Annotated in this window: 50 protein-coding genes and 2 pseudogenes (1 of these 52 running past the window's edge); 21 read left to right on the forward strand and 31 right to left on the reverse strand. The window is 60.6% G+C overall.

The window, feature by feature from the left end; all coding sequences use genetic code 11:
• The first annotated feature begins 104 nt into the window (after positions 1-104).
• The gene (locus I2H36_RS17730; protein ID WP_343234472.1) at positions 105-410 is read left to right on the forward strand and encodes a GlsB/YeaQ/YmgE family stress response membrane protein; all 306 of its coding nucleotides are present in this window, start codon (positions 105-107) and stop codon (positions 408-410) included.
• A gap of 134 nt (positions 411-544) precedes the next feature.
• On the opposite strand, the gene I2H36_RS17735 is transcribed toward I2H36_RS17730, so the two are convergent.
• From I2H36_RS17735 to phaP, 6 genes are all read right to left on the reverse strand, one after another.
• The gene (locus I2H36_RS17735) at positions 545-1,063 is read right to left on the reverse strand and encodes a GNAT family N-acetyltransferase (protein WP_196265236.1); all 519 of its coding nucleotides are present in this window, start codon (positions 1,061-1,063) and stop codon (positions 545-547) included.
• A 117-nt stretch (positions 1,064-1,180) separates the two neighbouring features.
• Positions 1,181-1,654 carry a hypothetical protein gene (locus I2H36_RS17740; RefSeq protein ID WP_196265237.1) on the reverse strand — a complete coding sequence of 158 codons (474 nt, stop codon included), beginning with the start codon at positions 1,652-1,654 and terminating at the stop codon, positions 1,181-1,183.
• Positions 1,655-1,671: 17 nt separating this feature from the next.
• The gene (locus I2H36_RS17745; RefSeq protein ID WP_343234473.1) at positions 1,672-1,968 is read right to left on the reverse strand and encodes a MaoC/PaaZ C-terminal domain-containing protein; all 297 of its coding nucleotides are present in this window, start codon (positions 1,966-1,968) and stop codon (positions 1,672-1,674) included.
• Between the two features lie 78 nt (positions 1,969-2,046).
• Positions 2,047-2,481 carry a hypothetical protein gene (locus I2H36_RS17750; RefSeq protein ID WP_196265238.1) on the reverse strand — a complete coding sequence of 145 codons (435 nt, stop codon included), beginning with the start codon at positions 2,479-2,481 and terminating at the stop codon, positions 2,047-2,049.
• A gap of 267 nt (positions 2,482-2,748) precedes the next feature.
• Entirely contained in the window at positions 2,749-3,099 is a 351-nt protein-coding gene (locus I2H36_RS17755; protein ID WP_246718890.1) for a hypothetical protein, read from the reverse strand.
• 205 nt (positions 3,100-3,304) lie between these two features.
• A complete protein-coding gene (gene phaP, locus I2H36_RS17760; RefSeq protein WP_196265240.1) occupies positions 3,305-4,321 on the reverse strand; it encodes a TIGR01841 family phasin in 1,017 nt (338 codons plus the stop codon).
• 691 nt (positions 4,322-5,012) lie between these two features.
• On the opposite strand from phaP, the gene I2H36_RS17765 reads away from it, so the two are divergent.
• Together I2H36_RS17765 and I2H36_RS17770 are read left to right on the forward strand one after the other, a co-directional pair.
• The gene (locus I2H36_RS17765; RefSeq protein WP_196265241.1) at positions 5,013-5,693 is read left to right on the forward strand and encodes a hypothetical protein; all 681 of its coding nucleotides are present in this window, start codon (positions 5,013-5,015) and stop codon (positions 5,691-5,693) included.
• Between the two features lie 130 nt (positions 5,694-5,823).
• Positions 5,824-8,661: an SH3 domain-containing protein gene (locus I2H36_RS17770; protein ID WP_196265242.1), complete on the forward strand. Its 2,838-nt coding sequence runs from the start codon at positions 5,824-5,826 to the stop codon at positions 8,659-8,661.
• Between the two features lie 102 nt (positions 8,662-8,763).
• Here the strand turns inward: I2H36_RS17770 and I2H36_RS17775 are convergent, their stop codons facing one another.
• From I2H36_RS17775 to I2H36_RS17815, 9 genes and pseudogenes are all read right to left on the reverse strand, one after another.
• On the reverse strand, positions 8,764-9,216 hold the full coding sequence (locus I2H36_RS17775) for a DDE-type integrase/transposase/recombinase (protein ID WP_196265243.1): 453 nt from the start codon (positions 9,214-9,216) through the stop codon (positions 8,764-8,766).
• A gap of 318 nt (positions 9,217-9,534) precedes the next feature.
• A complete protein-coding gene (locus tag I2H36_RS17780; RefSeq protein WP_196265244.1) occupies positions 9,535-10,332 on the reverse strand; it encodes a lytic murein transglycosylase in 798 nt (265 codons plus the stop codon).
• Positions 10,333-10,495: 163 nt separating this feature from the next.
• Entirely contained in the window at positions 10,496-11,365 is an 870-nt protein-coding gene (locus I2H36_RS17785) for a hypothetical protein (RefSeq protein WP_196265245.1), read from the reverse strand.
• A gap of 1,108 nt (positions 11,366-12,473) precedes the next feature.
• On the reverse strand, positions 12,474-13,868 hold the full coding sequence (locus I2H36_RS17790; RefSeq protein WP_196265246.1) for a porin: 1,395 nt from the start codon (positions 13,866-13,868) through the stop codon (positions 12,474-12,476).
• A 195-nt stretch (positions 13,869-14,063) separates the two neighbouring features.
• The gene (locus I2H36_RS17795; RefSeq protein WP_196265247.1) at positions 14,064-15,632 is read right to left on the reverse strand and encodes an aspartate:alanine exchanger family transporter; all 1,569 of its coding nucleotides are present in this window, start codon (positions 15,630-15,632) and stop codon (positions 14,064-14,066) included.
• A gap of 9 nt (positions 15,633-15,641) precedes the next feature.
• A complete protein-coding gene (gene pflA, locus I2H36_RS17800) occupies positions 15,642-16,463 on the reverse strand; it encodes a pyruvate formate-lyase-activating protein (protein WP_196265248.1) in 822 nt (273 codons plus the stop codon).
• A 12-nt stretch (positions 16,464-16,475) separates the two neighbouring features.
• Positions 16,476-18,785 (reverse strand): formate C-acetyltransferase, encoded by a 2,310-nt coding sequence (gene pflB, locus I2H36_RS17805; protein WP_196265249.1) that lies wholly within the window; start codon positions 18,783-18,785, stop codon positions 16,476-16,478.
• A 133-nt stretch (positions 18,786-18,918) separates the two neighbouring features.
• The gene (locus tag I2H36_RS17810; RefSeq protein ID WP_196265250.1) at positions 18,919-20,565 is read right to left on the reverse strand and encodes an L-serine ammonia-lyase; all 1,647 of its coding nucleotides are present in this window, start codon (positions 20,563-20,565) and stop codon (positions 18,919-18,921) included.
• A gap of 1,409 nt (positions 20,566-21,974) precedes the next feature.
• A pseudogene (locus I2H36_RS17815) lies at positions 21,975-22,550 on the reverse strand (L,D-transpeptidase).
• A gap of 139 nt (positions 22,551-22,689) precedes the next feature.
• On the opposite strand from I2H36_RS17815, the gene I2H36_RS19845 reads away from it, so the two are divergent.
• Both I2H36_RS19845 and I2H36_RS17825 read left to right on the forward strand, forming a co-directional pair.
• Positions 22,690-22,872 carry a helix-turn-helix domain-containing protein gene (locus I2H36_RS19845; RefSeq protein WP_343234476.1) on the forward strand — a complete coding sequence of 61 codons (183 nt, stop codon included), beginning with the start codon at positions 22,690-22,692 and terminating at the stop codon, positions 22,870-22,872.
• Positions 22,873-23,154: 282 nt separating this feature from the next.
• Positions 23,155-23,640, forward strand: a complete 486-nt coding sequence (locus tag I2H36_RS17825) for an AI-2E family transporter (protein ID WP_343234474.1) — start codon at positions 23,155-23,157, stop codon at positions 23,638-23,640.
• A gap of 114 nt (positions 23,641-23,754) precedes the next feature.
• Here the strand turns inward: I2H36_RS17825 and I2H36_RS17830 are convergent, their stop codons facing one another.
• Complete coding sequence (locus tag I2H36_RS17830) at positions 23,755-24,045, reverse strand: hypothetical protein (protein WP_210331129.1); 291 nt, start codon at positions 24,043-24,045, stop codon at positions 23,755-23,757.
• Between the two features lie 895 nt (positions 24,046-24,940).
• On the opposite strand from I2H36_RS17830, the gene I2H36_RS17835 reads away from it, so the two are divergent.
• The 3 genes from I2H36_RS17835 to I2H36_RS17845 all read left to right on the forward strand — a co-directional run bounded on the left by I2H36_RS17835 (position 24,941) and on the right by I2H36_RS17845 (position 26,852).
• Positions 24,941-25,183, forward strand: a complete 243-nt coding sequence (locus tag I2H36_RS17835) for a hypothetical protein (RefSeq protein ID WP_196265252.1) — start codon at positions 24,941-24,943, stop codon at positions 25,181-25,183.
• Between the two features lie 90 nt (positions 25,184-25,273).
• Positions 25,274-26,407 carry a calcium/proton exchanger gene (gene cax / locus I2H36_RS17840; protein WP_196265253.1) on the forward strand — a complete coding sequence of 378 codons (1,134 nt, stop codon included), beginning with the start codon at positions 25,274-25,276 and terminating at the stop codon, positions 26,405-26,407.
• Between the two features lie 10 nt (positions 26,408-26,417).
• A complete protein-coding gene (locus I2H36_RS17845; protein WP_196265254.1) occupies positions 26,418-26,852 on the forward strand; it encodes a potassium channel family protein in 435 nt (144 codons plus the stop codon).
• A gap of 638 nt (positions 26,853-27,490) precedes the next feature.
• Here the strand turns inward: I2H36_RS17845 and I2H36_RS17850 are convergent.
• From I2H36_RS17850 to I2H36_RS17870, 5 genes are all read right to left on the reverse strand, one after another.
• The gene (locus I2H36_RS17850; RefSeq protein WP_196265255.1) at positions 27,491-28,060 is read right to left on the reverse strand and encodes a CYTH domain-containing protein; all 570 of its coding nucleotides are present in this window, start codon (positions 28,058-28,060) and stop codon (positions 27,491-27,493) included.
• Positions 28,061-28,072: 12 nt separating this feature from the next.
• Positions 28,073-29,734 (reverse strand): SulP family inorganic anion transporter, encoded by a 1,662-nt coding sequence (locus tag I2H36_RS17855; protein ID WP_210331130.1) that lies wholly within the window; start codon positions 29,732-29,734, stop codon positions 28,073-28,075.
• Between the two features lie 204 nt (positions 29,735-29,938).
• Positions 29,939-30,784: a polyphosphate kinase 2 gene (gene ppk2 / locus I2H36_RS17860; protein WP_196265256.1), complete on the reverse strand. Its 846-nt coding sequence runs from the start codon at positions 30,782-30,784 to the stop codon at positions 29,939-29,941.
• A 242-nt stretch (positions 30,785-31,026) separates the two neighbouring features.
• On the reverse strand, positions 31,027-31,329 hold the full coding sequence (locus tag I2H36_RS17865) for a protealysin inhibitor emfourin (protein ID WP_196265257.1): 303 nt from the start codon (positions 31,327-31,329) through the stop codon (positions 31,027-31,029).
• 38 nt (positions 31,330-31,367) lie between these two features.
• On the reverse strand, positions 31,368-32,522 hold the full coding sequence (locus I2H36_RS17870; protein ID WP_246718891.1) for a M4 family metallopeptidase: 1,155 nt from the start codon (positions 32,520-32,522) through the stop codon (positions 31,368-31,370).
• Between the two features lie 583 nt (positions 32,523-33,105).
• On the opposite strand from I2H36_RS17870, the gene I2H36_RS17875 reads away from it, so the two are divergent.
• Positions 33,106-33,738, forward strand: a complete 633-nt coding sequence (locus tag I2H36_RS17875; protein ID WP_196265259.1) for a M15 family metallopeptidase — start codon at positions 33,106-33,108, stop codon at positions 33,736-33,738.
• Between the two features lie 407 nt (positions 33,739-34,145).
• Here the strand turns inward: I2H36_RS17875 and I2H36_RS17880 are convergent, their stop codons facing one another.
• Positions 34,146-35,240 carry an AraC family transcriptional regulator gene (locus I2H36_RS17880; RefSeq protein ID WP_196265260.1) on the reverse strand — a complete coding sequence of 365 codons (1,095 nt, stop codon included), beginning with the start codon at positions 35,238-35,240 and terminating at the stop codon, positions 34,146-34,148.
• A gap of 374 nt (positions 35,241-35,614) precedes the next feature.
• Between I2H36_RS17880 and I2H36_RS17885 the strand changes: the two genes are divergently transcribed.
• From I2H36_RS17885 to I2H36_RS17900, 4 genes and pseudogenes are all read left to right on the forward strand, one after another.
• A complete protein-coding gene (locus tag I2H36_RS17885; protein ID WP_343234475.1) occupies positions 35,615-35,848 on the forward strand; it encodes a hypothetical protein in 234 nt (77 codons plus the stop codon).
• Between the two features lie 240 nt (positions 35,849-36,088).
• Positions 36,089-36,532, forward strand: a complete 444-nt coding sequence (locus tag I2H36_RS17890; protein WP_196265261.1) for a lipid-binding SYLF domain-containing protein — start codon at positions 36,089-36,091, stop codon at positions 36,530-36,532.
• A gap of 636 nt (positions 36,533-37,168) precedes the next feature.
• Complete coding sequence (locus tag I2H36_RS17895) at positions 37,169-37,825, forward strand: hypothetical protein (protein WP_196265262.1); 657 nt, start codon at positions 37,169-37,171, stop codon at positions 37,823-37,825.
• 198 nt (positions 37,826-38,023) lie between these two features.
• Positions 38,024-38,950 (forward strand): annotated as a pseudogene (locus I2H36_RS17900) (IS5 family transposase); the annotation flags it as partial.
• Positions 38,951-39,417: 467 nt separating this feature from the next.
• Here the strand turns inward: I2H36_RS17900 and I2H36_RS17905 are convergent.
• Positions 39,418-39,828: a hypothetical protein gene (locus I2H36_RS17905; RefSeq protein WP_196265263.1), complete on the reverse strand. Its 411-nt coding sequence runs from the start codon at positions 39,826-39,828 to the stop codon at positions 39,418-39,420.
• A gap of 426 nt (positions 39,829-40,254) precedes the next feature.
• On the opposite strand from I2H36_RS17905, the gene I2H36_RS20380 reads away from it, so the two are divergent.
• Positions 40,255-43,704 (forward strand): cadherin domain-containing protein, encoded by a 3,450-nt coding sequence (locus I2H36_RS20380; protein WP_196265264.1) that lies wholly within the window; start codon positions 40,255-40,257, stop codon positions 43,702-43,704.
• 320 nt (positions 43,705-44,024) lie between these two features.
• On the opposite strand, the gene I2H36_RS17915 is transcribed toward I2H36_RS20380, so the two are convergent.
• Both I2H36_RS17915 and I2H36_RS17920 read right to left on the reverse strand, forming a co-directional pair.
• Complete coding sequence (locus I2H36_RS17915) at positions 44,025-44,225, reverse strand: hypothetical protein (protein ID WP_196265265.1); 201 nt, start codon at positions 44,223-44,225, stop codon at positions 44,025-44,027.
• 4 nt (positions 44,226-44,229) lie between these two features.
• Positions 44,230-44,394, reverse strand: a complete 165-nt coding sequence (locus I2H36_RS17920) for a hypothetical protein (RefSeq protein ID WP_196265266.1) — start codon at positions 44,392-44,394, stop codon at positions 44,230-44,232.
• Here I2H36_RS17920 and I2H36_RS17925 point away from each other — a divergent pair.
• The 4 genes from I2H36_RS17925 (at position 44,393) to I2H36_RS17940 (ending at position 48,451) form a co-directional block, all read left to right on the forward strand.
• Positions 44,393-44,587 carry a hypothetical protein gene (locus I2H36_RS17925; RefSeq protein ID WP_196265267.1) on the forward strand — a complete coding sequence of 65 codons (195 nt, stop codon included), beginning with the start codon at positions 44,393-44,395 and terminating at the stop codon, positions 44,585-44,587. The genes I2H36_RS17920 and I2H36_RS17925 overlap by 2 nt on opposite strands.
• Before the next feature lie 197 nt (positions 44,588-44,784).
• Positions 44,785-45,945, forward strand: a complete 1,161-nt coding sequence (locus tag I2H36_RS17930) for a TRAP transporter substrate-binding protein (protein WP_196265268.1) — start codon at positions 44,785-44,787, stop codon at positions 45,943-45,945.
• A gap of 92 nt (positions 45,946-46,037) precedes the next feature.
• Positions 46,038-46,706: a TRAP transporter small permease subunit gene (locus I2H36_RS17935; RefSeq protein ID WP_196265269.1), complete on the forward strand. Its 669-nt coding sequence runs from the start codon at positions 46,038-46,040 to the stop codon at positions 46,704-46,706.
• Positions 46,703-48,451, forward strand: coding sequence for a TRAP transporter large permease (locus I2H36_RS17940; RefSeq protein WP_196265270.1), 1,749 nt, complete (start codon positions 46,703-46,705; stop codon positions 48,449-48,451). Before I2H36_RS17935 ends, I2H36_RS17940 begins: the two co-directional genes overlap by 4 nt.
• An 84-nt stretch (positions 48,452-48,535) precedes the next feature.
• Here the strand turns inward: I2H36_RS17940 and I2H36_RS17945 are convergent, their stop codons facing one another.
• From I2H36_RS17945 to ggt, 3 genes are all read right to left on the reverse strand, one after another.
• Positions 48,536-49,726: an O-succinylhomoserine sulfhydrylase gene (locus I2H36_RS17945; protein WP_196265271.1), complete on the reverse strand. Its 1,191-nt coding sequence runs from the start codon at positions 49,724-49,726 to the stop codon at positions 48,536-48,538.
• A gap of 73 nt (positions 49,727-49,799) precedes the next feature.
• Positions 49,800-50,717 (reverse strand): dTDP-4-dehydrorhamnose reductase, encoded by a 918-nt coding sequence (rfbD, locus tag I2H36_RS17950; protein WP_196265272.1) that lies wholly within the window; start codon positions 50,715-50,717, stop codon positions 49,800-49,802.
• 59 nt (positions 50,718-50,776) lie between these two features.
• Complete coding sequence (gene ggt / locus I2H36_RS17955) at positions 50,777-52,531, reverse strand: gamma-glutamyltransferase (protein WP_196265273.1); 1,755 nt, start codon at positions 52,529-52,531, stop codon at positions 50,777-50,779.
• 192 nt (positions 52,532-52,723) lie between these two features.
• Between ggt and I2H36_RS17960 the strand changes: the two genes are divergently transcribed.
• Together I2H36_RS17960 and I2H36_RS17965 are read left to right on the forward strand one after the other, a co-directional pair.
• Positions 52,724-52,954 carry a hypothetical protein gene (locus I2H36_RS17960; protein WP_196265274.1) on the forward strand — a complete coding sequence of 77 codons (231 nt, stop codon included), beginning with the start codon at positions 52,724-52,726 and terminating at the stop codon, positions 52,952-52,954.
• Between the two features lie 158 nt (positions 52,955-53,112).
• Complete coding sequence (locus I2H36_RS17965) at positions 53,113-54,438, forward strand: MFS transporter (RefSeq protein ID WP_196265275.1); 1,326 nt, start codon at positions 53,113-53,115, stop codon at positions 54,436-54,438.
• Here the strand turns inward: I2H36_RS17965 and I2H36_RS17970 are convergent.
• A complete protein-coding gene (locus I2H36_RS17970; RefSeq protein ID WP_196265276.1) occupies positions 54,393-55,550 on the reverse strand; it encodes a transglycosylase SLT domain-containing protein in 1,158 nt (385 codons plus the stop codon). The two genes, I2H36_RS17965 and I2H36_RS17970, sit on opposite strands and share 46 nt — an antisense overlap.
• Before the next feature lie 364 nt (positions 55,551-55,914).
• On the opposite strand from I2H36_RS17970, the gene I2H36_RS17975 reads away from it, so the two are divergent.
• Positions 55,915-56,769 carry an ABC transporter substrate-binding protein gene (locus I2H36_RS17975; protein WP_196265277.1) on the forward strand — a complete coding sequence of 285 codons (855 nt, stop codon included), beginning with the start codon at positions 55,915-55,917 and terminating at the stop codon, positions 56,767-56,769.
• 12 nt (positions 56,770-56,781) lie between these two features.
• Here the strand turns inward: I2H36_RS17975 and cobU are convergent, their stop codons facing one another.
• Together cobU and I2H36_RS17985 are read right to left on the reverse strand one after the other, a co-directional pair.
• The gene (cobU, locus tag I2H36_RS17980) at positions 56,782-57,327 is read right to left on the reverse strand and encodes a bifunctional adenosylcobinamide kinase/adenosylcobinamide-phosphate guanylyltransferase (RefSeq protein ID WP_196265278.1); all 546 of its coding nucleotides are present in this window, start codon (positions 57,325-57,327) and stop codon (positions 56,782-56,784) included.
• A gap of 6 nt (positions 57,328-57,333) precedes the next feature.
• A protein-coding gene (locus I2H36_RS17985) for a PAS domain-containing protein (protein ID WP_196265279.1) crosses the window boundary here: on the reverse strand, positions 57,334-57,671 show its end. Its footprint extends 1,054 nt past the window's final position; 338 of the gene's 1,392 nt are visible here — the last part of the coding sequence; the start codon falls outside the window, past its right edge; its stop codon occupies positions 57,334-57,336.

Here is a 57,671-nt window from a genome sequence, read left to right on the forward strand (position 1 = left end):
CTTGGCGGCATCCTCTACCGCTGGCTCAGCGAGGAGCCCTCGGCCCAGGTCACCGGCGTCACACCAGCCCCGGCCGAGTGAGAGGACATTCCGAGGAGAGATCCATGATGCCGTCCCTTGCGCAGGTCATTGTCTGGATCATCGTGGGCCTGATCGGCGGAAGCCTTGCCGGGCTCATCGTCACGTGGAAGCGCCGGGGCTTCGGCCTCTTGCAGAACCTGGGCATGGGGCTGGTTGGGGCCTTCGTCGGCGGTCTCCTGTTCCGCCTCCTAGGGCTATTGCCTGGGCTCGATGCGGTCACGATCTCGCTGCGGGACATCGTGGCCGCCTGTACCGGAACTTTGCTGGTTCTCGCAGTGCTCTGGATCGGGCATTGGTACCGGGCTGGCGCCGCTGCCCCAGGCGAGTAAAACAGAAGACAGCCATGGCTGCAAACGGACCCGGCATGAGCTTGGCAGGTTCCGGCGCCCTCATGTTGCCGGCGGCCGCGCCCGTGGCACGGACTCCCTAAATAGTCGATATCTCATGACTGAGCTGGCTCAGGTCACGACAGTAGAAGCACGACATGGGCGGCGTCCGGCTGCCGCCCGGTCCTGCTCCCGAGCCCGCTTGCCTTGAAGATCTTCAGCATGGCCGTGTTCTCCGGCAGAACGTCGGCGACCAGCTCCTTGAGCCCGGCATTGTGGGCGATGGTTCCGAGGTGGCGCATCATGGCTGTGCCGATGCCCTGTCCTTGGTGGGCATCGTCCACGGCGAAGGCGACCTCGGCTTGGCCTGATTGGACCACGATGTAGCGGCTTCCGCCGACGATCACCGGCAGGCCGTCCTCCTGCAGCACCGCGACCAGGGCGACGTGGCCTACGAAATCGATATTGACGTAGAAGTCGACCTCCTGGTCCGTGAAGCCGCGTTTGAAGCCGAAGAAGCGGCGGTAAAGGGACTGGTCACTGGTGCGACCGACGGCGGCCAGCAGGCCAGCCCGGTCCTCCGGCCTGAGGGCGCGGATTTCGACGGGGCGTCCATTACGCAGGGTCTCAGTCGCTGAGTAATCTCTCGCCTGCAACGCCGCCTCCACATCTTTTCGCACGAGCCCACGATGCCGCTGTCCGCCACCGCCCAGAATTCGAGGCGGGAGCGACGCTGTGCGGCTTAGCCTCCGACGTCCAAAAGGCCCTCAATACTACCGGCGGTAGCCCGCCCGGGATCCGAAGTATCGTGGACCGTAGTTGCCCCGATAGGCACCGCGATATCCGCCATAATAGCGGGGCGCATAGTAGGCTCGCCGCGCATAGACACGCGGGCCATAATAGGCCCTGCGTGGGTAGTAATAGCGCGGGGCGTAATAGACCCGCCGTGGGTAGTAGCCGTAGCCGTACGCCGGATAGCCGTATCCATAACCATAGGCCGGATATCCGTACCCATAGGCTGGATAGCCGTATCCATAACCATAGGCAGGAGTCGCGGCTGCGGTGATCAGGCCTCCGAGGATGGCCCCGCCAATCAGCCCGGCGGCGACAGCACCGCCGCCGCCCCAGCCGCCGTGGTGATAATACCCGCCGTGGTAGCCGCGGCCACGCCAGTACTGTGCGTCTGCGGTTTCAACACTGCCCATCATGATCAAGGCGGCAGTGGCGACAGTTACGAGTTTCTTCATGACAGCCTCCTTAGCACTCACCCCCGTTTGTCCGTTTGAAGCTCCTCATGGTCGTGCAGCCGCGAGCCTGCCGGCACCAGGAAGCGGATGCGGTTTGCTCCATAGTTGAGGGTGTTCGTCACCCCTTCCAGACCCATGACGGAACGGACGAAGATCGGCGCAAATCCGAGCGTGAGCAGGCTGTGGGAGATTGTGGTGCCCCCAGGCAACTCGCGCTCGGCCCGCGCGACATTGATATGGATCCAGGGATCGTCGCCGGTGGCCCGGGAGAACTGGTCGATCCGCTCCTGGGTGACCTCGATCCAGTCGCTCACCCCGACCTACGTTCCGACCGCCACCTTGATTTCTTAAAAGTCCCTGAAGATCCGCATCATGCACCATGGTCATCGTGACTACCGTCTCACACGTGACTTCTGCACCGTGCCCTTCTCGCCTTCGCCTTCTCCGGGAGTGGTGTTGAGGCACAGCCTGACCGTGTTGTCCTCGGTATCCCGCATGGTCAGGCAGACCTCGGCCTCCTCCAGGCAATCGGCTGGATTGCCGTAGAGGGCGCACAGCTCCTTGCTCTGGACCTGGATCTGGCTGATGAGTTCGTAAATGAAATTGCCGGCCCGGTTGGGCTTCCGCTGTGGCTTCCGCACTGGCGACTTGGTAGGTCCGGACCGGTCGGTCGCTGGGCCGGCAGACGCGGTTGCGATCTCCTGCTCAGGCTCGCGAACCGAGCTTTCCGCCAGCGCTGAATGGGCCGAAAGGAGAATCCCGAGCAGGTTTGCTGCAAGCATGGAGACGAACAGCCCTGGCCACAGCAGCCTTGAGTCAGTTACCATCGCTCACCTCAGTCGTTGCGCGAATGGCGGCATAAGTGGTCAGCGCCCTGAAATTCCTAGACCTGACTGAACCTGGAAGCTCTACATCCTGGACACTGAAGATGTTTGGTTGCCGCACTGGCCTCGCCTGTCCACATCAGGATAAACTACATCTGCCGATCGATAGTGCTTGATCGCTTGGGACATGGCCTTGACAGTTTAGGACGGGCTTTCGGCACCCCGCTGCGGAGGGAGCGAAGGGCTTAAAAAGTGCCATTCCCGTTGTCCTCACGATGAGCATCGCTGGTAGGAACTCCCGGCTGTGTCCTGCTCATTGAAGTAGCGCTTGAGCGAGCCATCCGGCTGCGAGGAAATGAAGACCCTGACCTCGTTGCCCGCTACAGCATTGGCGCAGTCGAGGACGAGACGCTGCCGGTCGCCGCTCGGTCGGACTGATCGGATGCGGCACGATGCTTGGGGCGTCCTCAGGCGATTGCCGGAGATGATGAAGGCGGGCGCGAAGATGTCGATTGGCTTCTTGAACGACGTTCCCTTGCCACTGGATGCATAGACCTCCGCACAACCCGTGCCTCCCGCCAGCCAGGCTCCCTGGTAGGCCGCAAGCCCTTCCTGTGCCATAGCACCTTGCGCTCCTGCTAACGCTGCAAAGCTCACACCAATCCTAGCGGCCCTCATCCATCCCGCATCGCTCATCGTGACCTCCTATAAAGGCAAGATATCGGTTCGTTCTATCTCAAGCAGATCTCAGCGAGGAGCCTTCGGCTTTAGGCCGAAGGCTCCTCGCTGAGAGAAATGCTAGGCCACAATCCAGCACTTGGACCCGTCACGCCGCGCGGCTGCTCCGCTTGGCCATCCTCTCCATCCGAACGGTGGTTTCCTCCGCCTGAACGGTGATGGTCCTGGTGGCCTCATCGGCCATTTGGATGGTGAGTTCCGCGAGGTGCCGACTGTTGCGGACCGTCTGTTCCAAGTTGTCGCGGATCAGACTGCTTTGGACCGCAACCAGATCTTGCAGCGACCGGCAGCGGGCGAGGTCATTCAGGCCCTCGAGGTTCCGCTGCCACCGTCTTTGGCTCATCTCGAACGCCTCGCGGGAGATATCCTGGAAACCGCGGGCCAGAGCAGCGCCGGATTGCGCCGCAACCCGAAGTTTCTGCGAAGCCTGTTCGGTCAGACCCTGCGCATCTTCCCCTGTAGCACTGAACCCGTGCGTCACCTCTCTGGTCGAGCGGCGGGTCATTTCGGCAGCGGCACCGAAGCTGCTCTCCAGCGCCTCTTGCATGGTGCGGGCCATGGTTTGAAAACCTTCCACGCCGGCGCGCAGGGTGCCAGCCGTGCCTTCCGTCACCCGCTGAACGGCCTCAGCCTGCTCGCGGGTGTGCTGGGCCTCGGCCCGCTTGGTCTGTTCTATTGCTGCCATCTCGTCCTCCACTTTCCCGACCACCGCTTCGGCCTCCTCGTTGCTCAACACCTTGAGCACGGCCGGGAGCAGCTCCTTCCGGTCAACACGAATGTGCTGCTGGAATATGCGCCTCAACTCACTCACCTGATCGAGGAACGCGCTGGTGTCCTTCGGCATGCGCTCAAGCTCCGCCATGAGCGCACCGGTGGCCTCGTTGTCGTTGGTGGCCTCCCGGACCAGGTCCTGCATTCCATGCTGGCGGAGCACCGGAAAGAGATGCTCCTCCTGCAAGGAGGCCAGAAGCGTGAGCTCGTCCTTTAGGTCGGCAAGGAGGCGCTCACGGGTTTTAACGGCATTGTCGGATGTGGCGAGCAGCTTGTCGAAGAGCTCGTTCGCCTTGTCCGGGAGCGCTTGGCTGAATCGTTTGGTGGCTGACATCGTCCCTCCCAAGTCGTGAAAGCAGTGGTTGAGGTGTTCGGAGCGCAATCATGCGCAGCATCAACGTTGACTCGACACGGCGGATCGCTGCCCGAGCTGAGCAACTAGCTCTTCGGCGGCATAACCAGAATTGCCCGATCCTTCCGCCTTCTGGGGCGCTATCCTGCCAACACTTCGTGACGTCCGAAAACGACGAACATCGATAAGAGCCGGGGCCGCTTCTCTGCTGAGGATCGTAATCTAAGTTAATTCTTAATTTGTGTTCATTGTTGGTCAGACAGCAGAGCGATCGGGATCATGGGGCGAACCTACCAGCCGGAGGTTCGCCACTTGGGCAAGGCCCGCGGAAGAACCGCTTTCGCTATCGGCTACTGCAGGCCGAAGACATCGACGGGTATTCCGCCAGCCGGTGCGAACATTCCGACGACTCCGTTGAAAACATTACTGTAGCGCCCGATTAGGCCAGCATTCACACCGTCATAAAAGCCCTTCCATGTGAGGACTGAGGTGCCGTGACAATCGAAGACAGTGGGGCTGAAAAGGAAGTTCCGAATTGGTCGTGGTCTTCGTCACAAAGTGCCAAGCACTTGTCTCAAAGGATCAAGCCAGTTCTTCCGAAAGGTTCACGATGACTTAGCCCATGATGCTCTGCCTTGTGCCGTGCACCTGGCGGTGGCTGAGGAGGATAGCGATGAACAAGCTTCTGGTGGCTTTCGGCGCACTTATGGCAGGCGCTCTTCTGATCCCGGATGTGGCCGAGGCCCAGCGCGGCGGTCGCGGTGGAGGCGGCGGTGCCCGCATGGGTGGGTTTGGCGGCGGAGATGGCTTCCGGGGTGGGGGCGGCAGCTTCGGTGGCGGCTCCAGGATGTATATGCCTCGGAGCGGGGTCGGTGCAGGCGGCTACCGCGGCAGAGCGATTGCGGCACGACCTGGCGTGCCAGGCCGCGTAGCCGGCATTGGCCCAGGGACCGGGGGCATCCGGCAGGCTGCGATCAACAACCCTGGCCGTTACGGCAATCGCTATTATGGCAATCGTGGTGATTGGCGATACGGCTATGGCGCGACTGGCGGACGCTATCCCTACTACGGTGGACGCTATCCTTATTATGGTGGGCGTTATCCATACTACGGTGGTGTGGGCTGGGGAGCGGCCGGGCTGGCCACCGGAGCAATCGTCGGGGCGGCTGCCACATATCCTTATTACAACTATCCCTACTCCACGTACCAGACACCGGTCGCGACAGCGGATGGCGGTTATTGTGCGACCTCGGTCCGCATCTGTGCGCTGACCAACGCGGCTCCGGTCGGGACCGGATGCTCCTGCCGCACCTCGGGTGGGCGGGCCCGCGGCTCGGTCGTGGCGGGCTACTGATCTCGATGCGTCTATGGGTGTTTGCCGGACTCGGGCCGATTGATCTGTCCGAGGCAGCGGACACTTTGGGTCGGGGTGATTTCCGGTGTTGGGAACTCCTCAATGCCGGGCATTGTAGGAGGGAAGTCTAATGCGCCAGGTCATTGTGCTCGCGATCATTCCAATGCTCGCCACAACACCGACGCTCGCTGCTCCCGGAGTAACCACCGCGAGCGTCAACTTCCGCTCGGGGCCTGGAGCAAACTTCTCCTCCATCCGGACCCTGCCGGCCCGCACCGCCGTCGACATTGGAGATTGTGAAGAATCCGGCAACTGGTGCGCCGTCAAGGTCGGGAGCCAGAGTGGATTCATCAGTGGCCGCTATCTGCAGGAGAGCAAGGACTCCGATGGGTGGCCTCGTGCCTATGAGACCGGCAAAGGGCGCATGATTCTCTATCAGCCTCAATTCACTGAGTGGGCCGATTTCAAGATGATCGGAGCCTTGGTGGCGGCTCAATATCTGAAGGCCCCCGATGCCAATCCGGTCTTTGGCGTCATCGGACTCAAGGGTGCAACCTCCTACGATGAAGATGCCGGCGAAATCGTCATCAGGGACATTTCGGTCACTCAGATCAACTTCTCAGGGCTGGACCGCGACGACCTGAAGGCGCTTGCGGTGGAGACTGGCAAGCTCCTGCCTGTCGGCCCGATCACCGTGGCCGAAGAGCGTGTGGCGGCGAGCCTTGCCGAGCAGAAGCGCATGGCAGACGTGGCTGGGCTCAAGGCGGATCCGCCGCGGATCTTCGTCTCGACCACGCCGGCGATCCTGCTCCAGAGCGACGGGGAGGCTGCCTATGCGCCCGTCAAGGGCAAGACCGGTCTTTCATTCGTCGTTAACACCAATTGGGATCTATTCCGGATCGAGGAGGGCGGCGCGCTCTACCTGCGTGACGATACCCACTGGTTGACCGCCGGTGCGATCAACGGACCTTGGACGGCGGTGACCGAGCTTCCCCCAATGCTGGCGAACCTGCCTGACGATGGCAACTGGGCTGATGCCCGTGGAGCCGTTCCGCCGGAGCCGTATCAAGGCGGTAGGGTTCCAAAAATCATCGTCACGGATACACCCGCAGAGTTGATCCTTTTCGAAGGTGAACCGGCATTACAAGATGTTCCCAGGACATCGCTGCAATGGGCTTCGAACACCGAGGCAGATGTCTTTTTCGACAAGGCTGGAAAGCAATGGTACGTGCTCCTGTCTGGCCGCTGGTTCCGCACAGCCTCACTGGACGGAGCTTGGACGTTCGCCACGCCCGATCTGCCGGCCGACTTCCAGAATATTTCCGAGGACGCGCCGTATTTTGCCGTGCGCGTAGCCGTGCCCGGGACGTCGGAAGCTGCCGAGGCGCGGCTCAAGGCCAGCATTCCCACCACGGCCCGAGTCGAGATGGGCTCGATCATGCCGAAGGTTGCCTATGCGGGCGATGCCCAGTTCGCGCCCATCGAGGCGACTGATCTCTCTTTCGCGACCAACACGACCGACACGGTGATCAAGGTTGGCGAGCGGTATTTCCTGCTCCAAGATGGCGTCTGGTTCGTGTCCGACAGCCCGGGCGGCCCATGGCAACTCGCCCGTGAGGTGCCGGATGCCATCTACACAATTCCACCCTCGTCGCCGGTCTACAATGTCACCTACGTTCGCGTATACGAAACCGAGCCGGACGCGGTCTGGTACGGCTACACCATGGGTTACCTGTCCGGCTACTTGGCCTGGGGCACCTATGTGTACGGCACCGGCTGGGCTTATTCACCCTATTGGTACAAATGGCCGGGAAACTCATATCCTATCTACTATCCACGGCCCGTCACCTGGGGGATTGGAGCCTATTACAACCCGATCCGGGGCATGTACGGCCGCTATGGCTACACGTACGGGCCGTATCGGGGAATTGCGGGAACACGGTCCTGGAATCCGGCAACTGGCACCTACGGCCGGGCTGCCGCCGCCTGGGGCCCGCGCGGATCGGCCAGTTTTGTCGGAGCTTACAACCCGCGCACGGACGGCGCTGGGTATGTCGCCGGCGGCCGCAATGTGTATGGCGCCTGGAAGTCGGCTGGGGTCAGGCGCGGCTCCGAGTGGGCGCGGGTGACAGCGCGGGACAGCGCTGCCGGTGGCTCAGCACTGCGCTGGAACACGTCGAATGGGCAAGGCTTCATTCGCGAGGGCCGTCGCGGCGACATCTACGCAGGCCGGGATGGCAACGTCTATCGCAACACCGGCGACGGATGGCAGCGCTTCGACGGAGGTTGGCAGGACGTCGCCCAGCCGAAGGGAGCGGAGCTTCTCGGGCGCGGCGAAGGCCGCGAGGGCCTCTCGCCGGAAGGACGTGAGCGACTGCAGGAAGGACGGGGAGGCGAGGCGCTTAGAGGTCTCGCAGGCGCTGGCGCCGCGGGAGCCGCAGGCACTGCCCTTGGCCAGCGGTTGACCACCGGTGGCGAACAGGCCCGCCGAGATCGCACCGAAGGTGGTAGCCGAGAGCGGGCGCAGGAGCGGGCGGCGCAACGGCCGTCGGGAGAGCGCCAGGTGCAGCAGCGCTCACCTGCTCAACAGCGCCCCACGACGGGATCCCGCTCGCCACGGCAGGAGCATGCGGAGCCGCCACAGCGCTCGACAGCGCAGCAACGACCGGCGGCACAGGACCGCCAGGTGGCGCAGCAGCGCCCCGCGACAAAGCCTCGTCCCACACCGCAGAGAACCGCGCAGCGTCCGGCAGTCAGCCAACAGCTGCCCTCGAATCTGACGCGGGATGTCGAGGCGCGGAACCTTGGAAACCAGCGCCAGATTGCCAACCGGCAGGCCTATCGGCCGCCATCGACTCAGTTCTCCCGTTCATCGGCGTCCTTCGCCCCTCAACGCAGCTTCGCGCCACGGAGTGGGTTCGGCGGCGGCGGCTTCCGCGGCGGGGGCCGTGGCGGTGGTCGTCGTTGAGAGCAATAGTCCTTGTCCGTTCACACTTGGAAGACGCCGGTACGGTGGCCCAATCCACCATCCTGTCGACATCATTCGAGCAATACGACCGAAGCGGGTCCATCAGGCCGGAAAATCCTGGTTGGAGGGCGTAAGGATCACCACCTCGCCTGCTCTGGTGAGAGCGCGGGCAGAGCGGCGGGAGCGGGGTGGAACGAGAAGGTTGCATACGGCAGAGAACACGTTGATGAACCTCTGCAGCCCTCCGGCAGATCGAAAGCCTTGCCTCCCTGTTGTCGTCGGCGAGACGGCAGATGCGAATTCTCCGCCCGAGTTGAACCCGTTTTGCGAGCGGTGTTCGACATCCGGCATGACCTGACGTCGGGCGGCTGCATAGGAGCCGAGCTTGTCCGTGATCATTCGCCGGGGTGCGCAGCCTTGCTTCCGCAAGAGCCGTTTCAGCACGCATTTGGCGGCTTTGGTGTCGCGTCGGCTCTGGACGATCCCATTGAGAGCATAGCCGTCGTGGTCAACCGCCCGCCACAACCAGTGTTTCTGGCCCGAGATTGTGACCATGACTTCGTCGAGATACCAGATGTCACGACGGTTCGGTCTTTTTCGCCTGAGGCGGCGAGCGTACCCCGGCCCGAACTTCAGCGCTCAGCGGCGGACAGTTTCTTAGGACACGAGAATGCCCCGCTCGAGCAACGTCTCCTCGACCAGCCGCAGGCTCAACGGGACCCTGAAGTAGAGCCAGACCGCGTGGGCGACACTCTTGGGGGAAAGCGGTGGCGTTTGTAGCTGACGGACTTGAGCATGCCAGCCCCACTACACACGTCATTCTGATATCCTAGTTAACGTGACAACACAATCATTAGCGCCTCGCTGATGTGCCTAACTCCCCCCATCGATTTGTTGGCCAATCAATGCGATGGCGCGCTGGTAGACCGAAGCGGCATTCCACGCTTGGATCACGCTGAAGTTGGCTTCGCCGGGCTGGTAGCCTGCGCCCGCGCGCCAGCCATGGGCCTTCAGGAAATTGGCCGTCGCGGCAAGTGCATCGGGTGCATTGTTGAGATCTCCGCCGGTGCCGTAGTTCAGGATGCTTTTGGGCAAGAACTGGGTCTGGCCGATCTCCCCGTGCATGGATCCGCGCGTGCCCGCCGAGAGAATGCCACGGTCGATCAGGGTCAAAGTGGCGTAGAGCTGATCGGTAAAGAAAGCCGAACGGCGGCAGTCATAGGCGAGTGTTGTTACAGCCGACAGAGTGTTCTGGTTCCCGCGCTGCCGCCCGAAGGCTGTCTCCATGCCCCAGATAGCAATGAGCGGTCCCGGCGGGACGCCGAAGCGTTGCTCGAGAGATGCGAAGAGCGCCGCCTCGGACTGCTTGAGAGCATGCCCGCGCGCTACAATGGTGGAAGCCCCCCTTTTGGCGAGGAACTGATCCAACGACAAACGGAAGCTGCGCTGGCCGCGATCGGCCGCAATCGTTGCTGACGCATAGGTCGTATCCAGGAGAGCTGCAACCGCCTTTGCGCTTACGCCCTTTGCTCTAGCTTCATCGGCGAATTGCTGCTTCCAGACGTCGAAGCCAGCTGCCGTGCTGCCGCATTTTGCTGCGCGTGCTGTGTCGATTACTCCCGCGACCAACAAGCCAACGATGGAGATGGTCCCGAATCTTCTCGTAAGCATTGGTGAGCCCTTTCAGATCCATTGCGCAAAGCGATAGGCTAAGACGCCATCTCGACCATGATGAGGCAAGTCCCTGACCCAGTGCTTGCTGCATCAGCCGAGACTCTCGCTGCAGGGAATGGTGAGGATATCTCATCAAGCCGATGTGAAGGTACATTGGGCTTCAATCGGTGCTGATGGCGCCCAAGCCGAAGCCAGTCTTGCTCTTAGTGATCCATATCTCTCCTTCACCCAGCATCATCCCTTTGTCTCGGACGAAAACGGTCTCAAAGGTGGATCTTGCAGCCACCTCGCGAAGGCGCTGGCTCAGCATCGCATCCTTGGCCGCAATAAGCTGCTCGCGGTTGCGGATCATCCGCTTGGCCTTGCGTGTGATCGATATGGGATAATGAGTAACCCGGGCGAGAAGTTGGATGTCGCCGGATCGGAAGGCAGCCTTGACGCGCCTGAAGCTGTAATAGGCAGCAAGAGGATCAAAGTTCAGATTCCTGTAGCTCGCCTCGACCTCGAATGACAGCTTCGGCCTGGAAAACTCTGCATCCGGAGCTTTTTCGGGCAAGTCCATCGAGCGACGCAGCTCCCGCCCAAGGAGGCTCAAGGCTCTGTGTCGATCATAGAGCGTCTGTAGCTTAGGCTCACGGGCCTGTGCTGTTCCGTTTGCGAGGGACCCCGTGATCTCCGGATCTACTGCGGTCTTGTCGGCTCCGGCATACTGCCCCTTGCTCGAGAACGAGCTCGCTGCCAGCTCACCAGAAAGCTCGTTGCTGACAATCCAAGTCCGCTCCTCCACTTCGGCCAGAACCTGCTCGTGCGAGGGCCGAAAGCCAGGACCTCTAGCGATGTCATCGGGCAGGGCCTGTAAGACCTCCTGCGGTTTGATGCCCTTAGGCTCGTTGGCCGGAACTCGCGGATCGACCTTGTAGGTCCTGCCATAGATCGTGACGAAGAAAGGGGAAGCCTGGGCGGGGACTATGCAAAGAAGAGCCAGTAGATATCCGGAAAATCCGATAACCTTCACTTTGAAGCGAGCCATGGTCGCCTCCATTCCCAAGTTCTAACAATGTGCCGACGCCGCTGGCGTAACTCGAAGCTGTACATTCGTCCGGCCCACATCGATAAGCACCAGAACGGCCGAGAAAAGTGCTGGGACGACGCGAGGCACTGCCAATATTATAGATAGAACTCGCATCGTGCGCGCTCATCTGCTAGGGTTGATTGACTGGCGCGACATCTCATCGTAGGCCCCCTGATCAGAATTTCTTGACAGGTTAGGACAATCCCTTGTCCTTTCGAGACCGACGCTTGCAAATCTCTTCAATCCTGAAGGAGAGCCTCGTATTGATCGTCTCGCTTGCCAGCCTCGTGCCAAGCACGCACGTTGCACTGAGAAAGAATGGGACCAATCAAGTGTCGTAGAACCATAATGTTCGCGAGGTCTCACCGGAGCGCCCTTTTGGTCCTGTAAAGAGTCCTCATGAATACATATGCGCGGCCCGTGTGGCTGGCAAACGATTCAAGCAGAGCTAGATTTATAGAGGCGGGTCTCCAGAGGGTTCAGGCTATGGCAACAACAGTATTGTTGATGACACTGCTGACAGGACAAAATTATACCGTCGTTGCTGAGTATGACATAGCGCAAGCTCGCGAAGCCGCGGCGCAAGTACACCAGAAGGTCCTTCTGGCAAACTCAATCACCGTTGCTTACAGCTGCTCTCCTAAAGCGGGTTCCCGTTAAGGGACAGCTTGAAGGTGTCCGCGACACACGGTCGTGGAAAGAGGAACTTACAGGTTTTCAGGTACAAAGTGGCTTGCGATAAGACGGCTTCAGCATGAATTGGGTGTCAAAGGAATATGGGAGTCGCAGAAGGCACGTCCAAGACCCTGCTGTCAGCGCTTCAACAGGAGAGGTCGAGCAGTCGGATGTTTGAGGAGCAATACTCGGCACCACCAGATGAGCGCAAGAGCGGCCAGACAAAGGCTGAAGTGACGGGGAGTATGTTAGGGCATAAGGGCTTCGGTCATTAGGTTATTGCCGGGTGGTTGAACTGCTCAGACAATGGGAGGCCAAGAAATGCTGAGCAAACGCCTCGCCGCGTTGAACATCACAATGTATGATGCGTTGGAGGCAAATAAGTTAAGCCTCAGAAGTCGCGCTGGATGCGCAGACGGCCTTCCCACGTATCTTCCGATCCGGTTGCGCTGAAAGTGCCAGTCGGCGCGCCAGTGGCATCCGCCACAGGGATGGCAACGCGTCCCTGTGGATCGACCCTGATGTAGAGCGCCTCAACGCCGATGAGGAAGCCTTCTACCGGTGTCCATATCACGTTGGCGCCGACACGGTACTCATTGAAATCAACGAGCCCTGTGGTTGCGCCTGCTGTCCCGGCCGAGATTGTTGCGGCAGTCGCTGGAATTGCATATTGCGCAACCCCTGGTGCATCGAAGCGCATCCAGGATCCGAAGATGTTCGTCTGGATAGTCGGCGTCCAGTTATGATTGATGCCGCCCGCAATGCCATAGGCCTTGTTGGTCTTGAAATCGCCTGTCAGGGGATCGACGAACGCGTCCGCGAAAGGAAGCCCAAGCGGGCCGGCGCTGATGAATGCATTGCCAATAGAGCCCGTCTGGCCGGCATTGATGTAGCCGGCGGCACCGTCCGTATATGTCGCTGAGATCCATCCCGTATCCCCCGTGCCGAGGAATGGCAGATTGGCATAGGCATATGCGCCGACTGCGAAGCCATAATCCGTGTCGGCATACGCAGGATAGGGTAGGCCTGTGATCGGATTAATCACAGGCACCACCACGCCATCGACCGTGGTGAGGCCAGATGCGACATCGCGGATCTGATGCAGGGCGCCGGACAGCTGAGCGCCACCCCAGGTTCCCGTGTAGCGAATATTGGCGACAACATCCGGCATGCGCTCGCCGCCATATGTGAACGCTATCGGAGCAAGGGTAGGAGAGGTCGCGCCGACACCGAACAGCGGAAAGTCGAATTCATTATTGACCCAGCGTCCTTCTTCAAGCGACAGGGTAGCAGAAAAGCCGTTGCCGAACGAGAACGTATAGGCGAGCAGGTTCACTTCGGCGTTTGAAGGATCGTCAAAACGCAAATCACCAAAGTTTGGGGCTGGCAGATCCGGGTTCGTGAAGAAGGAAACCGTACGGCCTGCGGTCAATCCGCCGAACTGGATGAAGGCTTGAGCAATGTTGGGGCTCGTGGAGGCGGAGCCATATGCACCGGTGTTGCGAGTCATTTCCATTCGGATATAGGTGCGCAGAAGGCCATAGGCCGTGGCGGTGCGGCTGTCGAGATTCACACGCCCCCGGGCGCGGAAGCCGATTGCATTGTCAGCCCGGTCATACGGCTCAAGGTAGAGGTATTCGGCGCGAACCCGGCCGCTAACACGGAGGCAGGTCTCGGTGCCCGGAATGTAGAAGAAGCCGGTGCCATAGGTGGAGCAGATACGGACAAAGTCTACCGGAGCCGCCTTGGCCACCGGCAGGTCGGCCGCCTGTGCTCCGCTGGTCATGATCGCCACGCACCCAAGCAACAGACTTCTGACAGACCACATGGCACAAGCTCCAAGGCTGGGCTTAGTCATATTGATGATTAATTGTGCAGGTTGGCGAATAACCGTCAAGCAAGCTTGGGGGACGAAAACCTGCCATACCGCAATTGACGTCCGATGTTGCCAAATGGCACCAGTTCGGCAGGCGGTGAATCTTCAACTCAAGAGAACCTGAACGGCAATAATCTTGACGATAGTCATGCTTGGGAAGCAAATTGCATAACCAATGTCCGTTCTCTCGGTAGGAGCCAAGCGTCCCGCGGCAACGACAATGGCGGGATTGCCCGTCGAGCCGGCGCAGACGCCGAGCAGATCGTCGAAGGGAATACGAAGAAGGTATCCGATTACCAGCACGATCAGAACGAGAGTGAGCAGCACAGCTGCGCCTCCAAGAAGGATCTGGATTCCATTGGTGGCGACGGTCTGGACGAAGGGGCCGCCGGCGCCGATGGCAACCGCGCCGATGAACACCGACAGGCCAAGGTTGCGCAGAACCAGATTGGCGACCACCGGTATTTTCCAGCCGAGCGGCCCTGTGCGACCGAGCCAGCCCAAGATGAGCGCCATGACGAGCGGCCCGCCGGCGACGCCAAGGCTGAAGGTGCCGCCTCCCGGCAGAGGCACAGGGATCATACCGAGGAGAAGCCCGAGCGCGATCCCGACGCCAATTGATACGAAAGACAGTTCGGCATTGCCCTTAATGCTGTCGCCGAAATGTCGCTGCACTTCGGTCTTCCGGTCCGAAGGTACTGCAGCCACGAGCAGATCACCGAACTCAAGCGTCATGTCGGAGGAGGCGATAAGGTCGACGTCGCCCCGGCGGATGTGCGAAATGACGACCGGAAAATCGGGAAGCGGGATCTCCCGCACATTCTTGCCGACGAAGGCAGCCTTCGAAACGTAGACACGCACAACATCGAAATTGGCGCGATCACGGCTTATGCGCCCTGGTTCCTCGTGTCCCATAGCTGTCTTTGCCTGCTCGATGCTTGTTGGGTTTCCGACCAGCAGCAATCCATCGCCTTCGTGTAATCTCATCCCGGCAACGGGCGGCGCGTTTACATGGTGCTGGCGCACCGCAACGATCTTGATGTCGGACGGCAAGGTCGCGGAAATATCTTCGACTGTCTGATCCTCGCAATTCGACTCGAGTGTCAGCTCCGCGACCCGAACATTTTGCAAAGGCGCCTTGAATATCGGTTTGACCCAAGCCGTCATGACGGTCATCAAGACAATCGGTCCGATGACGCCGAAAGGATAGGATACGGAATAGCCGATTGCCGGATCCTGATTGCCCGCTGCCGCCAGGGCTGCCTGCAGCGTCGGCGTGCTTGTGCCGGAACCAGCGAACAGCCCGGCTGCAGTCGCCAGCGAGATACCGAGGGGAGAGGCAAGCGCCATCGCGACAAAAAGCGAGGCGATCACGGCAACGGCCGCCAGGGCGATGTACTTGATGCCAGGACCGCGCAGGCTTGAGAAGAACTGAGGTCCATATTGAATGCCGACGCCGTAGACGAACATCACGAGACCGAGGGTGCCGACCAATCCCGGAGGCGCTGCTTTTGGAGCGATGGCGCCGATGATGAGACCGGTGAACAGCACGGCGCCTGCGCCGAAGGAAACGCCGGCAACCGAAATCTGTCCTATCGCATAGCCGGTGGCGATGGCGAGGAACAGCGCCAGCAAGGGTGAGGCTTCAAGCAATGTGCGGAGAAAATCGAGCATCGGTTTCCCTCATCTTGTGCGACAACCGGCCTCACGGAATTGACCGATCACCCTTGCCACCAGATCAGGGGAGGGAGGTGATGTGTCGGAAAGCTCGTAGTTCAGGCCCATGGCCTTCCATTTGAACGTGCCCATCTGATGGAACGGCAGGACTTCCACCCACTCCACGTTGCGCATGGGAGCGACAAAACGGGCGATGCCTTCGACATTGGCAGGGTCGTCGGTCAGGCCAGGGACAAGCACGAACCGCACCCAGACCGGTTTGCCGATAGCAGCCAGGCGCTCTGCGAATTGAATAGTCGGGCGTATGTCCTGGCCCACGGTCCGACGGTAGGTCTCAGGATCCCACGATTTGATGTCGAGCAATACGAGATCGACATGGCGCAGATACTCGTCGTCGGCCCGGGCCCCGAGAAACCCCGACGTGTCCAGCGCCGTGTGGAGACCCATTTCCTTAGCCGCTGCGAAGAGGCGCTTGGTGAAGTGCAGTTGGACTAGCGGTTCTCCTCCCGAGATGGTCAGGCCACCATCCATGGCTCGCAGCGGGACAGCATAAGCCTGGAGCGCAGTTTTCGCGCGCTCAAGAGAGACGCGGGTACCATCCTTGAGGTGCCATGTGTCCGGGTTATGGCAGTAGAGGCACCGCAGCAGGCATCCACTCGTGAATACGACGACTCGGATGCCAGGTCCGTCGAGGGTGGATCCAGTCTCATACGAGTGGATCCACCCAAAATCGCCCCTTGGGTCGTTGAACTCGGCCGTCTCCGGAGCGTCCGGAGATCGCGCCTGTTGCAGGTCGTAGCGGTTGTGGGCCCAGGGCTCGTCGGCCATTATTGTCAAGCCTCACTCACCGTGGAAGGTCCGGCTGATGACGTCCATCTGTTGCTCCCGGGTAAGACGGACGAAGTTGACCGCATAGCCTGAAACCCGGATCGTCAACTGTGGGTACTTGTCCGGATGCTCCATTGCATCAATCAGAGTGTCGCGGTTGAGGACATTGAGGTTCATGTGGAACCCGCCCTGACCGCAATAGGTGTCGAGCACCTTCACCGCCTGCGTGATCTTCTCGCCTTGATCCTGCCGATTGAAGCTCGGCGTGACCGACACGGTGTAGCTGATGCCGTCCTGAGCATCCGCGTATGGCAGCTTGGCGACCGACAGGCACGAGGCGAGCCATCCATGGTTGTCACGGCCATGCATCGGGTTGGCGCCTGGAGCAAAGGGCTCGCCAGCCTTCCGTCCGTCCGGCGTGTCGCCGGTGCTCCTGCCATAAACAACATTGCTCGTGATCGTCAGCACAGATTGTGTGTGGACCGCGTTGCGATAGGTTGGATGCTTGCGGATCTTCTTCATGAAGGCCGAAACGAGATCGGCAGCGATGCTGTCGACGCGATCATCGTTGTTGCCATATTGCGGGTAATCGCCGGCGATCTCGTAAGAGACGACCATCCCGTCGTCACGGCGGATCGGTTTGACCTTCGTATGCTTGATTGCGGAGAGGCTGTCGGCCACCACCGAAAGACCGGCGATGCCAAACGCCATCGTGCGCAGGATCTGCTGGTCATGCAGGGCCATCTCCAGGCGCTCATAGTAATATTTGTCATGCATGTAGTGGATGCAGTTCATGGCATGGACATAGGTCTGCGCCAGCCACTCCATCATGGTGTCGAACTTCGCCATGACGTCATCGTAAACGAGAATGTCTCCGGTCACGGGCGGTGTCGAAGGGCCGACCTGATCGCCGCTCACCTCGTCCCGCCCGCCATTGATGGCGTACAGAAGGCACTTGGCGAGGTTCACCCGGGCTCCAAAGAACTGCATTTGGCTGCCGATACGCATGGCCGAGACGCAGCATGCAATGCCATAATCGTCGCCCCAGTACGGGCGCATGAGGTCATCGTTCTCGTACTGAATGGATGAGGTCTCTGCCGAAACCTTGATGCAGTAGCGCTTAAAGCCGTCCGGGAGCTGCTTCGACCAGAGCACTGTTATGTTGGGCTCCGGTGCTGGGCCGAGGTTCGTCAGCGTGTGCAGCATGCGGAAGCTTGTCCGCGTCACCAAGGGGCGACCGGTAAGGTCGACGCCCCCGACACACTCGGTCGCCCAATAGGGATCGCCCGAGAACAGAGCGTCGTAGTCTGGAGTGCGTAGGAAGCGCACGATACGGAGCTTCTGGACGAATTGATCGATGAGTTCCTGAGCGCCGGACTCGTCAAGAGTTCCGCTGTTCAGATCGCGCTCGATGTAGATATCAAGGAAGGAGGATACACGACCGATGGACATGGCCGCGCCGTTTGCCTCTTTGATAGCGCCAAGGTAGCCGAAATAAGTCCATTGCACTGCTTCACGTGCGTCTGCCGCAGGTCGGTTGATGTCGCATCCATAGCCTTTGGCCATGGTTGCCAGATCAGTGAGAGCCCGCACCTGCTCGGCCAGTTCCTCCCGCTCGCGAATGACGTCATCCGTAGGCCATTTGGCATCGAGCAGGGCCCGCTCGGCGCGTTTGGCAGCCAGTAATTTGTCGGTGCCGTACAACGCTACACGGCGATAGTCGCCGATGATCCGCCCGCGGCCATAGGCGTCTGGCAGACCCGTAATGATGCTATTGCGTCGACAGGCCATGATCTCCGGTGTATAGGCGTCGAAGACACCCTCATTGTGGGTCTTGCGGTATTTGGTGAAAATGTCGTGAACAACGGGATCCGGATCAAAGCCGGCCGCCTTCAGCCCGGACTCCACCATTCGCAATCCGCCGTACGGCATGATGGCTCGGCGAAACGGCGCGTCGGTCTGGAGACCAACAATCAATTCGTTGTCGCGGTCAATGTAGCCCGGCTTGTGAGCGGTCATCGAGGAGGGAGTCTTGACATCGACGTCGAGGACGCCTTTGCGGATTTCCTCTTTGAAGAAGGGCTGCAGCTTTTCCCAGACAGCTTTCGTCCGCTCGCTGGGGCCTACCAGGAATCCTTCGTCACCGTCATAGAGCGTGACGTTCTGCTGAATGAAGTCGCGAACGTCGATCGTCTGCCGCCACCGCCCTGGTGAGAAGCCGGCCCACTCGTTCATCGCGCCTGCGGCTTCCAGTGGATTGTGCTCCGCCTTTCGATCTTGAGAATCCGCGGACTTATGGGTGGCAATGGCTTCCCCTGGCATGACAGCCTCCTCCCTAATGGCCCACAAAGACTTGATTGCCCACTCACCTCGGCATCTTTGTCGGCTTCTGAATGAATATCGCGATCAATATTCCCGCGCGGAGAACGACATTCTCCGCGCGGCATCCTACAGCTCAGCAGAGGGTCAGGTTCTGGGCCAATCCCGCCTCACTGGTTTCCTTATACTTCGGGTTCATGTCCCGAGCCGTGTCGGCCAGGGTCTTGATCGTCGTGTCCAGATCGACGCGATGCCGCGATGCGATCTCGTTGGTGGCGACCATGAACGCTGTCCAGGCCTTCACCGCGCCAAATGCACACCGCTCGATACAGGGAACCTGGACGTAGCCTGCAACCGGATCGCAGGTCATGCCCAAGTGGTGTTCGAGCGCCGACTCTGCCGCGTTCTCGATCACCTGAGGCGAACTGTCCATCACTTGGGCGATCATCGCAGCGGCCATTCCGGACGCAACGCCGATTTCGGCTTGGCAGCCACCTTCCGCCGCAGCCAGTGTCGCGTTGTGCTTGCAAAGGTAGCCGACAGCCAAGCCGGCGAGCAGGCCCTCACGAATCTTCTCCGGCGTTACCCTCCGCTGGCTTTCCGTCAAAGCATACACGATGGCCGGCATCACGCCCGCTGAACCGCCAGTGGGCGCAGTGATAACCAGATGTCCGCGGGCGTTCTCCTCGGAGGCCGCCAGCGCGCAGGCCGCGACCATGGCAATCGCGCGGTCGCTCTCGTACTTGTTATCCTGAGCACGCTCCCAGACCGTCGCGGCCTTGGAATGAAGCTTGATCGGACCAGGCAGTACATCATCCTTGTAGGAAAGGCCGGTCTTGACCGTCGCGAGCATAGCTCCGGCAATCTTGTCCAAGAAGGCGTTGATCTGCTCTTCGCTCTTGCCAGACACAGCCACCTCGTTTGCCATCATCACATCGGCGATCGAGAGATTGTTCCTCTCGGCGTGTTGTCGAAGCTCCTTCATGGTTGCATAGGGATATTTCGGTTGACCCTTCTTGGGCGGCTCGTAGCCCTTCCACTCGATGAACCCGCCGCCGACGGAGTAATACTCCTGCTCGTACAGAACCTTGTCGCCGGCCATGAGCTTGCACGTCATGGTATTCGGGTGCGGGAACTCTCCCTTCGGTGCGTCGTAGACGACGTCGGCGAGTGACAGATTGAACGACTTGCCGCCGAGCCTAACCGGATAGGTCCGATCCGGCTTGGCGATCATTTCGTCAAGGAATCGAGGATCCACGGTGGCTGGCTCTTTGCCCACCAAGCCTGCGAGCGAGGCGCGCTCGGTGCCATGACCTTTGCCGGTGGCGCTCAGGCTGCCAAACAGATGCACCTTGAGGCCGGTGGCCTGCGCCAGCTGGTCTGCGGGCAGCTTTGTGCAGCGCTGGTAGAAGTCGTAGGTGATACGCATCGGCCCGATCGTGTGCGAACTCGAGGGGCCGGGGCCGACCTTGTAGAACTCGTCCGCTACGGTCATCACCGGACCTTTGGACTTCCTGACAGCATCCAGGTCGGGGGACAAGGTGTTGCTCATCTTGAGCCCGGAGGCATCCTTCATAGCCTCGTTCTTGGCCTGTTGTGCGGCCGCTTCCGTCGCAGCCTGCTGGGCACGGGCTTCGGGCGTCCAGGTGGTTCCCGTCATCACGGCCGCCGCGCCGATGGCGGCGTGTCGCATCAGAAATCCCCTGCGATTCAAGCCTGACGGCACGCTCGGTAATTCCGGTAGGGTGGAGAGCAGTTCGTCTTCCTGGTCTGAGCAAGTCATGAGCGCATCCTCGTGTTCGAGATCCGGAGAGGCGATAAGCCCAAGAGCCGTCTCCACTCTTGTTTCCTGAAGTAAGAGTTTCTTCTTTCTCTCGGCATGATCTTAGATAGGTCGGGAGGGCATGCTTGATCGCAGGAGACAATATCTTGACAGTTTGAGCCGCTCTGCTCGTCGTTGCCGGTACAATAAGGAGGACGACTCAACCTGTCTGTGCAGACAGGAAACCGTCCCGAAGAACTCCCGCTGCATCGGACACGTTGATCCGACGGATGGCCCAGTCGGGACGTTGAAACCCCTAGCGCTCGGGCAGCCCGCCGTGCATCATTCTGGTAGTGATCACGGATCGTATGGGGGCATTTCGATGACCGCAGAGCGAGTCGAACGGCGACGGACAGCGGTCTTGCGGCTGAAGGGCAGAGCTGCCCCTATGGGCGCCGATGGGATAGCTACCTTGGATGCCCTCAACGAGTGGCGGGGAAGCCGAAGCGGACTGATGGTCCTAATAGAGCCCGTATGTCCGAATTGGGCACATTGAGGATGAGGCGGCATGTCGGTCTCTGGATTGCAGCCACCGTCAGCCTTTTGATCTCAATCGGCGGGTCCGCCGCTCAGCCTAAGTCGGGTGATCCTGCTGCTCAGCCGAAAAGAATTGTGGTCCTTTATTCGTATGGCCAGCACCTCCAGGCTTGGGCCACATGGGGCACAGCCATACGCCGAGAACTGAACCAACGCTCGTCCTGGACGCTGGACATTTAAGAATATTTCCTCGTCACGGTCCGGAAATGGCGACGAAGCCGCTAAAGCGAAGTTTGTTGGCTATCTCAAGACGCTCTACGCCCAGAGACCGCCCGATTTGATCGTCGCCCTGGCTGCCCCGCGGCCCGCTTCGTCCAGCGATATCGGGCAGACCTGTTTCCGACGACACCGATGCTGCTCGCGGCAGTCGACCCACGCAGGGCTAATCCATCCCTGTTGTCCGGGCAAGACGCCACTGTAGGGGTGCAGTTCGATCCAGTCGTTCTTATCGAAAACATTCTGCGGCTGTTGCCGGTCTTCGCTCGCCGCGGAAGGAGGCACGGCCATCCTCAGCTATGCAGTTTACCAGTCCGCGTTCGAGAGCGCGGATCAGATCATCGACGGCGCGATCGCCTTTGCCGTCAACGCCATCCGGACCCTGCTCGGGGCGGATTGGGCGCCCACGGAGATGCTGATCCCCTGGTATTCCACTGCGATCGTAACACGTGATCAGACTTGTCGATAATGGGGTTGATGTCCCCGATGTTCGTGATCCGCAGGAAGTAGTGGATGTGCGGCAACCGCTCAGAGGCGGCCTGTTTAATCGCTGGGCCGACTCTCGACCGGACACGTCCAGTTCGGTGACCAGGGCCACCATCCTTTCCCGGCGCTAGTCAGCGCAACACTACGACCTTTGCCGATCTGGGTTCGACCGTAGAGATCGATGACGTCAGCATTGATCATGCGAATGCACCCCGACGATGTGGCATACCCGATGGTTTGCGGCTCATTGGAACCGTGGATCTGGTACATTGAAGAGCCAAGGTACGGCGCTCGGGCACGCAACGGATTATCCAGACCGCCGTGCATATGCCGCGGTAGATCAGGGCGCCGCCGCAGCATCGCAGCCGGAGGACTCCATGCAGGCCATTCCCGTTTCATGCTGATCGTTCTGGTCCCTGTCCAGGTGAAGCCCGGGCGTCCGACTCCGATGCCAACTGGATGGCTTGCCCGTTACCGAGTACTAAATAGAGCCGGCGCTGGCTGGTGGAGATGACGATCGTACCAGACCGCTGAGCACCGTTCCAGAAGACCGCCCGCCGAGCAGTTGGGGAAACCGGCCCGCCAAGCAGGCGCTCGAAGAAGCTGGGAGGATCTCCGCTAAGGGAGGCAACGGGCTGGGCCTGAGCGGAGCCTGCGAACACCGCACTGGACGCAAATGCTACGATAGTGAACACGGAGCGGGCCATGAGCATCTCCCTAGCGTAGAATGGCATAGCTTCAACGTCTGATGTCCGACCCTCGGTTCCCCGCAAATCGGGAGTGCCTCGGGAGCGCGAGGATTTTGTCAGGGACGTTGCAATCAATACGGTCGTGTTTCGCCAATGGGTGGTCAGTGTCAGGTTGCGGCCTGCATGCACTCAGGGTGATCTGGCTGATGCGCTCGGGATCTCGAATGTGTACGTTAACCGGGTGCTCCAGGATTTCCGGAACCACGGACTGATTTCTCTCTGCAAAGGAAAATTGGGAAGATGCTGGGCTGAGAGGGCTCATGACCGTAGGCGAACTTGATCCGTCATACCTGCACTCGTTGAACAAAGCGGCGCTCTAAATGGCAGCCGGAGTCTTCAGCCGAACCCTGACCATTCTATCGAACCCTGACCATTCTATAAAGGACTTCTGCGAAAGCCGTGCCTGACCAAGTTGGCGTCATTTGCCGGAGGTTAGGCGATTGCCGTACTCTCACTGGTTCTATCCCTCGCGATTGCCGCTGTGCTCGTCGTCTATGGTAAAGGTGCTATCGAATTAGTTTAGCGTCTTCTGGAACGTGTCCCCGGCAGCAGGGAGCGCGCCGTGCAGTTAGGCGCACTGACGGCAGCCACGATCCGCGGTGTGGCGCTCTGGGTGATCGGCGTGGCGCTGATCCAGTCGCTGCTGTTAGGCATTGGCTTCTTCGCCATCGGGCTTCAGGTGACCGGCTCTTTGACGCTTGTTGCGATTTTGGCGGGAATCATGCAGGTGCAGTTGATTTTATTGACCTTGCCTGTGGTCGGGTACGTCTTCATGACTGAACCAACGCGGGCAGCGATCATATTTCTTATCTGGAACGTGATCGTTGGACTCAGTGACAATATCCTTCGGCCCCTGATGCTGGGCCGAGGGGTGGAAGTGCCCATGCTGGTCATTCTGATGGGTGTCCTTGGCGGCATGATTGTTGATGGACTGGTTGGCCTGTTTGTCGGACCCGTGCTCTTGGCCGTCAGTTATGTGCTGTTGCTGGAATGGTTGCGGCAACACCCAGCCGGTGGCCGGCATTCCAATGACGAGCCAACGTCGTAATTCTCGCTCGGAAGCAGTCCGCTGCACAAAACGGCGCATTAACCTTGTGTTGCGGCTCATGAAAGGCTTACACTCGATCCACGCGGAGGGGGGACTGGTTTCCGGTCGCCCCGTTCAATTCTGCAGCAGCGTCAAATCCGTCGTCGCGCGGACAGGGCCACTCACCCCGATGCGATCCATGACCACGATCCGGAAACGACCCGGAATGGCGCTGGCGACTCTCAGATTGGCGCTCGTGTCGCCGTAGAGCGGCTTCGGCCATGTGATCGTCAGATCAAAGCCTCCCTCCGTCTGCTTTCCCGCTAGCTGTGCCGTGCCAACGCGTGATCCCGTGTACGTGCCTGTGACCCGATCAGATCGAGGGTCCCAGTCGAGATCCACGCTGATGGATTTCGATAGGATCAAATAGGCCCGGCACGTGCCCCGGAAAGACAGGCCCGTTTCTCCCTGTCGTGATGCTGTGAACGAGCAGCGGACCTGGTGAGAGTTTGCGTTTGGTCCTTCCAGGATCGTTCCTGACACCGCGAAAGAGCCGGTGTATCGGTCAATGACAGCCGGTGCCGCATTCGCCATCTCAACAATGCAGAGCATTGCTAGGAACCTAGATACCATACGGCGCAATAATAACGGCATTGATCTAACCTTCCGGGTGTCGGCCTACCCAAGTCGCAGCTTTACCCCCAATGCGCGGTCGATGGCGTGGTTATTGTGGGAAGCAGGATAGATGCAGCCATAAAGGTAAGCGCTGATGCGACGATGATGGATGATCGTGTCATGACAGTTCTCCAGTCAATCAGAGAGCATGCAGCCATGCACCTCTCAGAGTCTGTGAGGCGTGCGGCAATGTTACTGGCCATTGCTTCTGGCGCAGGGTTGTACGCAGCCGCCTTGCAGCAATGTAACCCAAATCCAACTGACGGCGAGAAGATAGCGCGACGACGGCTCCTCCGGAACTTGCATGTCAATGCCCGTGAGATTCCCGGTCGGACAACCCCGAATCTGGTCCAACACAGGATGCCCCTGCGGCAATGGAGTCGCAGGCACCAAGAAAACCATCGATCGATGTGCTCGACATGTAGGAAGCAAAGCGACCTTGTGCTTGATCGTTTCGGCCAATCCCTTGACAGTTTTGGACTACCGGTGCCCGCGCGAGACCGGGCAGCGCCCAGTCTTAAGATGTCAAGGGATTGGCCGAAACGATCAAGCAATCGTCGTCGATCTGTGCACTTCTCGGTTGGGCGCTGATCCTGGGACGACATTCTGTGGCGTGCCGGCTGAGATCTCAGAGGGAGCTCACACGATGAAGGTAGGGTTGATGGTGGTGCTCGGACTGCTATTCGCGATGGCTCCGGCGTGGTCCCAGGATCGGAGCAGCCGGTTCACGGCCACCGGGGAGATCCGGATCCCAAGCGCGCGCGACCTCGAACGAGAGGTCTTCGTCAGCCGGCGCGGTGATTTTTCTTCGATCGACTCCGTCGCCGATGGCGAGATGGACCGTGAGATTGATCACCTTCTCGTCCGCAGCATCTGCGAAAGGTGCTGACGATCCCGTGCTCTGCCAGTTGCACCGCTCTTTCCGGCGACGAACGGAACCCTCAGGCTGACAGGCGGAAAAAGACAAGGGGACGAGGCTATGACGGACAAACCCTATTCTGACGCACACCCCATGACCGAGGTATCCCTGTTTAGGCCTTCCCTCTTGTGGCTCCTGGGGCTTGCACCCATCGCTGCCTTTCTCGATCACGCAGGCACCCTGCCGGCGGGTGTGATCTTCTTCTGTGCCGCCCTAGCCATCGTGCCGTTCGCAAAGCTCATCGTACAGGGTACAGAGCAGGTCGCCGTGCACACCGGTTCCACAATCGGCGGGCTCCTCAACGCCACGTTCGGCAATCTTCCAGAGTTGATCATTACCATGGCTGCTCTTAGGGCGGGCCTGCTGGAGATGGTGCGCGCCTCGATTGTCGGGGCGTTGCTGGTCAATCTTCTGATGGCTCTCGGTTTCTCCTTCCTCCTCGGAGGCCTGCGCCACCACAGCCAGGACTACAACCCGAACGCAGTTCGGACTTACTCATCCACTATGGTGCTGGCTTGGATCAGCCTGGCGCTCCCTAGCGCGTTCCATCGGGCACTGGAGTCGGAACCCCACCTTGGTGTGCACGCCACCCTGGACCTGGTCGTGGCAGTCGTTCTGCTGGGTCTCTACGGGCTGTTCCTTCTATACTCTCTCAGAACCCATCCCGAAATTTTCGCTGAATTGAACACTCCTGCTTTGCATGACGAGGCCGGCGCGCATCCGAGTATCGCGCGTGGCGTCGCGACGTTGCTTGTTGCATCGCTGGGTGCGGCATGGATGAGCGAGATCCTCGTCGGTGCCGCTGAGCAGGCCGGACAATCGTTGGGTATGTCGCAGATGTTCATGGGTGTGATCGTGCTTGCCCTCGTCGGGGGCGCAGCCGAATCCGGATCGGCCATCGCCATGGGTCGGGCCAACAGGGTTGATCTCAGCATCGGCATCGCCATGGGAAGCTGCGTGCAGATTGCCCTCTTCGTCGCTCCGGTACTGGTACTGGTCGCGCCGGCCATGGGACAGCCGCAGTTCCAGTTGGTGTTCTCCCAGGCCGAGATGTGGATGCTGTTCGGGGCAGTGCTTCTGGGAGCGACCGTTGCCGCAAGCGGGCAGTCCAACTGGTTCAAGGGCGTTCAACTGCTGGCGCTCTACCTCATCATCGCGGCTGTGCTTTACCTGATCCCTGCCGCCGTGCCTTAGCGAGAGGGCCATGCTGCGACAGCTCCTCATCGGTGGCGTGATTAGTCTAGGTAACATTGCCATTCATGCGGTCGTGATGGCAACGGTGGTGGGCACTGCCCGCCGCGCCTTGAAATGGAGTCATCGCCAGCCTCAGGCTTGGCTCGCCGCTGCCATGGTCGCAACCGTTGGGGTGCTGCTGGTCGCACACATCTCCGAGGTGGTCATATGGTCTTTGGCTTACGCGTTTCTGGCTGTCGCTCCTCCTGAAGCAGACTTGCTCTACTTCGCATTCGTCAACTATACGACCTTGGGCTATGGCGACGTGGTCCCAGTCGAGCGCTGGCGCCTGCTTGGCCCGATGGCGGCCATGAACGGCGTGCTGCTGTTCGGCTGGTCAACGGCTGTCATCTTCGAGGTGCTGAGGCAGGCTATGCGCAGCCACGACCAGAGGGGTAAGCCATAAGCGCGAGGAGAACGCGTCGCGGACCAATGCGTCAATGATATCAGTTCCCCTATGATCACCGCTCTCTTCGTGATGCACCGCCGCATTCGGCATCGGCACGTGGGCGCCTATCGGAGAGCTGAGACCGCAGTTGTTTTCGGTAGCGTTCGACAGGATCCATATCTACTGGGTTTGAGGCTTCGGACTTGTATTGGAACAAAGCATCACCCATCGGGGACACTGATCCCGTAATACCCGCTGCTACTCCGCAGCCGCTGGATCGGGCGCCAGCCTCCGGTTGCCCTTCCGGATGCGGGGTTTCGGCTGGAGTGGGGGCTACGATCAGCCTTCCTGGTGGTCTGCTCAACCCGTCTTGCGCCTCAGTTACCCGACGGGCCATCCTGCTGGCTTGAGAGTTGGCACAGCCGCGCAATGCCTGCTCCAGCTACTTCCGGAGAGGGGACGAGGCATCGTTCGGATCACCCTTTGTGCGCTGGCTTGCGAGACGTATTGGTAACATGTCGATACGGTGCAGTGCCTTTGTCCTCGGCTCTAAAGTCCTATCCCGTTCTTTGGAGCTGCCTTCTGTTTTATGGGGCACCATCTTTCTCTTGAGAGTTCTTCCACATTCCCGAGGCAGGAGCGCCGCCCGTCTCAGCCTATCCCGCAACCTTGCCATGGTCTGAACAACTTCCGCCAATGCCCGTGTCAAATCGACAATACGCCCGTTCGGCTCGTTCCAGGGAGGACAGTGCCGGCGGCTGCCCACTCCCGCCGTCTCCCTGTGGTACATCGGCGAGGCGTGAGTTGCGGTAGCGTTCGTCCGACGTCACCTCCTCGCCAATCCAATCGGGCAACACCACCGCTTGTTCCGGATGACTGAGCTCAACCTCGGCGAGGACGAGGCCGGTGTTCTCGCCGGCAAACTCGTCCACATGCCACACCATGCCAGAGTGCAATACCTCGTGGCGCACTTTCTCGATCAGCGGGTGGTGACAGAGATTGAGTAACTCCTCCGCCTCGTCGACCGGGATTTCATACTCAAATTCCGGCCGGACGGAACCGTTGCTGGTCCCCTTTATGGTAAGAAAGCCACGAGAAGCAGCACACCGAACGCGGACAGTGACTTCACCCGTGCAGAGGTAGCCCTGGTAGTACCGTTGGCCGGGATCCGACCTGCGCCATCCATCGTGCGTCACCAGGAATTTGCGCTCGATCTCGACAGGCATGGTCAGGCCTTCTCATGTTGTCCCATTGTATCGCGACACGGCCGCGTCGATCGTGGGGAAGAACCTCGTCTCTCCGAACTGATCGTATAGCCCGAACCTCCGCAGTTTATCCTTCACTGGGTCCTTGAGTTCGGCGAAGTAAAAATCGATACTCCGGGCCTGTAAGGCTTGGTCGAGTTCGGCTAAAGCATCTGCCGCGGTCACGTCGATGCTGGTGACGGGTCCCGCCGCGACAACGACACCGCGCACCGGAGTGGGTGACTCTGTCACTGCGGCGAGAACGCGCTCGCGGAACAGTTCAGCATTGGCGAAGAACAGAGGTGCATCCCAGCGGAATAGCACTAGGCCGGGAATTCGCCGGGCCTCAGGGTAGCGCGTGATGTCATGGTAGCCCTCAACATCGGCCGGACGGCCTAGGACTGCGGAGTACGGGCGCCACCCGTCCCACAGGAACTCGATGACCGCGATCACAATGGCTATTCCAATTCCCGGAATGGCGCCGAACACCGCAACCCCTACGAAGCAGGCGACCGAAAGCCAGAACTCCCAACGTTGGATATGGTAGATTCGCTTGAGCTCGGCCAATTCGAAGAGTCCGATGGCCGACGCAATGACGACGGCGGCCAAGGCGGAGGTTGGCAGGTCCCGCAGGAGGTTGGGGGCCACCACCAGCAGCAGGACGATGGCAAGAGCGCCGACAATGCCAGTCAGTTGCGTACGGGCTCCAGCGGCCTCGGCCACAGGGGTACGCGAGCTACTGCTGCTTATCGGGAACCCTTGGAAAAAACTAGTGGCCAGGTTGGCGGCACCCAGCCCCGCCATCTCCTGGTTGGGATTGACCTTGGTGCCGGTGCGTGCAGCGTAGGCGCGGGAGAGCACGCTGGTGTCGGCGAATGACACCATGGCGACAGCGCAGCCTCCGATCAGTACGGGAACGATATCGTTAACTCCGATCCATGGGATTGCGAAGCCGGGCAGGCCCTGGGGCAGCGACCCCAGAGCAGCCACGCCATGGCGTTCAGTGAGGTCGAGTATGGCTACAAGCACGGTGGCACCGATGACGGCGACTAGGAGGCCGGGCACACGCTTGCTGCCCCGCAACAGCAGGATAGTCGCCAGTGTTCCCAAGCCAACCGCAAGTGCTACCCAATTCATCCTGCCGGCAAGGATCGCTTCGCCGATTGCCCATAGATCCCTCAGCGGACCAGTGGTCTCGACTGAAAAGCCGAAAAGCTTGGGCAGCTGACTGATCAGTACGGTCAGGGCGATGCCGTTCATGTAGCCGTAGCGAATTGGCTTGGATAGGAGCTCAGTCACAAAGCCCAAGCGTGCCAGCCCAGCCAGGATCAGGACCGTGCCCGACACGAGAGCCATCATGCCGGCCAGGGCAACGGCGCGCTGTGGATCCCCGTTGGACAACGGAAGCACGACACCCAGGATAACAGCTGCCAAGGCGGAGTCCGGACCGAGGACGAGGATACGGCTGGGCCCGAACACTGCGTAAACGAGCAGCGGGATGATTGTGGCATAGAGGCCGCAGATGCCCGGCAGGCCGGACGCCACGGCGTAGGCGATCCCGACAGGGACGAGCATGGTCGCAAGCACCAATCCGGCGACGAGATCATGCCTTAGCCATCCCGGTTCATACCGGACCAGGGTTCGCAATCCTGGCATCCAGCGCAACCACAGGGCCTCATGCCTGATCCCATGCGTGGCCGATGTCGCGGGCTGATTGCCTGGGCTTCGCGCTCCGAGGCTGCCTGTTGCCGCGCCCCCATCCGCAGGAGCTGCCGGCTTAGCTCCCGTCTGGCTGCGGAGAGATGGGTTTATAGGGTGCGTGCCGACCATAACCGCGCTCTGGGTTTTCACTCACCACGCTTAATACAATGCCGGCACGATGTGTCTTGCCGGGAGCCCGAAGTCTGCTCCCTTGGGCCGCGGCTCAGCCTTTGGCACCTTCGGCAAGTCGACCTTGACCTTCTTGTAAGGAATCTGGCCTAGCATGTGCGCGATCAGGTTGAGCCGAGCCCGACGCTTGTCGTCCGACGGAACGATGTACCAGGGGGCTTGCGGTGTGTCGGTGCCACCCAGCATATCCTGGTAAACGAGCGTGTAATCCCACCAGCGGCGCACCGACTCGGTGTCCATCGGGCTGAGCTTCCAATGCTTCACGGGGTCGTCAATACGGTCTGCAAACCGCCTGCGCTGCTCGTCCTGGCTGACATCGAGAAAATACTTGAGCAGGATGATGTCGTTGTCGACGATCTCCTTCTCGAATGATGGCACCAGACGCATGAACCGCTCGTACTCGTCGTCGGTGCAGAAGCCCATCACCCGCTCGACCCCGGCCCGGTTGTACCAGGAGCGGTCGAACAAGATGATCTCGCCCGCGGCGGGGAAGTGGGCGATGTAGCGCTGAATGTAGAGCTGGCTTTTCTCACGCTCCGTCGGGGCTGGCAGCGCGACGTGCCGAAACACCCTTGGGCTGACCCGCTGGGTGATGCGGCTGATCACTCCGCCCTTTCCGGCTGTGTCGCGGCCTTCGAAGATCACAATGATCCTGGCGCCTGTCGCTTTGATCCAGGTTTGCAGGCGCACAAGCTCCACCTGGAGGCGTCTCAGCTCGCTTTCGAACTCCTTCCGCTTCATCCTTCCTTTGATATCAGGGTCGACCGCCTTGTCGACGTTGGTTCTCTCGTTCTTCAGGAGCTCTTGACGCTTCATATCACGCACCGCCACCCTGGAATGCCAACGTCAGGGTCCGAAGCTTCGGGAGCAGGGAGACGGAAGGTTCCATGTTTCCCGGTTCGCAGCTGACGCCGATTGGTAGCCAGCATACATATATACCTCACCATCGCTTGACCGGACGTGACGTTGGCTTGGCATTTTGGGACAACCCTCGCTCTTCAGTCTCTGGAACGGGACGGGCAGGGAGCGCCCGGTCATTCCAAGTTGACGAACCTACGTCATTTCAGGTGTCGCTCGAGCAACCTCAGCAGGTGCGCAAAAGTAGGGAACATGTTGGCATCTGAACACTTGAGGACGGTTTCGTCGTCACCGTCCTCCACCGTGATCGTGTAGCTCATGGCGTCGCGGGCGCGCCCAGGGCCGTTGTCCTCGGCCGGCGATGCGGCCCTTGCAGCCTCGACCAGCCTGGAAATTTCCTCTGCGGCTGTTGGCGACAGAGTGCCGGTATCCAGGACCTGGGGAAGGCGGCCAAGCAATATCCCAGCCGCCTGCCCACCATGTTTTGCCAAACTAATCTTCATCCCAGATCCCGCATCTATCAGAGGCTCCGAAGCCGACGTCAGGAATTTTCGGAACGGGCGGATCTGGAGTTGCCTGGGCACGATGATGCCGGCAGCCCTGGTTCTGTTGCCACCCTCTTCCGCTTCAGCGTGCCGACCTCCTTGGTCAGGGCCGCCACCTGGCTGGACAGCGTCTCGATCTGCCGGGCCAGCACGGCCAGGGTGTCTCCTTCGTGGCTATTACCATCGCCAGTGGTCGTCGCGCGGCGCCGCCCCCGACGTTGTGTCGCCGTCACGCCGCTGATCCGGATCCCCACCTCTCGCCATGCAGCCAGGACTGCCTGCTGCTCCACGCTACCAATCCGGTACAACTCACCGGCCATGAGATACGTCTTGTCGGCGAATTCCTGGAACTCGGTTGCCGGACCAGAGGCTTTCAAAGCCTCGTACCAGATCAGAGCTGGGGCTTCCCAGGCAAATCCCCCAACTCCGGTGGCCGTAAGGTAGAATGCCTTGTTGGGTATGCCGGAATTGATATGGACGCCGCCATTGTCACCTTCTTCAGTGTCTGGCAAATGGACAAACTTGCTCATGTGGTCCGGCTGGGGATCCTTGCCGAAGGTCGCGTTGTCATAGGCTGTGCCGGGCGCTTTCATGGATCGCAGGGCGTCCGCTTCAATGCCGGGTGTGAACACCTCAGTTCCAATCAGCCAGTCTGCCTCTTCGGCCGTTTGCTCAAGCGACCATTGTTTCACCAATGACCCGAACACGTCCGACATCGACTCGTTGAGAGCTCCGGACTGATTGCGGTATTCCAGTCCGGCCACGTGCTCGGTCATCCCATGAGTGAGCTCATGACCGATCACATCAAGAGAGCTGGTAAAGTCGGTGAACATGACACCGTCGCCGTCACCGAACACCATCTGCTGACCGTCCCAGAACGCGTTGTTATAGCTCGCGCCGTAGTGGACGTATCCGTCGAGGCGCATCCCGTGGTCGTCGATGGAATTCCGGTCGAGCACCTCGCGATAGAAGGCTCGAGTGACTCCGAGGCCATCGAATGCGCGATTGACAGAGATGTCGGCGGACGCTTCACCTTGCTCTGTCCGGGCCAGCACAGCATCAGGAAGCCACGTGCTGTTCTGGCAATCGAAAATGCTCCTGCGACCGTCCGTGGGCGCCGCCGAGAGGCCGATCCCAAGAGTGGCCCGCAACGACCGCTGGCCCCGTAATCTGGCTGAATTCAGGAGAGTGTTGAGAGCGGCTTGGCGGACCTGCCTGTTGTCGCTCTCGAGCAGCTTACGAAGTAGGTGAGGAGGAATGATGCAGTTGAGGCAGCGGCAGGTCCGAGTCATATGACACCTCTGGCTCAAAAATGATGGGCAGATTTCCCCTCTGCGTCACGACCATGATTTTGTTTGTTGGGCAACGACGATGGCCATTCCAATAGAGCCGCATGTTCCTGTAATGTATCATCCTCATCTGGAAAGGAAATGCGGACTTCACCACGCTCCTGGCTCACCGGGTGTATCGGGGCTGTAGGCCTATGTGAACCAGTAAGAAATGGGTCGAGAGCTTGTCAGTTACCTCCTGACATCAGCGCCGAGGGTCGATCGAGGAACCACGTTGCCAGACCCTGGTCTCGGGCCCAAGTGGCTGGGTCTCCCGATCGGGTTGGACAATGCCGCGGCAGGCGAGGGCCAGGATGGCGCCGCCGCCGTCCAGCTACTTGGTTCCATAAGGCCGCGCCTCGGAATCTGAGCTATACGGGTCGCTGCCCGGCGGCTCGCCTTAGTTTTGTGCCATCCTGCTGCCACGGTGCCGCATCCCATGACGCGGCATCAACGTTTTCTCCGTCTCGGGCTACTCGTCCTTGCGCTCACATACCTTGGCCCGAAGGCGGCAGCCCAACATGAACAAGCAGCCGGTCCGAAACGGATTGCGGACCGTCCGGCCCCCTTGATCTACGGGCCCGCCGGGGTCTACGCGAAGATCCCCGCGCGGGATGAGTTCGGGCGGGATCAACTCGCAATGTTCCGCGTGTGGAACCCCGACCCGCTGGGACAGCACGAGGCCAACCTACAGGCCATCACTCCGGCGCTCGCCGCGGTGGTGAGAAGGACGCAGATCGACAATCCCGAGCTGCGCTTGGTGATCGGCTCGGGCCGGCGCGACGGCCGCCGCCAACGCATGGCCGTCGCTTGGGGCTGGTCGAGGACGCGGGACAGCCCGCACCGGTTGGGTAACGCAGTCGACTTGTGGCCGCTCGACGACGAAGGACAGGTCTACTTCGATCCGGCAGTCCAGACCCGGATTGCCTCCGCAGTGAGGAAAGCCGCCACAGGACTGGGCGTGACGGTCCGCTGGGGTGGCCGTTTCCGCGGCTACAAGGATATGGACCGCTCGCACTTTGAACTTGCGCGACCTTGATCGTAGCAGACGTCTTGCGGTCGCTTCGTGCAAGAGCCTACGGCTGGCGGCACCGGCCCGGACCGCTGGCTTCTCCTGCACGATTGCTGGCGCTCGTGTCTGGGGCACCGGAGTCGGCGAGGTAGTTGTCGATAGAGAGAAAGCGCATCGATGAGTTCGCGACTTGCACTCCGCGACACTGACTCCGGTCAGTCCCTCGCCCATCAGGCTTTCGACCAAACTCTGCACAGGCGCGAAGTCGGCCAGGGCAGCGCGAATGGAGCGCGAAGGGGGCCCAGGACGAGCTTGGGCACACGGCCAGCTCGAAGCGAGAACTCACGAACGCCGCTGGCAAGGCGGCCCTCCAGCTTTCCCCGGAACCCAGCATCCAGTCCAGGGCAAGACTGCCGATGCATCCGGTCCGAGCGTTACGCCGCATGCCTTTCAGCTCTCCATGTGCTCGGCGTTTCGCCCGACCAGCGCCGGAAGGCGCGGGTGAAAGCGCTGGCCTCCGAATAAGATAGGGCGGCCGCGATCTGAGAGAGCGGCACGTCAGTATCTTCCAGCAGTTGGCGGGCAATCTCGAACCGGATCTCGTTCGTCAGCGCCCGGTAGCCGATGCCGCTGCCCTTCAGATGCCGGCTCAAGGTGCGGCGGTGCATCGACAGCAGATGGGCTATCTCGTCCGCCGAACAGCGATGGCTCGTCAGGCGCGTGCGCAGCAGCCGCCGGAGGTCATCCGAGAGCTCGGCTTCCGGACTGCCCTTCATCTGGCTGATTTGCTCCTCCAGCAGGGCCCGCAGCAGGGGGTCCGCCCCGGCAATCTTGTGCTCCAGGTCTCGGGCCGGGAACACGAGGGTTGCGGTCTCCTGGTTGAAACGTGCCGGGGCGCGAAAGTGGCGCCGATACGCCTCGGCATCCGCAGGAGCGGCTTTAGGCAGCAGCACCTCTACCGGGTTCCAGTTCGACCCGCACAGGGTCCGCATGATGTTGACCGTAACCCCCAGAGCTGCGTCGCGGATCTGCTCCGCGCTCGTGCCCTCGGCTTGGTTGGCCGCATAGGTGAGCAGGGCTGTGCCGTCGCTGAACGTCAGCGACGGCACCACGGCCCGATCCTGTAGGCTCAGGTTCTCCACGAGCGCGCGCAGGGCGTCGCCCATCGTATCGGAATGCAGCATCAGGCGCCCCAACATCCCGAGCGACAGGATCGTGGCGTGCTGGCCGACGATGAGCCCGAAGTGCGAACAGTTCGTGCAGGCCACGCACAGAGTGTACAGCCGGCCCAAGGCCGCAAACGGGATCACGCTCATGCCATCGTCGAACAGGTGCGGGTCGAGGCCTGCCGCCCGGATGAGCAGATCGGGATCAAGGCCGAACTTGCGCAATGTCGGGGCGATCTCCTTGGAGACGCCCAAGTGGATGTAGCCGGGCGGAAGCGTTCGCTTGTGTCCTGACGGGATGGTTGTTGGTGTGGGCGTCCCGGAGATGACGCTCGCAGACGGAGGCACGATGTTTTTGGTCATCAGGGTCGCCTCGCCGAAATCCAACAATGGCCACGAGATGCATGGTCGGCTTGATCGACCGCGTACTCGAAGACAAAGCCTTTGCTTTCGATCGGGCAAACCATTTTAACATAGATTAATAGACAACTAGGGCGAAAGAGCGGCTTCTTCCGCCCGTTTCATGTCTCGCTGTCCCATCCGGTCGGTATTCTGTCCGGAAGCCGAACGGCAGCCGGCCTCCTTAACCACAGTCGCGGGTTGACGGTGGAGATTTCGTGGTCGCCGTCCCAAATTGGCAATACGTCGTCCGAAGGCATCAAGCATCCCGCCGGCACAGGCCATAGGATGGCGGACAAACAGGCAGATAGGAGGCTGAAGTGCCCGGGAAAAGCTAGGTGCCAAGAAAACCGCTGCCCGGTGATACCCTTCGCCGAAAGCTCGCTCAGCTTGACCGGAATATCGTCCAGACCGATCTGCTCATATCGAGGCAGATCGCCCGTATCGAACGGATGTCCGAGAAGGAGGACGACACAACGAAGGCCAAGGCCGCGCTCTACGGTTTGAGGAAGATCTACGAATACTGGTATGCTCAACGAGAGATCCTGCTCGCCCCTCACGGGCACGAGTGAGGATGCTTCAAAGTTGCCCGGGACCCTAGAGCGCGAAAGAGCCCCGTTCAGGCAAACCCGAACGGGGCTGAGTTGACGGAGGCCATTGCAAGGGTTTTGCGGGGTCGGGCGCCTCCGTGATCCGTATCATGCCAGAGCGGCCGGATCCTGCTCGATCGTCCAAGACAAGTACTGGGTATTTCGAGACAGTCGGCCGATATCCCGATTTCCAACTTTGCGCGTCAGAAGAGGGAGGAGTTCATGCTCAAGTTTCGACAGGCTTTCCGTTGTGGACTTGCCGTACTTGCGGTTACATTCACGCCGGTGCTGGCGGCGCCGGCTTGGGCCGCGACCGGTACGGTTTCGGTCGAAATCGTCAAGGCCGGGTTCATCGTCGGCGTCGGTGGCGGCCAGGGGATGCTCGTCTTCCAGGGACGCCGCTACCCGCTGCGCGTCGGCGGCTTGAGCGTCGGCGCAACGATTGGCGCCTCGAAGGCCAACCTGGTCGGGCGCGCCTACAATCTGCGCCGGGCCTCAGACATTGCCGGTACCTACACGGCTGTTGGTGGGGGTGTTGCCGTCGGCGGCGGTGCGTCGGGCATTCGGCTGCAGAACGCGAGAGGCGTTGTTCTGGAGTTGCGCGGGCGCAACGTCGGACTGGAGCTCAACGCCAACGTGAGCGGCGTGGAGATCGGCCTGCGCTGAGGCCGGGGGTGCTTCGGATAATTCCGTCCTGAGTGTCGAGAGACCGACAAGGCACTCTGCCGCGAGGTGGATGATAGGCAGCGGCGCTGTTTATGTCAGCGACCCGCCGTGGCGACAGGGGCCGCGAAGGCTCTGCCAAGCGAGACCCGGGTCAATACCGTGTCGCCTTCACGCTGAAAGCAGATGTAGCTAATCCTGCGCCATGGCAGGACCGCACTACGCTTGTTGTCGAGAATCAAGTCACCCTAGTCGGTTCTCACGATGCTTCCGTTCCACGATGACCTCAAAGGGATGCCCGAGCGGTAGTGGATGCAAAACACCTGTCATTCTCGTTGGTCCGGTTGCCGTGGAACGCGAACTCAACGCCTGGCTGCGGAATGGCGGAGGGGAAGGAGATGCTCAATAGGCCTATTCCAGCAAAATAAGCATGTTCGACCGTCAGGCCGCCCGTGATGGTCCGCGCCGGGATGTCCAACAGGAAGCGGCGCACGACCTCATGAAAATTCTCTGGCTCCAAATGCCAAGCGCTTGTCCCAAATAATCAAGCAGGCTCTCACAAAGGGATCACTCTGTGTTCCGCTCACAACGGCTGTCCCGTGCTGTGCTATGTGCCGGACGGCAAAACGGAGGATGCCGATGAACAGGGCTCTCTTGGCTTTGTGCGCTTTTGCAGCGGGCGCTCTTCTGCTCCCGGATATTGCTGAGGCCCAACGCGGCGGCCGCGGCTTCGGCGGCGGCTTCCATGGCGGCGGCCTTGGTGGCGGCTCCCGGGTGTCCATCCCGCGGGGTGGCGGTGGCTTCCGCAGTGGGGCGATCGCCGCCCGGCCTGGTAGGTTCTACCGCGGCGGTGTCGCTGGCCTCGGAGGCTATCGCACCGCCGCGATTGCCCGACCTGGCTGGGGTGGCGTGTACGCGCCTCGCGCCATCTATCGTGGCGGTTATGGTCGATACGGCTGGCGGGCTCCCTATTACGGCCGCGTTGCCGGCGCCTACCGTCCTTACTATCGCGGCTACTATGGCCGAGGCTTGCGCTATCCGTACTATGGCGGGGCCGTGGCGGCCGGGTTGATCAGCGGCTTGGCGCTTGGAGCTCTGAGCTATCCTTCCGATTATGGTTACCCGTATGACACCGGCTACTATGACGAGATCGAACCCTACGGCTACTATGGTGAGAGCGAACCTTATGTTGCCTCGACACAGTGGCCCCCTTGCTTGCAAGGCCCTCCGCTTTGTACAGCCGCAGGATATCCCAATCTAAGTTATCTCCGCAGGGCGCAGGGAGCCCCATTCTGAGGTGGTTTGGACACCTGGGCCAGCACTGCGGTGACCTGTCATGACTCTCGCGCAGGCGCTCACCACCAGCAGCGCTTCCTCCGGGCCTGAGAGCTTGCGGGAGGCGCCGGGATGGGACGCCGATGCATCAATCAGTCGGGGCATCGCGGCCAGGCCGGCACTCAGGAATAAAAGCGGTTCGCCGAAGCTGAGAGCCGCATGCCTTACAAGGCCAATGACAAGTACCCACAAGATCCCGAAGGCCCGTTAACGTGTGAGGAACTGGCGCGACTACGATGCGGCGTTGCGCGGGCGCGGTGACTTGACGATGTGGGTGACACCCGCGGCGCTGGCGGCTTGGACGCCACCCCGCAGCGGCGGGCGCGGTCGGCCGCAGCAATACTCCGCTGTTGCGATTGAGGCTGGCTTGATGCTCCGCTCAGCCTTTGTAAGGCCGTGGCGGCAGACCGAAGGCATGCTGGTCTCGATCCTGCGTCTGCTCGGCTCGGATGTCCCAGTTCCCGACCACACCACTTTCTACCGCCGCAAAACCGATCTGATCCTTGCCAAGGCATTGATGCCAGCGAGCGGTCCAGTGCACGTAGTAACCGACTACACGGGCTTAAATGCATTCGGTGCCGGCGAATGGCAATGCGAGGATCATGGTGGAAAAGGCTACCGACTTGGCGCAAACTCCACTCGGAGCTGACCAGCACCGGAGACGGCGATACCACATAGGTCGGACCCTTGCTCGATCAAATCTCAGGCTCGATCGCTTCGGTCACAGCCGATGGCGCGTACGATGGTGATCCTGTGTACCGCATTATTGCCGAACGGGATCCTGCCACAGCCGTTATCATCCCGCCACGGTCAACGGTGGTGCCAAGCAACAACGCTGAGACGGCGCTCACGCAGCGTGACCGTCACCTCCAGGTGATCCAAGAAAATGGTCGCCTCGGCTGGCGGAAGGCCGTCAACTACGGCTGGCGGTCCTTGGGCGAGGTAGCGATGATGCGCTACAAGGCCCTGATTGGTCGCCGCCTCCACGCCCGGACTTTGCCAACACAGAAGACCGAAGCCGCTACTAGCTGCAAGGTCATCAAAATCATGACCCAGCTTGGCATGCCTGTGCCCCAGCGCATCGCCCGAGCTCCTTCCCCTCAGGATGAACGCGTTCGACTTCTGAATTGCGCGCCAAAGTCTGAATCCCAAGCTCACCTGTTGCAAGGTCTATAGCTGAGATCAGGGCGGAAGATGATCACATCGAGAAGCTCTTTGGAGTAGCTTTCCACCTTTTACTACCGAGACTGCCCTCCGTTCGCTCAAGCATGCTAAAATCAATGCTTTACCTGGACGCCAAATGTCCCTTGCTCTCCGCAATTTACGCCCTCTCACGGCGAAAACAGGGGTTCTAGTCCCCTAGGGGAAGACAAAGGTTTTCAGGGAAAAAGCCCCACCTCGGAGGGGCTTTTCTTTTCTGATCCGACAGTATCAAAAGAGCGTGTCGGACTGCCACGAAGTCGCAACTTATGTCGCTAGCGCATTTCCCGATGAGACGCATTGGGCTGCCACTCTCTAGCCCGTCTGTGTTGGCACCCTTGGAGATGAGCTTTCTATTCGGCCGGTGTCAGGTGGGCTGCCCGGCCGGGAGCGAGATCCCGCGCTGGACGGAAGACGAAGTAGGCGAACAGGATCATGCCTGCCAGCACCAGCAGAGACGCCAGCGCGGCAATCGGATCGGCAGCGGTGTAGCCGAGATGAATGGCCGCAACGGCAAGCGTGAGCACGACAGTGCCGATCGACCACAGGACAACCTGGATCATGGCCAGCCGGCTGGTGTCGAGAGCCGGGCGGCGCTCATAGTAGATGCCGAACAAGAACAGCGAGACCCATCCCAGGAGGTTAAGGTGGGCATGAGCCGGCATGATGGCGTGGTTTTGGGTCATCGCCATCCCGATTCCCATGGCCATGCCGGCGATGACGAATAGGACGGCGAGTCTGAAGCTGATTGAAGAGGCGTGCATGATATAAGGTCCTCCAAGAAATATGCCCTGGCCGATGTGCATTTTTGATTACAGCCGAGGTCATCATGATGGATGTGCGCGATATCACAAAGTATTTGCTAAAATAAAGATTGAACATAATAACGTATATACCAACATATTATCGGTACTTACATTCCACAGGGCTCTAAGAGCGTCTAAACATAATTTTAAGTTTTCAATTTGTTTGATGCTGCTGTTGCAGGATGTGTCAGCAATATTTTCAATAAATCCCAGTCTAGTTGCTTGATTGAATAGGACATTACTCTTTTTTTGATCTTGTCTAGAGTATATAATTCTGGAATGACTTCTCCAAGCACTAAACCTCTGCCGCTTCTGGGGCGATAGCCTTTGCTGAATGAAGTGAGTTGAAGTTTAGACAGACGGTTCAGAAAAGAGGGGGCACCTATGGCCGTATTCACTATCCTAACAGCGCTCGGACTCGCGCCGATGAATATCTTTCCCTCGACGGAAATTGTGGAGGGCACAGCGACCGCGACGGAAAAATCCTACAGCTTCAGTGTCAACGGAGCGCCGCGCAAGATCGTAGTCACGGGAACGGATGGCGGTGGCGGCACGATCACGACGATTCAGGTCGTTCGCCTGTACGATGCCGACGGCACAACCGTGCTCGCAGAGTTTACAGGCATCGACGATGTGGCTCTGACTGATTTCGAGGAGGCTTGGCTGAGCGACACTGCAACCCCGAACGATGTGTTAGCTCTGCTTCTCGGCGGCGGTTCCATCTTAAATGGGGGTGATGGCGATGACCGTTTCGTCGGCGGAGCGGGCGACGACACGATCAACGGCTACAGCGATTTGACGACAATTGATTACGTCGACTACTCGCATCGCGAGACCGCTATCTTCGTCGATCTCGCCGATGGAGACTCAGAGGACGACCGAGGCATCGTATCGATCGGTGAGGAGACCGATACCCTGATCGGCATAGGAGGAATCTATGCCACGGCGCACGCCGACCGCCTGACCGGGGACATCCGCGACAACGAGTTCTGGGCTGGGCTCGGCAGCGATACGATCATAGGCGGCGGCGGCTCCGACATGATCGCCTATAACGGCCCCGAAACCCGCACGAAGGGCATTGTTGTGGAGTTCACTTCCGAACAGGCCGGAGAAGTGGCCGGGGAAGACGGAGAAACCGACACATTCTCCGAGATTGAGACGGTCTACGGTACCCAGTTTGGCGACAGGTTCGTGGGGGCGGAAGGTTATCAGAGATTCCGCGGATTTGCTGGCAACGATACCTTCGATGGTGGCGATGGTGAAGACGAGGTCGATTACAGGAACGATACCCGCCAGATCGATGGGACGGGCATTCGCGTGGATCTGTCGAATGTGGAGGACGATGGCTTTGTTCTCGTGCAGAGCGTGAATGGCGATACGGACAAGCTCAAGAGTATCGAGTTCATCCGCGGCAGCCGTGACAATGACACGATCACGGGATCAAGCACATCCAACCGCCTGCGGGGCGACGCGGGTGATGATCACCTTGTGGGCCTCGACGGCGGTGACACCCTGAATGGCGGTGCCGGCTGGGACACGCTCGACGGAGGCGACGGCAACGACATTCTCATCGGTGGCGTGGGGGAAGGTACGGACGAAGATACCTTCATCGCCAGCGCCGGCGACGACACGATCTATGGCGGCGAGGTTATGGAGGACGATGATCCGGATACCGATTGGAACGATCTGAGCTATCAGAATGAGCTCTTCGCCAGCATCGAGGTCACATTCGCGTCGGACGACCGGTATGGCATCGGAACGGTCGTGAAGAAGGATGGTAGCGGGGAAATCACTGGCACCGATCAGTTCTTCAACATTCACGCGGTGCGCGGCACGACGGGAGGGGACACATTCACCGGCGCCGAGAGCCCTGTGGCCCAGCGTTTCGTTGGCTATGCAGGAGATGACGTCTTCGACGGTACCGACGGCATCAACGAGATCGATTACCGGGCTGACTATCGCGTTGCTCCCGTCCAGTTGAAGAAGGGCATGACCATCGATCTGCGGGGTGGGGATACCGTGACGGTGACCGATCTCTTCGGTGCCCAGGACACCCTGACCAAGATCGAGCGCATCCGCGGCACGGAAACGGACGACAGGATCTACGGCAACGATCTCGACAACCGCCTGCGTGGCGACAACGGCAACGACGTTCTCACGGGAGATGCGGGCAACGACACCCTGAATGGCAGTGCCGGATGGGACACGCTCGACGGAGGCGATGGCAACGACATCCTGATCGGTGGTGTTGGGGCAAGTACAGATGAAGACTACTTCGTCGGCAGCCTCGGCAATGACGTGATTTATGGCGGCGATGTTGAACAGAATGACAACCCAAACACTGACTGGAACGATCTCAGCTATAGTAGCGGGACCTTCTCCGGCATTGAGGTCACGTTCACGTCGGGTGACCTGTATGGCGCCGGAACGGTCGTGAAGAAGGACGGCAGCGAAAACGTTGGAGTCGATCATTTCTTCAACATTCATGCCGTACGAGGCACGGCCGGAGCCGATACATTCACCGGTGCCGCGAGTGCGGTTCCTCAGCGCTTTATCGGCTTGAGCGGCGCAGACATCTTCGACGGCACAAACGGTATCAACGAAGTCGATTACCGGGCTGACTACCGGACCGCCCTTGCCAATTTGAAGAAGGGCATGACCATCGATCTAAGGGGCGGGGATACCGTGACGGTGACCGATCTCTTTGGCGCCACGGATACCCTGACCAAGATCGAGCGGATCCGCGGCACGGAAACGGACGACAAGATCTATGGCAACGAACTCGACAACCGCCTGCGCGGCGACAATGGCAACGACCTTCTGTCAGGCGCGGCGGGCGATGACATGCTCGAGGGCGGTAGTGGCATAGACACTGCGGTCTACAGCGGCAGCCGATCCAATTACCATGTCACGAATAACGGGACGACGTTGACCATCACGGATGAGCGAGCCGGTGGAGAGGGAACCGACACCGTCATCGATATCGAGGTCTTCAACTTCGGCGGCTCAGTCCTGAACCTCGCAGAAGTGATCAACCACGGCTCGGCCATCAACCTGGCTGGCGGCATGGTGCTCGAGAACAGCAAGACCGGCGACGATGTCGGAACCTTGTCGGTGGCCAACCCGGATGCAAAGAGCACGCACAGCTATACCCTGATCAACGATGCCGGCGGGCGTTTCCAGCTTGCGAGCGACAACAAGACTATCGAGGTGAAGAATGGGCTGTTGCTCGATTACGAGCAATCGATGACCCATACGGTCGTGGTGCGCGCGACCGATCAGTTCGGCAAGAGCGTCGACCAGACGCTGACCATCGTCCTCCAGGATGTGGCTAAGGAGACGACGACCGGCACCAGCGGAGGCGACACGGTCTCGGGTGGGTCCAACACGGACAACTTGTCCGGCGGCGCCGGCAACGACAGCCTCAATGGTGGTGGCGGCAAGGACAAGATCAACGGCGGCACCGGCAATGACAGAATCGTTGGTGGCAGCGGCCAGGATTCCCTCACTGGCGGCTCGGGTAAGGACGTGTTTGCATTCGCCAATAAGGACACCGGCACGAGCAAGGCCACGGCTGACTACATCACGGACTTCACCGGCAAAGGTGGAGACAAGATCGACCTGAAGCTGATCGATGCCGACACGAAGAAGAAAGGCGACCAGGCCTTCTCCTTCATCGGCACCAAAGAGTTCACCAAGGCCGGCCAAGTTCGTTATGAGAAGGCCGGCAAGGACACCTATGTCTATCTCAACACTGATAGCGACAAGGCTGCCGAAGGGGTGATCAAGCTGAAGGGTGCGATTGATCTGCAGAAGGGCTGGTTCGTGCTCTAAAGGGCAGCGATTCCAGGCGGATGGCACGATAAAAAAGCAATACCGGGGGCCTTGGCTCCTGGCATTGTCTTGAGACAGTTGGGCAATCCTCCCGACGGAGCAAGACACCTCGGAATTGCAGGCTTCTTGTCGAAGCCTGAGCAAAGCGCGATTCTGCGGTCGAAAGCAAAACGGTCCGCCAAGGCGGGCCGTTGAGAAGGCCTGCAGACTCAGGCGCGCTGCGTCACGCGTTCCTTGTGGGAGTCTGAGGGCTTCTGCTTGCGCTTGGTCGCCTTCTTCCAGGATGGTCTCATACGGGCCTTGCGAGCCACGGCATTGTCCTATCGCTTGCTGCCTTTGTCCGATTCGGGATAAGTCCTCTCGAGACCTTTTCGCTGATCGTTTCCGGTCAGGCTCCGGTTGCCGGCGGCACGATCGCCCTGCTCGGCATTATCCCTGCCGCCTTTGCCCGGATGCACAATGCTGGTGTTCACGCTCTGCTCGGCCAAGCCTTGAGCGCGATCCTCGCCTTTGCCGGGCATGGCCTCAGCCGCCGCTCTGAATGTCGCGGTGGTGGGCGCCGGAGCCCATGCCCTGTTGATCCTTGAGGGCTTGCTCGCACCGATCCACATGGCTTGCGGCACGCTGCTGCATTTCCTGCGCGTTGTGGCAAGGGTCGCTGACGTCTTGCTGGCAGAACTGGCACTTCATGGTGGCCTCCTTCGGGCACGAACAGGAGGCCAACGTGAGGGCGCTGCTGGAGTTCCGGTTCTCATATCCGGGCACGAGGATGATGACCCGCGTCATGGTCAGGAACCAGAGGAGGGAGGTTCAGATGCGTGACGAAGTTCTCGATGGGTTGATGGCCGCCGAGAAGGGCGAAGATGGATGGGAGGGTGAATAACTTAACGAAGAGCCGGCACATCGGATGGCCGGGCAGCGGCGAGGCCGATGACCGCCACCTTAGCGTCCACGGCGCCCGGATCGTCCAAAGTAGTCTGCAACTTTAGACTTAAGCCTCTTGATCTCTCCCCCTGAAGTAACAGAAGTTTAAGATCAGGCGCGAGCCGCTTACAATAAAAAGCGCCCAGGGAGGAAGTCATGACCAAATCCAAGACTCTCGGAACGCAAGATTCCGGCGGGGTGAAACAATCACGCCGCCGTTTCCTCAAGGTTGCTACGATCGGCGCTGCCGCAACAGTTGCCGCTCCAAATATTGTTCAGGCCCAAGGCCCGATCAACATGCGCTGGCAGAGCACGTGGCCGTCCAAGGACATCTTCCACGAGTTCGCACTCGATTTTGCCAAGAAAGTCAACGACATGACCGGCGGCGACCTCAAGATCGAGGTGTTGCCCGCAGGCGCCGTGGTGCCGGCTTTTGGCCTGCTCGACGCCGTGTCTAAGGGAACGCTCGATGGTGGCCATGGCGTGATGGTCTACCATTATGGCAAGCAGACCGCGCTTGCGCTCTGGGGATCCGGTCCTGGCTTTGCCATGGATGCCAACATGCTGATGGCTTGGCACCGCTATGGCGGCGGCAAGGAACTGCTCGAGAAGCTCTATGCCTCGATCGGTGCCAACGTCGTGTCGTTCCCCTATGGGCCGATGCCGACGCAGCCGCTCGGCTGGTTCAAGAAGCCGGTCACCAAGATGGAGGACATGGCGGGCCTCAAGTTCCGAACCGTGGGCATCTCGATCGACGTGTTCACCGGCATGGGTGCCGCCGTCAATGCCTTGCCCGGCGGCGAGATCGTCTCGGCGATGGACCGCGGCCTTCTCGATGCGGCCGAGTTCAACAACGCCTCGTCCGACCGCGCCCTCGGCTTCGCAGACGTGTCCAAGGTGTGCATGCTCCAGAGCTACCATCAGAACGCCGAGCAGTTCGAGATCATGTTCAACAAGGCGAAATACGATGGGCTGCCGGAGAGAATGAAGGCGATTATCGCCAATGCGGTCGACGCTGCATCGCAGGACATGTCATGGAAGGCGATCGACCGGTACTCGAAGGATTATGTCGAGCTTCAAACGAAGGACAACGTCAAGTTCTACAAGACCCCGGACGCGATCCTCAAGAAGCAGCTCGAGGTCTACGACGAGGTCGTGAAAAAGAAGGCCGGAGAGAATCCGCTGTTCAAGGAGATCCTTGAATCGCAGCTTGCTTTCGCCCAGCGGGCCACGCGCTGGGAGCAGGATACCGTCGTCAATCGCCGCATGGCGTTTGATCACTACTTCGGACCCAACGCGGCTGCAAAGAAGATCTAAAGCGACGATCAATCCGGACAGGCGCCATCGGAAGACAGGCCGATGGCGCCTGATCATGATCTTAACATCCTCTTTCTGGTCGGCTCCCCAGCATGAACGTTCAGAAAATTCTGCACATTGTCGACGGCATTAGTACCTGGGTCGGCAAGGCTGCGGCTTGGCTCGTCATCGGGCTTATGATCCTTGTCTGCGTCGAGGTCTTCAAGCGTTACATCATGAACATGCCCACCGCATGGATCTTCGATGCGAGCAACATGTTCTACGGCAGCCTGTTCATGCTGGCCGGCGCCTACACGCTGGCGCAGAACGCCCATGTGCGCGGCGACTTTCTCTACAGCTCGATGCGGCCCCGCACGCAGGCATCGCTCGACCTTGTCCTCTACATCGTCTTCTTCCTGCCGGGCATCATGGCCCTCATCTATGCAGGCTATGATTACGCGGCGCTGTCCTGGCGGATCGGCGAACACTCGACCGTGACGGCAAACGGCCCGCCGGTCTACCATTTCAAGGCGGTGATCCCGATCGCCGGCGCCCTGGTGATGCTGCAGGGCCTAGCCGAGATCCTGCGCTGCGTCGTTTGCCTCAAGACCGGGGTATGGCCCAGCCGGCTCAAGGACGTCAGCGAGATCGACGTGGTTGAAGAGCAACTCGCGCACAGCGAATATGTGGATGAAGAAACGCGCAAGACCGCCATCGCGCGCGCGCAGCAGATCGATGAAACGGCGCGGCAACGCGGGATGGGGGGAGACCTGCAGACATGAGCGATCCGGCATTGGGTCTCACGATGCTTATGCTCATCGTGGTGGTGATCATGATGGGTTTCCCGACAGCCTTCACGCTGATGGGCCTCGGGATGTTCTTCGGCTTCTACGCGTTCTACAATCCTGCGGAGCATTGGTTCGACAACCGGGTTTTCGACCTCATGGTCCAGCGCACCTATGGCGCCATGACCAACGACGTTCTCATCTCCATCCCGCTCTTCGTGTTGATGGGGTATGTGATGGAACGCGGGGCGCTCGTCGACAAAATGTTCTACGCGATCCAGCTCTCGTTCCGGCGTCTTCCCGCCTCGCTCGCGATCGCGACTCTGATCGTCTGCACATTCTGGGGCATCGCCAGCGGCCTCGTGGGAGCTGTCGTCGTCCTCATGGGGGTGATCGCCTTCAACCCGATGCTGCGTGCCGGCTATGACGTCAAGCTCGCCTCTGGAGTCATCACGGCCGGAGGTACGCTGGGCATTCTGATCCCGCCTTCGGTGATGATCATCGTCTATGCGGCGGTGGCCGGCCAGTCTGTCGTGAAGCTTTATGCGGCCGCGATGTTCCCGGGCTTCTTCCTTGCCTTCCTGTACCTCGTCTACATCGTCGGCTGGGCGATGATAAACCCGAAGATCGCGCCTGCTCTTCCCGAGGAGCAAACACGGGTTCCGGTGCCGGAATGGATGCGAAGATTTCAGGCCGCTTATTCGAACAACATGCTGGTTGGGCTCTTCTCGGCCCTGTTCTCGCCAGCCCGGATGAAGGGCCTCAACGACGATGACGGGCGGCTCACCTACTGGACGGTGTTCAAGAACTTTCTCGCCACCCTCATCCCTCTTGCGCTGACGGCCCTCACCCTCTGGCTGCTGTGGTGGTACGTCGTCATTCATCCGCAAGCGTCGGCCGAAGGCGAGGCGCCTGAAGGCTTGGAGCAGCTTGGTGGACCGGCAGTGAGCGCGCCGGTGACGCCGACCGATATAGGACCGGCGACCACATTTTATGTCATTTTCGGCATCGTTGCCGCATTGGCCCTGGTGATCCTCGCCCGCTACTACCGGAACATGAACGCCGAGCGTCTCCAGGTCGTGAAGCTTCTGTCATCGTCGATCATGCCGCTCGGCATTCTCACCCTCCTCGTGCTCGCCGTCATCCTGTTCGGAATCACCACTGCGACCGAGTCCGCTGCCGTCGGCGCTGCCGGAGCGTTCCTGCTCGCGTTCCAGGCTCGAACGCTGAACTGGAAACGCACCAAGGAGGCCGTGTTCCTGACGGCGAAGACAACAGCCATGGTGTGCTGGCTCTTCGTCGGTTCGGCCCTGTTCTCGGCCGTGTTCGCGATCCTCGGCGGGCAGGGCTTGGTCGAGCGCTGGGTTCTGGCCATGGATCTGACCCCTGTGCAGTTCATGATCCTGTCGCAGGCGGTGATCTTCATTCTCGGCTGGCCGCTGGAATGGACCGAGATCATCATCATCTTCGTGCCGATCTTCCTGCCGCTGCTGAAGCATTTCAACATCGACCCGGTGCTCTGGGGCGTTCTCGTCTTCGTGAATCTCCAGGCTGCGTTCCTGTCGCCGCCTGTGGCCATGTCGGCTTTCTATCTCAAGGGCGTTTCACCACCGCACGTCACCCTGAACCAGATCTTCGCGGGTATGATGCCCTACATGCTCATCGTGATCGTCTGCATGATCTTCATGTATATCTGGCCCGAACTGACCCTGTGGCTGCCGCGCTACCTTTATGGCGGCTGAGGACGAGGACAGGCGAAGCATCCCTTCGCTTCGTTCCTGATGGACGGGCAGGTCAAAGGCCGTATCTGTACGTGCTGAGTCGTTCTAGACTTGCGTCAAGGCCTTGGCCATATCTGCCAGCAGGTCGTCCTTGTGCTCCAGTCCGACCGACAGGCGCACCAGGCCATCCGTGATGCCCATCTCGGCGCGTTGCTCGGGCGTGAAACGCTGGTGTGTGGTGGTGGCCGGATGGGTGACGAGACTTTTCGCATCGCCCAGGTTGTTGGAGATCCTGATCAGCCTGAGGGCGTTCAGGAAGCGGAAAGCGCCTTCCTTGCCGCCTTTGACGTCGAGCGCAATCATGGTCGAGGCGCCGCTCATCTGGCGCCGGATCAGGTCTGCCTGAGGATGATCCGGGCGGCCGGGGTAGGTCAGGCGCCGCAGCTTCGGATGGTCATGAAGCGCATCCGCAAGAGCGCCGGCGGTGGCGGTTTGCTTTTCGACGCGCAGGGGAAGGGTCTCGAGACCTTTCAGAAGCACCCAGGCGTTGAAGGGCGAGATCGACGGTCCCGTCATGCGCAGGAATTGCTGCACTTTATTCTCGATGAACTCGGTGGAGCCGAGGATCACGCCGCCCAGACATCGGCCCTGGCCGTCGATGTGCTTGGTGGCCGAATACACGACGCAATCCGCCCCGAGCGCGAGCGGCTTCTGGAAAAGCGGTGTCGCGAAAACATTGTCGACAGTGAGCGTCGCATCGCCCGCATGGGCGATCTCGGCAATCGCCGTGATGTCGAAGATCTCCAGGCTGGGATTGGTCGGTGTCTCCAATAGGAAGGCCTTGGTCTCCGGCCTCACGGCGTCGCGCCACTGGTTGAGGTCCGCGCCGTCGACCAGGGTGCAGCCGACGCCGAAACGGGGCAGAAAATCCTCCACTACCCAACGGCAGGAGCCGAAGAGCGCGCGAGCCGCCACCACATGATCGCCGGCCTGCACCTGCCCGACCATGGCGGCGGTGACGGCCGCCATGCCGCTTGCCGTCGCGCGGGCGGCTTCCGCTCCTTCGAGGCCGGCGATGCGCTGCTCGAAGGCATCCACGGTCGGGTTCGAATAGCGGCTGTAGCTGTAACCCTCCTCTTCGTTGAGGAAGCGCCGTTCCGCACTTTCAGCGGATTCATAAATGAAGCCCTGCGTGAGGAAGAGAGCCTCAGACGTCTCCCCAAAGGGCGTGCGCTGATGACCTTCATGGACGAGGCGGGTTTCAAGGCGATAGGGAGGCTCTTGAGGCATGGTCATGAAGCGATCCTACGGTCGTTCTTTATAAAGAACAACTGTCTTCTTTTGACGGAAAGCCACGGCCTCCTTCCTCTCAGCCCACATGGCCTCGCAGAAACTCCTTGCGGGCCTCCTCGATGAGGCGCTTCACGCAAGGCTCAAGCGACGAGCGCCAAGGCGGCAGCGCCACGCCATGCACCTCCTTGAGCTTGGTGCAGTCGAGCCGGGAATTGGCGGGACGCTTGGCCGGGGTCGGGTAGTCCGATGTGGCGATCGGTCGGACCTTCGCCGAGGGTCCGCCGAGATGAGCCGAAAGGGTGAAGATTTCCGTCGCGAACTCCGCCCAGTTGGCAAAGCCCTCGCCGGCCATATGGAACACACCGCGCAGGTTCTTGTCAGCGGGGCGCTCCAGCAGGTTGCGGCTGACTGTGATGATTCCGTCGGCGATGTCCAGGGCGCTGGTGGGCGAGCCGTGCTGGTCGGCCACGACGCCGACCTCGTCGCGGTCGCCCGCGAGGCGCAGCATCGTCTTGACGAAATTCTTGCCGAACGGGCTGTAGATCCAGGCGGTGCGCAGGATGGCGTAGTTCTCGGCCTCGGCTGCCACGGCCTCCTCGCCGAGGAGCTTCGAGGCGCCATAGACGCCCAGAGGAGCGACGGGGTCGTCCTCACGGTAAGGATGGTCGGCGGTACCGTCGAACACGTAGTCGGTGGAGATATGGATCAGCGGCACGTTCATGGCCGCCGCAGCCCCCGCCACAACGCCGGCGCCGATTCCGTTGATGGCCTCGGCCAATTCCGGCGCAGACTCGGCCTGGTCGACGGCGGTATAGGCTGCCGCATTCACGATGATGTCGCCGCCGGTCTCAACGAGGGCATCCTCGATGCCCGACGGATCGGCAAGGTCGAGCTTGGGGCGGCCGACGAGCACGGCCTGGGCGCCGTGAGCCCGCGCGCGCTCCGCCAGGGAGCGGGCGACCTGTCCTTCCTTGCCGATGACGATGATACGCATGGAACCCGAACCTTCTTCGATCTGGAAGCAGCTTTCTGACAGCAGCTGCCAGGGATGTGTCAATTGCCGATGGCAACGCCTTCGCGGCGACTGTCCGCACCGCCGACCAGCCCTGCCGGCGTGACAACGATGGCATGAATGCCGGAGTTCTGGTCGATCAACTTGACCTCGTGGCCCTTGGCCTCGAGCCCCGTCTTCCAGCCTTCCGCCTCGGTGCCGGCTTCAAGCTCCGTCGGTCCGTTGCGGCTGCCCATGTTGGGCAGGTCGGCGGCCACCTGCGGATCGAGCTTCCAGTCCAGGATGCCGACCAGCGTCTTGGCCACGTAATTGGGAATGAGGCTTCCCCCCGGCGACCCCACCACCGCATAGAGCTTGCCGCTGCCGTCGAGCACCATGGTCGGCGCCATGGACGAACGCGGGCGCTTGCCGGCCTCGACGCGATTGGCGATCGGCTTGCCGTCCTCCGTGGTAGCGAACGAGAAGTCCGTCAGCTCGTTATTGAGTAGGAACCCGCTCTTCGTCATGAGCCGCGACCCGAAGCCGTCCTCGATCGTGGTCGTCATGGACACGGCATTGCCGTTGCGGTCGACGATCGAGATGTGGCTCGTGCCGTATTCGATGCCGTCCGACGGTCCCCAGAGGAAGGTCTTCTGGAACGGCGGGTCGCCGGGCTTGGCTTTGCCCATGGACTTGTTCGGGTCGACGAGGGCGGCGCGGCTCTTGATATAGCCGGGATCAGTCAGGCCCTTCACGGGAACGTTCACGAAGGCCGGATCGGCCAGGAAGAGAGCACGGTCCGCATAGGCCAGGCGGCCGGCTTCCGCGAGCCAGTGGGCCGCATCAGGTCCGGGCTTCACGGCCGCCATGTCCTGGGTTTCCAGAACGCCCATCATCTGCTGCACAGCCACTTGGCCGGAACTCGGCGGACCCATGCCGCAGATCCTGTAGGTGCGGTAGCTGCCGCACAGGGCCTCACGCTCCTGCACCTTGTAGCCCTTGAGGTCGTCGAGTGTCATGTCGCCGGGATTGGTCGGATGGCCCGTCACGGTCGCCACGATGTCCTGAGCAATCTCGCCGGAATAGAAGGCGTCTACGCCCTTTTCGGCGACAGTGCGGAGCGTCTTGGCGAAGGCCGGATTCTTCAGGACGGTTCCGACGGCCTTGGGCTTGCCATCGGGTTCATAGAAATACGCGCGCGCCACTGGATCGTTCTGGAGGTATTTCTCCTGGGTCAGCAAGCCGTTGAGGCGCGGCGAGATGGCAAAGCCTTCCTCGGCTAGGCGCGCAGCCGGTTCGATCACCTGCTGCCAGGACAGCTTACCCCAGTTCTTGTGAGCCAGTTCGAGCAGACGCGGCGTTCCCGGCACGCCGACGGAACGGCCACCCACCACGGCATCGTAGAACTTCATCGGCTTGCCATCGGGGCCGAGAAAGCGCTCGGGCTTGGCAGCCGCAGGCGCCGTTTCGCGACCGTCGAGGGCCGCCATGGTCCGGCCGTCCCAGAAAACCATGAAGGCGCCGCCGCCGATGCCGGAACTCTGCGGCTCGACGAGGTTGAGAACCAGCTGAACGGCAATAGCCGCATCGACGGCGCTACCGCCCGCCGCCAGGATCTCACGACCGGCCTGGGCTGCCAGAGGATTGGCAGCGGCGACCATGTCCTTCGTCGCGGTACCGACGGGCTTCGATGTGCGACCGGTGGGTGCCTCGGGAGAAGGGGCAACCGCTTGAGCCAATGCCAGCGGTGCAAAGGGCAGGCTGGCCAGGAGACCGAGACCCATGAGGCTTCGGCGAAGGGTGCTCTGAGAGGTCATGCGGCGTGCTCCCTGATTATTGCAGTTCATCCCATGAGGATGGGTGAGCCTAACAAAGGATCATCCCTTTGCGCCACTTCCATTCGGCACCGAGGAAGAAGAAATTCTGCTGATGGTGCGCTGCAATATCACACTCCTGTCACTGTTGGCGGGCAGGATGTGATTCGTCGCGAGAAGAAAAAGGAGCAGGACATGTACGCATATAATCTGTTCCAGAGTACGAAACTGGACGGCCTTGTCTGTGCCGTTCCGGAGGAGCGCACAGTTCCTCCGTTTGTCGTCGAGCCGAACTGGCGGTTCGGCGGGCGGGTCCAGAGTCAGGAAGCCCCCTTGGGCTTTGACCGGAAGGCTGCCATGGAAGGCGTGCGCTTCAACGGCTTTTATCTTTTCGCCAGCTTTCAAAAAGACCGCTCGAACCAGTAGTCGCACGACGGAACAGCAAGTCTGTCCGGTCCCTTAGCCGGACCGGCGGGCTGACTAAAGCCCATTCATCAGGATCATATCGACTCTTGATATTAAGCGGCACCTGCTCTCTATCTTGCTGACCGTTGCGCCTGCCGCCCTGTATCATCGATTCGATTGTGAACTCCTCCCTTGCTCTGATCTGGACCATCACGGCCGCCACGACCCTCCTGCAGGCCGGGAATGGCTTGCTGCAGGCTCTGATGCCACTGCGCATGCAGGCGGAGGGCATTTCCGTTGCCTCCATCGGCGTCGTGGCGGCCGCTTACGGCGTGGGGTTCTCGACAGGCTGCTTTCTCGCGCCGAGCTTCATCCGTCATGTCGGCTACATCAGGGCCTTCGCCAGCTTGGCCGCGATGGTGTCCGTCCTGATTCTGGCCATGACTCAGGCGCATTCGACGTTGGCGTGGATCCTGCTGCGCGGGCTCACGGGCGTCACGCTCGCCTGCATCTTCACCGTCACCGATGGGTGGATCAGTGCCCGGGCCACATCGAGCCATCGGGGGCGGATCCTCTCCATCTACATGATCTGCACCAAGGTCGCTCTGATGCTGTCCCCGCTTGGGATCAGCTTCGGCGACATCCGCACGGATGGATTGTTCATGGCGGTGAGCGGCCTGATCACGCTTTCGCTGCTTCCCATCGCGGCCACAACCACGACTGAGCCGAGCGCACCGCAGGGGGTGCGTATCGAAGTCAGGAAACTATTTGCCACGGCTCCGTCAGCGGTGGTTGGAGCCTTTGTGGTCGGGCTGGTCAATGGCCCAGTCATTGCTATAACGCCTGTGTTCGGCGTTAGGATCGGGCTGAGCCAGGATCAGGCTGCGGCGCTGCTCTTTGCCCTGCAGGCCGGAAGTCTCGCCATGCAATGGCCGCTCGGATGGCTCTCCGACCGTGCTGACCGGCGCTACGTGATCGCAGGCTTGGCCTTCGGTGCGAGCTTGGTGTCGCTCCTGATCCTCTGGGCCAGTGCGCAGAATGCGAACCTGCTGATCCTGTGGTCGTTTGCGGCCTGGGGTGGCCTCGCCCTGTGCATCTACTCGGTCTGCGTGGCCCATGCCTGCGATATCGTCGATCCGGGGCAGATCGTGTCCACCGTGGGGACCCTGCTGTTCTCCTGGGCGACCGGGGTGACCGTCGGTCCTTTGCTCGGAGCCCTGGCCATGGAGATCCTGGGCCCTCGGGGTCTTTTCATCTATGCGGCATTGGCTTCACTGGGTCTTGCCGCCTTCATCGTAATGCGGATCATTCGGGTGCAGCGTCCGCCTGCCAAAGGCGGCTTTGTCGATATTGCGCCCACCAGTTCCGCGTCAGCAGGTCTGGCGCCTAGGGCGGAGATCGGCACAGAGGACCTTCAGCCTCACCATCCTGGTTCGGAAGGAGATGCGGAGGCCCTTGATCAGAAGGGAAGGTCTCCGGCCACCCGGGTCGAGACATCGCCGTAGCGGTTGAGACGCTTGTCGATCATGTCGTCGATCTTGCCATAGACCTCAGCCACGCTGAGTTGGCGGGTCTTCTTGCCGTCCTTGGTGAAGAACAGCGACTTGTTGGACTTTGCGGCGGCCGGGAAGGCGGCGGGCGCGCTCTTCTTAGGCGTGTCGTCCACCAGAGCAATAAACTTGCTGGCGCTGTCGACGCCGAAGAAATGAGACATGTAGAATTCGGAACGGTTGAGCTTGCGGCCAAGCCTCGTCTCGATCTTCTCCTTGTCGCGCTTCATCATCTCGGCGGCCATGAGAGACGAGATGTAAGGATTGCGGCGCAGCCCGAGAATGTGCTCGCGCATGGTCTCGTCCGCCACGGCGAGCTTGCCGTCGATCCGCTCGATCGCCTGCGCCTCCGCATTCAAACCATGAGCAGGCCCGAAGGAGCGCACGACCTCGAGCCAAGTGCTCGAGATGAATTGGAACAAGCCTACGGCCGAGGAGGTCGAAGCCTTGTTGCCGGGCAGGAAGCTCGATTCCTTGTCCGCAAGAGCCATCATGTAGACAGGATCGGCACCGGTCATCTTGGAGGCGCGCAGGATCGTGTCCACGATCCACACGGGAACGCGCATCTCCTCGAATTCCATGTAATCCGTGAGTTCCCGCGAGACGGGCTTGTCATCCTCGCTGCCGGCCGGGGTCGTCGGATTGGTCAAGGGGATGGTCAGGATGATCTGCCTTTGCAGATCGGCCTGGTTGGCCTCAGCTGACGCCACCGTGACGATGGCTTCCAGCGGATCCGCCGGAGCGGCATCGTTTGCCGCCATGGCAAACGTCTCTCCGGGCTGAGCCGGGATCTTGATGGCCTTCTCGCCAGCATCGAAAGCCGCTGGAAGAGCTGCTTTCTGCTCCGCAGCCGCGGCGGATTGGGACACGGCAGCGGTGCCGAGGGCCAGCGTCATGCAGGCACCAAGGCCGAGCATCTTGGTCAGGTTGAGAAGGGTCTGACCTCCTTGAAGGGCGGGACGCTTCTGAGCGGTGCAACGGCCCCGGAAGCCGCTGTGCTTCCCGAAATCGAGGCAAATAGCCTTCTGCTGGCATGCGTCGCGAGACGCTGTCAGAGCAATCTGCATATGAAGAAGCCCCCTAGAATTGCGCCGCTTCACTGTCGGGACAGGTTTGCGGTTGTTCTTCGTTCAAGTGAGATGAGTATGTGCGTGCCAGATATGTCCAGAATGGGTCAGCTTAACGGTGAAATTGGACTTTGTTCCCACATGCGACCTTTTGCAACTATCCGGACAAAGGGGATAATCTTCAAAGGTCTCCTGTATTCTCAGGAAGAATTCATCGAAGACGTCCCTGAGGCAGATGATTAACTATGACGTAAGGGTCATTCCGCCGCAGCTAGGAAATTGCTCCGATTGTCATGGGTCAGCACAGCCTGCTTTGATTAGGAGACGCCGGCCTTCACCCAGCAGGCGCTCACAGGAAGCCTCGATGATTTCAATGCTTCGCCGGAGTAGGCGTGTCGGATGCGCCTTGCTGATCGGCTGTCTTTGGGCGATTTCTCCGGCCGTGGCACAACCGAGGCCGCAGCAGGTTGCCTCTCTCAACCTCTGCACGGACCAATTGCTGCTGGCGCTGGCCGACCGGCACCAGATTGCATCCTTGAGCCGGCTTGCCCGCGATCCGTCGATCTCGTTCATGGCAGAGCAGGCTGCGGGCCTGCCCTTGAACGAAGGTGGAGCGGAGGCTCTTCTGTTCAGCAAACCCGACCTTGTGCTGACCGGCACCTACGGCCAGCAGGAGCGGGTGGCCGGTCTGAAGCGGCAGGGCCTGGACGTTCTCCAGCTTCGCCCCTGGTCGGGCCTGATGGAGGGACGTGAGCAGATCCGGCTTCTGGCCAATAGGCTCGGCCACGCGGATCGCGGCGAGGCCCTGATCGCCCGCATCGATTCGGCCCTGGACCGGGCCAAGGATGTTGTCTCGAACGGGCGCAGCCTTCTGGTTTACGAGCGGGGAGGGTGGGTGGCGGCTCCCCGTTCGCCTTTGAGCGAAGTGCTGATGCAGATGGGCTTCACGTTGCACCAGGAGGTTCTCGGCCGAACGAACGGAGGCGTTGTGCGCCTGGAGGCGATTGTCGCCGATCCGCCGGATTTCATGCTCGTCGATGCAGGATCCCAGCAGGCGATCGACAACGGCACGGCTCTGTTCGCCCATCCCGCTCTCGCCGCCGCCGTGCCGCATGAGCGGCGCTTGGCCCTTCCGGGGCGTCTTACGATCTGCGGAGGTCCCTCGACGCCGGCCATGATCGAGGCTTTAAGAGATGAAGTGACGTCCAAGCTGCCCTGAAGGCCGCCGCGTTCAGGCTAGTTTCAAATCCAGGGCAGGAGCCGGCTTCAGCAGGATCGGACAGCCAGCAGCCACGAAGACCACCGCATCGCATGCTTCCGCGATCCGCTGGTTCAGGCGCCCCTGCTCGTCCCGGAAGGACCGCCCGAGAGGGGTCGAGGGGACGATGCCCTGGCCCACTTCGTTCGATACCAGGATGAGAGGCCCTTGGGCCTCCCGAAGCGCGCCGATCAACCGATCGCCCTCATGGGACGGGTCGCGCTCGGCAAGCACGACGTTGGAGAGCCAAAGGGTCAGGCAGTCGACGAGCACGGCCTTGTCAGAGGCTGTGTGAGCCTCTATGGCCCGCGATAGCTCCAAGGGGGCATCCACCGTCTGCCAGGAATGATCGCGCTCCAAGCGGTGTAGCGCAATGCGTTCGCGCATCTCGTCGTCGAAGGCCTGCGCTGTCGCGACATAGATCCGCTGTGATGAGGTCTGCTCGGCAAGCTGCAGGGCGGTGCGGCTCTTGCCGGAGCGCGCTCCGCCTAGGACCAGGACGCGACGGTACGAAGGCATGGCCGGTCAGGCGCTCAGACGGTTGAGTGGAATGACCATGTGAACGCACAAGCCCTCTGGCCGCCACTCCCGCTCAAGGGTGCCCCCGAGCTGCCCGGCGATGCTTCGATGGGACAGTTGCGTGCCGAAGCCTTCAAAGGCTGGGGGGCCGTCGATCACCGGTCCACCGCTTTCGGTCCAGAGCAGATCCACGTTCTCGCCCTGGAGCGTCCAATGGATCGTGAGTTCGCCCTCTGCACAGGAGAGACATCCGTATTTGGCGGCGTTGGTGGCGAGTTCATGCAGGACCAGGGCAAGGCTCGTCGTCGTGTTGGAGCCAACGGCAACGCCCGGTCCTTCGATGG

Origin of the sequence: Microvirga terrestris (assembly GCF_015694425.1) — a bacterium.
Classification (GTDB): Bacteria; Pseudomonadota; Alphaproteobacteria; order Rhizobiales; family Beijerinckiaceae; genus Microvirga; species Microvirga terrestris.

Coding starts and splice junctions, on each gene's coding strand:
- I2H36_RS17945 (WP_196265271.1), bottom strand. CDS start 49,726: ATGACCATGCCTCAAGAGCCTCCCTATCGCCTTGAAACCCGCCTCGTC.
- I2H36_RS17930 (WP_196265268.1), top strand. CDS start 44,785: ATGACCAAATCCAAGACTCTCGGAACGCAAGATTCCGGCGGGGTGAAA.
- cobU (WP_196265278.1), bottom strand. CDS start 57,327: ATGCCTTCGTACCGTCGCGTCCTGGTCCTAGGCGGAGCGCGCTCCGGC.
- I2H36_RS17935 (WP_196265269.1), top strand. CDS start 46,038: ATGAACGTTCAGAAAATTCTGCACATTGTCGACGGCATTAGTACCTGG.
- I2H36_RS17730 (WP_343234472.1), top strand. CDS start 105: ATGATGCCGTCCCTTGCGCAGGTCATTGTCTGGATCATCGTGGGCCTG.
- I2H36_RS17790 (WP_196265246.1), bottom strand. CDS start 13,868: ATGACCAGCGGAGCACAGGCGGCCGACCTGCCGGTGGCCAAGGCGGCT.
- I2H36_RS17785 (WP_196265245.1), bottom strand. CDS start 11,365: ATGGCTCGCTTCAAAGTGAAGGTTATCGGATTTTCCGGATATCTACTG.
- I2H36_RS17845 (WP_196265254.1), top strand. CDS start 26,418: ATGCTGCGACAGCTCCTCATCGGTGGCGTGATTAGTCTAGGTAACATT.
- I2H36_RS17795 (WP_196265247.1), bottom strand. CDS start 15,632: ATGCTCGATTTTCTCCGCACATTGCTTGAAGCCTCACCCTTGCTGGCG.
- I2H36_RS17765 (WP_196265241.1), top strand. CDS start 5,013: ATGAACAAGCTTCTGGTGGCTTTCGGCGCACTTATGGCAGGCGCTCTT.
- I2H36_RS17810 (WP_196265250.1), bottom strand. CDS start 20,565: ATGACTTGCTCAGACCAGGAAGACGAACTGCTCTCCACCCTACCGGAA.
- rfbD (WP_196265272.1), bottom strand. CDS start 50,717: ATGCGTATCATCGTCATCGGCAAGGAAGGACAGGTCGCCCGCTCCCTG.
- I2H36_RS17855 (WP_210331130.1), bottom strand. CDS start 29,734: ATGCCAGGATTGCGAACCCTGGTCCGGTATGAACCGGGATGGCTAAGG.
- I2H36_RS17920 (WP_196265266.1), bottom strand. CDS start 44,394: ATGAAGTGCCAGTTCTGCCAGCAAGACGTCAGCGACCCTTGCCACAAC.
- I2H36_RS17880 (WP_196265260.1), bottom strand. CDS start 35,240: ATGACCAAAAACATCGTGCCTCCGTCTGCGAGCGTCATCTCCGGGACG.
- ggt (WP_196265273.1), bottom strand. CDS start 52,531: ATGACCTCTCAGAGCACCCTTCGCCGAAGCCTCATGGGTCTCGGTCTC.
- I2H36_RS17850 (WP_196265255.1), bottom strand. CDS start 28,060: ATGCCTGTCGAGATCGAGCGCAAATTCCTGGTGACGCACGATGGATGG.
- I2H36_RS17895 (WP_196265262.1), top strand. CDS start 37,169: ATGAACAGGGCTCTCTTGGCTTTGTGCGCTTTTGCAGCGGGCGCTCTT.
- I2H36_RS17975 (WP_196265277.1), top strand. CDS start 55,915: ATGATTTCAATGCTTCGCCGGAGTAGGCGTGTCGGATGCGCCTTGCTG.
- I2H36_RS17915 (WP_196265265.1), bottom strand. CDS start 44,225: ATGCCCGGCAAAGGCGAGGATCGCGCTCAAGGCTTGGCCGAGCAGAGC.
- phaP (WP_196265240.1), bottom strand. CDS start 4,321: ATGTCAGCCACCAAACGATTCAGCCAAGCGCTCCCGGACAAGGCGAAC.
- I2H36_RS17835 (WP_196265252.1), top strand. CDS start 24,941: ATGAAGGTAGGGTTGATGGTGGTGCTCGGACTGCTATTCGCGATGGCT.
- ppk2 (WP_196265256.1), bottom strand. CDS start 30,784: ATGAAGCGTCAAGAGCTCCTGAAGAACGAGAGAACCAACGTCGACAAG.
- I2H36_RS17970 (WP_196265276.1), bottom strand. CDS start 55,550: ATGCAGATTGCTCTGACAGCGTCTCGCGACGCATGCCAGCAGAAGGCT.
- cax (WP_196265253.1), top strand. CDS start 25,274: ATGACGGACAAACCCTATTCTGACGCACACCCCATGACCGAGGTATCC.
- I2H36_RS17905 (WP_196265263.1), bottom strand. CDS start 39,828: ATGCACGCCTCTTCAATCAGCTTCAGACTCGCCGTCCTATTCGTCATC.
- I2H36_RS17960 (WP_196265274.1), top strand. CDS start 52,724: ATGTACGCATATAATCTGTTCCAGAGTACGAAACTGGACGGCCTTGTC.
- pflA (WP_196265248.1), bottom strand. CDS start 16,463: ATGGCCGACGAGCCCTGGGCCCACAACCGCTACGACCTGCAACAGGCG.
- I2H36_RS17890 (WP_196265261.1), top strand. CDS start 36,089: ATGCTCAAGTTTCGACAGGCTTTCCGTTGTGGACTTGCCGTACTTGCG.
- I2H36_RS17775 (WP_196265243.1), bottom strand. CDS start 9,216: ATGGTCACAATCTCGGGCCAGAAACACTGGTTGTGGCGGGCGGTTGAC.
- I2H36_RS20380 (WP_196265264.1), top strand. CDS start 40,255: ATGGCCGTATTCACTATCCTAACAGCGCTCGGACTCGCGCCGATGAAT.
- I2H36_RS17865 (WP_196265257.1), bottom strand. CDS start 31,329: ATGAAGATTAGTTTGGCAAAACATGGTGGGCAGGCGGCTGGGATATTG.
- I2H36_RS17750 (WP_196265238.1), bottom strand. CDS start 2,481: ATGGTAACTGACTCAAGGCTGCTGTGGCCAGGGCTGTTCGTCTCCATG.
- I2H36_RS17925 (WP_196265267.1), top strand. CDS start 44,393: ATGGTGGCCTCCTTCGGGCACGAACAGGAGGCCAACGTGAGGGCGCTG.
- I2H36_RS17770 (WP_196265242.1), top strand. CDS start 5,824: ATGCGCCAGGTCATTGTGCTCGCGATCATTCCAATGCTCGCCACAACA.
- I2H36_RS17940 (WP_196265270.1), top strand. CDS start 46,703: ATGAGCGATCCGGCATTGGGTCTCACGATGCTTATGCTCATCGTGGTG.
- pflB (WP_196265249.1), bottom strand. CDS start 18,785: ATGCCAGGGGAAGCCATTGCCACCCATAAGTCCGCGGATTCTCAAGAT.
- I2H36_RS17755 (WP_246718890.1), bottom strand. CDS start 3,099: ATGGCACAGGAAGGGCTTGCGGCCTACCAGGGAGCCTGGCTGGCGGGA.
- I2H36_RS17740 (WP_196265237.1), bottom strand. CDS start 1,654: ATGAAGAAACTCGTAACTGTCGCCACTGCCGCCTTGATCATGATGGGC.
- I2H36_RS17780 (WP_196265244.1), bottom strand. CDS start 10,332: ATGCTTACGAGAAGATTCGGGACCATCTCCATCGTTGGCTTGTTGGTC.